At 59.2% G+C, this 57,671-nt stretch carries 53 protein-coding genes, 1 tRNA gene and 2 pseudogenes (2 of these 56 running past the window's edge); 32 read left to right on the forward strand and 24 right to left on the reverse strand.

Annotated elements, in window-relative coordinates; all coding sequences use genetic code 11:
- On the reverse strand, positions 1–467 hold the 5' portion of the coding sequence (locus tag KQ933_RS19215) for an alkaline phosphatase family protein (protein ID WP_216756334.1). Its footprint begins 1,078 nt before the window's first position; only the first 467 of its 1,545 coding nucleotides appear in the window; the start codon lies at positions 465–467; its stop codon lies beyond the left edge, outside the window.
- Entirely contained in the window at positions 445–1,428 is a 984-nt protein-coding gene (gene galE / locus KQ933_RS19220) for a UDP-glucose 4-epimerase GalE (protein ID WP_216756335.1), read from the reverse strand. Before galE ends, KQ933_RS19215 begins: the two co-directional genes overlap by 23 nt.
- Before the next feature lie 325 nt (positions 1,429–1,753).
- Here galE and KQ933_RS19225 point away from each other — a divergent pair, with 325 nt between their 5' ends.
- Positions 1,754–2,398 (forward strand): ThuA domain-containing protein, encoded by a 645-nt coding sequence (locus KQ933_RS19225; protein ID WP_216756336.1) that lies wholly within the window; start codon positions 1,754–1,756, stop codon positions 2,396–2,398.
- Positions 2,399–2,573: 175 nt separating this feature from the next.
- On the opposite strand, the gene KQ933_RS19230 is transcribed toward KQ933_RS19225, so the two are convergent.
- Both KQ933_RS19230 and KQ933_RS19235 read right to left on the reverse strand, forming a co-directional pair.
- Positions 2,574–2,831: a DUF2934 domain-containing protein gene (locus KQ933_RS19230; RefSeq protein WP_216756337.1), complete on the reverse strand. Its 258-nt coding sequence runs from the start codon at positions 2,829–2,831 to the stop codon at positions 2,574–2,576.
- A gap of 173 nt (positions 2,832–3,004) precedes the next feature.
- Positions 3,005–3,166: a hypothetical protein gene (locus KQ933_RS19235; RefSeq protein ID WP_216756338.1), complete on the reverse strand. Its 162-nt coding sequence runs from the start codon at positions 3,164–3,166 to the stop codon at positions 3,005–3,007.
- Between the two features lie 273 nt (positions 3,167–3,439).
- Between KQ933_RS19235 and KQ933_RS19240 the strand changes: the two genes are divergently transcribed.
- From KQ933_RS19240 to KQ933_RS19250, 3 genes are read left to right on the forward strand one after another with little or no spacing between them, the layout of a single operon-like run.
- A complete protein-coding gene (locus KQ933_RS19240; RefSeq protein ID WP_216756339.1) occupies positions 3,440–4,573 on the forward strand; it encodes a PspA/IM30 family protein in 1,134 nt (377 codons plus the stop codon).
- 6 nt (positions 4,574–4,579) lie between these two features.
- Entirely contained in the window at positions 4,580–5,230 is a 651-nt protein-coding gene (locus KQ933_RS19245; RefSeq protein ID WP_216756340.1) for an OB-fold-containig protein, read from the forward strand.
- Positions 5,227–6,927 carry a flotillin family protein gene (locus KQ933_RS19250; protein WP_216756341.1) on the forward strand — a complete coding sequence of 567 codons (1,701 nt, stop codon included), beginning with the start codon at positions 5,227–5,229 and terminating at the stop codon, positions 6,925–6,927. Before KQ933_RS19245 ends, KQ933_RS19250 begins: the two co-directional genes overlap by 4 nt.
- A gap of 135 nt (positions 6,928–7,062) precedes the next feature.
- Here the strand turns inward: KQ933_RS19250 and KQ933_RS19255 are convergent, their stop codons facing one another.
- From KQ933_RS19255 to KQ933_RS19260, 3 genes and pseudogenes are all read right to left on the reverse strand, one after another.
- Positions 7,063–8,694 (reverse strand): glycosyltransferase family 39 protein, encoded by a 1,632-nt coding sequence (locus KQ933_RS19255; RefSeq protein WP_216756342.1) that lies wholly within the window; start codon positions 8,692–8,694, stop codon positions 7,063–7,065.
- 6 nt (positions 8,695–8,700) lie between these two features.
- Positions 8,701–8,837 (reverse strand): annotated as a pseudogene (locus KQ933_RS33475) (ATP-dependent DNA ligase); the annotation flags it as partial.
- Positions 8,838–9,179: 342 nt separating this feature from the next.
- Positions 9,180–9,269 (reverse strand) — tRNA-Ser (locus KQ933_RS19260).
- Between the two features lie 303 nt (positions 9,270–9,572).
- On the opposite strand from KQ933_RS19260, the gene rplU reads away from it, so the two are divergent.
- The 4 genes from rplU to KQ933_RS19280 all read left to right on the forward strand — a co-directional run bounded on the left by rplU (position 9,573) and on the right by KQ933_RS19280 (position 11,560).
- Entirely contained in the window at positions 9,573–9,890 is a 318-nt protein-coding gene (gene rplU, locus KQ933_RS19265; protein WP_007824851.1) for a 50S ribosomal protein L21, read from the forward strand.
- 34 nt (positions 9,891–9,924) lie between these two features.
- Complete coding sequence (gene rpmA / locus KQ933_RS19270; RefSeq protein ID WP_113429721.1) at positions 9,925–10,194, forward strand: 50S ribosomal protein L27; 270 nt, start codon at positions 9,925–9,927, stop codon at positions 10,192–10,194.
- A gap of 125 nt (positions 10,195–10,319) precedes the next feature.
- Positions 10,320–10,976, forward strand: a complete 657-nt coding sequence (locus tag KQ933_RS19275; protein WP_216756343.1) for a GNAT family N-acetyltransferase — start codon at positions 10,320–10,322, stop codon at positions 10,974–10,976.
- Positions 10,973–11,560 (forward strand): GNAT family N-acetyltransferase, encoded by a 588-nt coding sequence (locus KQ933_RS19280; protein WP_216756344.1) that lies wholly within the window; start codon positions 10,973–10,975, stop codon positions 11,558–11,560. The genes KQ933_RS19275 and KQ933_RS19280 overlap by 4 nt, the downstream gene beginning before the upstream one ends.
- 138 nt (positions 11,561–11,698) lie before the next feature.
- Here the strand turns inward: KQ933_RS19280 and KQ933_RS19285 are convergent, their stop codons facing one another.
- Positions 11,699–12,565 carry an endonuclease/exonuclease/phosphatase family protein gene (locus KQ933_RS19285; protein ID WP_216756345.1) on the reverse strand — a complete coding sequence of 289 codons (867 nt, stop codon included), beginning with the start codon at positions 12,563–12,565 and terminating at the stop codon, positions 11,699–11,701.
- Between the two features lie 83 nt (positions 12,566–12,648).
- Here KQ933_RS19285 and obgE point away from each other — a divergent pair, with 83 nt between their 5' ends.
- From obgE to modC, 7 genes are all read left to right on the forward strand, one after another.
- On the forward strand, positions 12,649–13,719 hold the full coding sequence (obgE, locus tag KQ933_RS19290; protein ID WP_183734536.1) for a GTPase ObgE: 1,071 nt from the start codon (positions 12,649–12,651) through the stop codon (positions 13,717–13,719).
- Positions 13,712–14,881, forward strand: a complete 1,170-nt coding sequence (gene proB, locus KQ933_RS19295) for a glutamate 5-kinase (protein ID WP_216756346.1) — start codon at positions 13,712–13,714, stop codon at positions 14,879–14,881. Before obgE ends, proB begins: the two co-directional genes overlap by 8 nt.
- Positions 14,874–16,157, forward strand: a complete 1,284-nt coding sequence (locus tag KQ933_RS19300; RefSeq protein WP_216756347.1) for a glutamate-5-semialdehyde dehydrogenase — start codon at positions 14,874–14,876, stop codon at positions 16,155–16,157. The genes proB and KQ933_RS19300 overlap by 8 nt, the downstream gene beginning before the upstream one ends.
- Positions 16,158–16,194: 37 nt before the next feature.
- On the forward strand, positions 16,195–16,794 hold the full coding sequence (locus KQ933_RS19305) for a nicotinate-nucleotide adenylyltransferase (protein WP_253958333.1): 600 nt from the start codon (positions 16,195–16,197) through the stop codon (positions 16,792–16,794).
- Positions 16,795–17,284: 490 nt separating this feature from the next.
- Complete coding sequence (gene modA / locus KQ933_RS19310; protein ID WP_216756349.1) at positions 17,285–18,076, forward strand: molybdate ABC transporter substrate-binding protein; 792 nt, start codon at positions 17,285–17,287, stop codon at positions 18,074–18,076.
- Positions 18,077–18,150: 74 nt separating this feature from the next.
- Positions 18,151–18,852, forward strand: coding sequence for a molybdate ABC transporter permease subunit (gene modB, locus KQ933_RS19315; RefSeq protein ID WP_216756350.1), 702 nt, complete (start codon positions 18,151–18,153; stop codon positions 18,850–18,852).
- The gene (gene modC, locus KQ933_RS19320) at positions 18,849–19,919 is read left to right on the forward strand and encodes a molybdenum ABC transporter ATP-binding protein (protein ID WP_216756351.1); all 1,071 of its coding nucleotides are present in this window, start codon (positions 18,849–18,851) and stop codon (positions 19,917–19,919) included. The genes modB and modC overlap by 4 nt, the downstream gene beginning before the upstream one ends.
- Here modC and KQ933_RS19325 read toward each other — a convergent pair whose 3' ends face one another.
- Positions 19,920–20,297 (reverse strand): winged helix-turn-helix domain-containing protein, encoded by a 378-nt coding sequence (locus tag KQ933_RS19325; protein WP_216756352.1) that lies wholly within the window; start codon positions 20,295–20,297, stop codon positions 19,920–19,922.
- A gap of 209 nt (positions 20,298–20,506) precedes the next feature.
- Here KQ933_RS19325 and rsfS point away from each other — a divergent pair, with 209 nt between their 5' ends.
- From rsfS to KQ933_RS19355, 6 genes are all read left to right on the forward strand, one after another.
- Complete coding sequence (gene rsfS, locus KQ933_RS19330) at positions 20,507–20,950, forward strand: ribosome silencing factor (RefSeq protein ID WP_216758952.1); 444 nt, start codon at positions 20,507–20,509, stop codon at positions 20,948–20,950.
- A gap of 119 nt (positions 20,951–21,069) precedes the next feature.
- A complete protein-coding gene (gene rlmH, locus KQ933_RS19335; RefSeq protein WP_216756353.1) occupies positions 21,070–21,552 on the forward strand; it encodes a 23S rRNA (pseudouridine(1915)-N(3))-methyltransferase RlmH in 483 nt (160 codons plus the stop codon).
- Between the two features lie 154 nt (positions 21,553–21,706).
- A complete protein-coding gene (locus KQ933_RS19340; RefSeq protein WP_216758953.1) occupies positions 21,707–23,116 on the forward strand; it encodes a murein hydrolase activator EnvC in 1,410 nt (469 codons plus the stop codon).
- Positions 23,106–24,428 carry a S41 family peptidase gene (locus KQ933_RS19345; protein WP_216756354.1) on the forward strand — a complete coding sequence of 441 codons (1,323 nt, stop codon included), beginning with the start codon at positions 23,106–23,108 and terminating at the stop codon, positions 24,426–24,428. The genes KQ933_RS19340 and KQ933_RS19345 overlap by 11 nt, the downstream gene beginning before the upstream one ends.
- A gap of 77 nt (positions 24,429–24,505) precedes the next feature.
- On the forward strand, positions 24,506–25,705 hold the full coding sequence (locus KQ933_RS19350) for a divergent polysaccharide deacetylase family protein (protein WP_216756355.1): 1,200 nt from the start codon (positions 24,506–24,508) through the stop codon (positions 25,703–25,705).
- A gap of 12 nt (positions 25,706–25,717) precedes the next feature.
- Positions 25,718–26,251, forward strand: coding sequence for an RNA pyrophosphohydrolase (locus tag KQ933_RS19355; RefSeq protein ID WP_216756356.1), 534 nt, complete (start codon positions 25,718–25,720; stop codon positions 26,249–26,251).
- A gap of 87 nt (positions 26,252–26,338) precedes the next feature.
- On the opposite strand, the gene bfr is transcribed toward KQ933_RS19355, so the two are convergent.
- The 5 genes from bfr to KQ933_RS33485 form a co-directional block, all read right to left on the reverse strand.
- On the reverse strand, positions 26,339–26,824 hold the full coding sequence (gene bfr / locus KQ933_RS19360) for a bacterioferritin (protein ID WP_027512212.1): 486 nt from the start codon (positions 26,822–26,824) through the stop codon (positions 26,339–26,341).
- Positions 26,790–27,170 (reverse strand): (2Fe-2S)-binding protein, encoded by a 381-nt coding sequence (locus tag KQ933_RS33480; protein WP_253958334.1) that lies wholly within the window; start codon positions 27,168–27,170, stop codon positions 26,790–26,792. Before KQ933_RS33480 ends, bfr begins: the two co-directional genes overlap by 35 nt.
- Positions 27,171–27,273: 103 nt before the next feature.
- Positions 27,274–30,756 carry an error-prone DNA polymerase gene (locus KQ933_RS19370; RefSeq protein WP_216756358.1) on the reverse strand — a complete coding sequence of 1,161 codons (3,483 nt, stop codon included), beginning with the start codon at positions 30,754–30,756 and terminating at the stop codon, positions 27,274–27,276.
- Positions 30,753–32,171 (reverse strand): DNA polymerase Y family protein, encoded by a 1,419-nt coding sequence (locus tag KQ933_RS19375; RefSeq protein WP_253958335.1) that lies wholly within the window; start codon positions 32,169–32,171, stop codon positions 30,753–30,755. The genes KQ933_RS19370 and KQ933_RS19375 overlap by 4 nt, the downstream gene beginning before the upstream one ends.
- 40 nt (positions 32,172–32,211) lie before the next feature.
- Positions 32,212–33,156 carry a hypothetical protein gene (locus KQ933_RS33485; protein ID WP_253958259.1) on the reverse strand — a complete coding sequence of 315 codons (945 nt, stop codon included), beginning with the start codon at positions 33,154–33,156 and terminating at the stop codon, positions 32,212–32,214.
- Positions 33,157–33,318: 162 nt separating this feature from the next.
- On the opposite strand from KQ933_RS33485, the gene KQ933_RS19380 reads away from it, so the two are divergent.
- The gene (locus KQ933_RS19380) at positions 33,319–33,756 is read left to right on the forward strand and encodes a metallopeptidase family protein (protein ID WP_216756360.1); all 438 of its coding nucleotides are present in this window, start codon (positions 33,319–33,321) and stop codon (positions 33,754–33,756) included.
- A 2-nt stretch (positions 33,757–33,758) separates the two neighbouring features.
- Here the strand turns inward: KQ933_RS19380 and KQ933_RS19385 are convergent, their stop codons facing one another.
- Positions 33,759–33,965, reverse strand: a complete 207-nt coding sequence (locus KQ933_RS19385) for a DUF1737 domain-containing protein (RefSeq protein ID WP_216756361.1) — start codon at positions 33,963–33,965, stop codon at positions 33,759–33,761.
- Positions 33,965–34,870 (reverse strand): CoA ester lyase, encoded by a 906-nt coding sequence (locus KQ933_RS19390; protein WP_216756362.1) that lies wholly within the window; start codon positions 34,868–34,870, stop codon positions 33,965–33,967. The genes KQ933_RS19385 and KQ933_RS19390 overlap by 1 nt, the downstream gene beginning before the upstream one ends.
- 113 nt (positions 34,871–34,983) lie before the next feature.
- Here KQ933_RS19390 and KQ933_RS19395 point away from each other — a divergent pair, with 113 nt between their 5' ends.
- From KQ933_RS19395 to leuD, 3 genes and pseudogenes are all read left to right on the forward strand, one after another.
- Positions 34,984–35,214, forward strand: a complete 231-nt coding sequence (locus KQ933_RS19395; protein ID WP_113310222.1) for a hypothetical protein — start codon at positions 34,984–34,986, stop codon at positions 35,212–35,214.
- A gap of 109 nt (positions 35,215–35,323) precedes the next feature.
- Positions 35,324–35,742, forward strand: a pseudogene (locus tag KQ933_RS19400) (VOC family protein).
- A gap of 135 nt (positions 35,743–35,877) precedes the next feature.
- Positions 35,878–36,486, forward strand: a complete 609-nt coding sequence (gene leuD / locus KQ933_RS19405; RefSeq protein WP_216756363.1) for a 3-isopropylmalate dehydratase small subunit — start codon at positions 35,878–35,880, stop codon at positions 36,484–36,486.
- 67 nt (positions 36,487–36,553) lie between these two features.
- Here leuD and KQ933_RS19410 read toward each other — a convergent pair whose 3' ends face one another.
- Positions 36,554–37,486, reverse strand: coding sequence for a pyridoxal-phosphate dependent enzyme (locus KQ933_RS19410; RefSeq protein WP_216756364.1), 933 nt, complete (start codon positions 37,484–37,486; stop codon positions 36,554–36,556).
- A gap of 181 nt (positions 37,487–37,667) precedes the next feature.
- Between KQ933_RS19410 and leuB the strand changes: the two genes are divergently transcribed.
- Complete coding sequence (leuB, locus tag KQ933_RS19415; protein WP_216756365.1) at positions 37,668–38,780, forward strand: 3-isopropylmalate dehydrogenase; 1,113 nt, start codon at positions 37,668–37,670, stop codon at positions 38,778–38,780.
- 195 nt (positions 38,781–38,975) lie between these two features.
- Entirely contained in the window at positions 38,976–39,710 is a 735-nt protein-coding gene (lpxE, locus tag KQ933_RS19420) for a lipid A 1-phosphatase LpxE (protein ID WP_216756366.1), read from the forward strand.
- 69 nt (positions 39,711–39,779) lie between these two features.
- Here the strand turns inward: lpxE and KQ933_RS19425 are convergent, their stop codons facing one another.
- Positions 39,780–41,666: an MFS transporter gene (locus KQ933_RS19425; RefSeq protein WP_216756367.1), complete on the reverse strand. Its 1,887-nt coding sequence runs from the start codon at positions 41,664–41,666 to the stop codon at positions 39,780–39,782.
- Positions 41,667–41,926: 260 nt separating this feature from the next.
- Between KQ933_RS19425 and KQ933_RS19430 the strand changes: the two genes are divergently transcribed.
- The 3 genes from KQ933_RS19430 to KQ933_RS19440 all read left to right on the forward strand — a co-directional run bounded on the left by KQ933_RS19430 (position 41,927) and on the right by KQ933_RS19440 (position 44,272).
- Positions 41,927–42,136, forward strand: coding sequence for a hypothetical protein (locus KQ933_RS19430; RefSeq protein ID WP_216758954.1), 210 nt, complete (start codon positions 41,927–41,929; stop codon positions 42,134–42,136).
- Positions 42,137–42,248: 112 nt separating this feature from the next.
- Positions 42,249–43,283, forward strand: a complete 1,035-nt coding sequence (locus tag KQ933_RS19435) for an aspartate-semialdehyde dehydrogenase (RefSeq protein WP_216756368.1) — start codon at positions 42,249–42,251, stop codon at positions 43,281–43,283.
- A gap of 167 nt (positions 43,284–43,450) precedes the next feature.
- Positions 43,451–44,272, forward strand: coding sequence for a lytic transglycosylase domain-containing protein (locus KQ933_RS19440; protein WP_216756369.1), 822 nt, complete (start codon positions 43,451–43,453; stop codon positions 44,270–44,272).
- A gap of 51 nt (positions 44,273–44,323) precedes the next feature.
- On the opposite strand, the gene KQ933_RS33750 is transcribed toward KQ933_RS19440, so the two are convergent.
- From KQ933_RS33750 to pdxY, 3 genes are all read right to left on the reverse strand, one after another.
- Positions 44,324–44,458: a hypothetical protein gene (locus tag KQ933_RS33750; protein ID WP_301925019.1), complete on the reverse strand. Its 135-nt coding sequence runs from the start codon at positions 44,456–44,458 to the stop codon at positions 44,324–44,326.
- 401 nt (positions 44,459–44,859) lie between these two features.
- A complete protein-coding gene (locus KQ933_RS19445; RefSeq protein WP_216756370.1) occupies positions 44,860–45,507 on the reverse strand; it encodes a carbonic anhydrase in 648 nt (215 codons plus the stop codon).
- 56 nt (positions 45,508–45,563) lie between these two features.
- A complete protein-coding gene (gene pdxY, locus KQ933_RS19450; RefSeq protein WP_216756371.1) occupies positions 45,564–46,439 on the reverse strand; it encodes a pyridoxal kinase PdxY in 876 nt (291 codons plus the stop codon).
- Positions 46,440–46,716: 277 nt separating this feature from the next.
- Here pdxY and KQ933_RS19455 point away from each other — a divergent pair, with 277 nt between their 5' ends.
- A complete protein-coding gene (locus tag KQ933_RS19455; protein WP_216756372.1) occupies positions 46,717–51,495 on the forward strand; it encodes an NAD-glutamate dehydrogenase in 4,779 nt (1,592 codons plus the stop codon).
- On the forward strand, positions 51,492–52,910 hold the full coding sequence (locus KQ933_RS19460; RefSeq protein ID WP_216756373.1) for an MFS transporter: 1,419 nt from the start codon (positions 51,492–51,494) through the stop codon (positions 52,908–52,910). The genes KQ933_RS19455 and KQ933_RS19460 overlap by 4 nt, the downstream gene beginning before the upstream one ends.
- A gap of 46 nt (positions 52,911–52,956) precedes the next feature.
- Here the strand turns inward: KQ933_RS19460 and purH are convergent, their stop codons facing one another.
- From purH to KQ933_RS19475, 3 genes are all read right to left on the reverse strand, one after another.
- Entirely contained in the window at positions 52,957–54,573 is a 1,617-nt protein-coding gene (purH, locus tag KQ933_RS19465; protein WP_216756374.1) for a bifunctional phosphoribosylaminoimidazolecarboxamide formyltransferase/IMP cyclohydrolase, read from the reverse strand.
- 92 nt (positions 54,574–54,665) lie between these two features.
- A complete protein-coding gene (locus KQ933_RS19470; RefSeq protein WP_216756375.1) occupies positions 54,666–56,333 on the reverse strand; it encodes a heparinase II/III family protein in 1,668 nt (555 codons plus the stop codon).
- 102 nt (positions 56,334–56,435) lie between these two features.
- Positions 56,436–57,671, reverse strand: the 3' portion of a protein-coding gene (locus tag KQ933_RS19475; protein ID WP_216756376.1) for an RsmB/NOP family class I SAM-dependent RNA methyltransferase. It continues 156 nt past the right edge of the window; 1,236 of the gene's 1,392 nt are visible here — the last part of the coding sequence; its start codon lies beyond the right edge, outside the window — the gene reads right to left on this strand; its stop codon occupies positions 56,436–56,438.

Genomic DNA, 57,671 nt, shown 5'->3' on the forward strand with positions numbered 1-57,671 from the left:
CGTGAACGCAACCAGGAAAGCCACTGTCTTTCATGTTCCGGCAGGAGCTGGCGAGCCGTGAAACCTGGCAGCAAGCCTTCATAGGTGGTCAGATGCGGATCATTGACATCCATATCTCTGGGATCAGGCGCCGTGTCCGTGTAGCCGAACAGCGTCGGATCATAACCCGCCCGCCTTGCCGCCAGCGCCAGATTATCGAACCGCCGGTCGAGCGGCGATCCGTTCCGGCAGACGCGATGGTTCATCTGGTAGAGGCCGGTATAAAGCGTGGCGCGCGCCGGCGAACAGGGAGCTGCACCAGCATAGTGCCGCCGGAAAAGCGTCCCTTCTTTCGCCAGAGCGTCTACATTTGGCGTCCTGACACAGGCGTGCCCCACAGCCGAGAGGCAGTCGCCGCGCCATTGATCCGCAGTGATAACGAGAACGTTGGGCTTTGAGCCGCGTTCAGTGCTGATTTGATCTCGCATGCCAGTTCCAGGCCGACTGAATGATCTGCGAGAGATCATACTGCGGCACCCAGCCCAGCACGTCCCGCGCCTTGTCATTATTGGCGACCAGCGTATGTGAATCGCCCTCGCGACGGCCGATATATTCGACCGGGAACGGCTTCTTGGAGACATCTTCGATGGCGCCGAGCAGTTCCTTCACCGTCGTCCCGGTGCCGGTGCCGAGGTTGAGTGCGACGGACTCGCCACCTCTCAACAGATATTCGACGGCGCGCACATGCGCATCGGCGAGATCGAGAACGTGGATATAGTCGCGCACACAGGTGCCGTCGCGCGTCTCATAGTCGCTGCCGAAGACCTTGAAGCCCTGGCGGCGACCCAGGGCCGCGTCGATCGCCAGCGGGATCGCATGCGTTTCCGGCTGGTGCCATTCGCCGATCCGGCCTTCGAAATCGGCGCCGGCGGCATTGAAATAGCGCAGCACGACGGAGCGAAGACTCTTGTACTGGTCGTAATCGGCAAGCGCCTGTTCGACGATATATTTGGTGCGACCATAGGGATTGATCGGCACTTGGCGGTGCGTCTCATCGAGCGGCACGCTCTGCGGCAGACCGTAGGTCGCGCAGGTAGAGGAGAAGACGAAGGCATTGACACCCGCCGCCTGTGCCGCTGACAGCAGCGTCAGCGTGCCGATGACGTTGTTCTCGTAGAAGGAGACCGGATCCTTGACCGATTCGCCGACCTCGATCAGCGCCGCAAAATGCAGGATTGCCGACGGTTTGTGCTTTGCCAGCACCTCATCGAGACGGGCGCGATCGCGAATGTCACCCTCTTCCGCTGGTCCCCATTTGACGAATTCACGATGACCGTTGGAAAAATTGTCGAACACCACGGGCTTGTAGCCCTTGTTCGCCAGATCGAGACACGTATGCGAGCCAATATAACCAGCGCCGCCGACGACCAGTACCGTTTCACCTGCCATGCATCTATCCCTTTACAAGTCACAGATGTGTGAACCTTAGCCAAGTTACACGTCAGTAAAAAGTTATCTCGGTTACATATTTGCAAAAAGAAGAAGATTAGAGATGCCTTGCACACGGAATGCGCAGGGCAGCGCGATCGGCCTGCCGGCCACACCGACGCCTTTTGCATTGAAGACATTCGTTATATCGCTAAGGCCGTCGGAATGGGCGCCGACATCTCGGCTCTTCCGTGGTCGAAGAGATCGGTCGACATCTGGTCGGTCAGCCTTAGCGCCATAATGTTTATCGTCGATAAGCCTGCTGCATGAATTTAAGGAAGAAAACATGAAAAAGGCGATCATCGTCTGGGGCGGCTGGCAGGGCCACGAGCCGGAGCCCTGCGCAAATATCGTTGGCGAATTGTTGCGCGAGGACGGATTTGCAGTCGAAATCACCAATGACCTCGGCATCTTCGGCTCGCCGCTTCTCGCAAAAGCCGATCTTCTGGTGCCGGTCATTACCGGCGAGAAGCTGGAAAAGCCGCACGCAGATGCCCTGGTCCAAGCTGTTCGCGGCGGCCTCGGCCTCGGGGGCCATCACGGCTGCCTTGCGACTTCCTTCAAGGAAAGCGCACCCTTCCGCTATGTCTCCGGCGTCACCTGGGTTGCCCATCCCGGCAATATCATTGACTTCCAGGTTGCCATTACGCGGCAGGATGATCCGTTAATGGAAGGCATTCCGGACTTCGACTACCGCTCGGAGCAGTATTATCTGCACTACGATCCCTCGGTGGAAATCCTGGCCACCACGACCTTCACCGGTCAGTACGATCCTGCCGCGCGCAATATCGCGATGCCCGTCGTCTTCAAGCGACATTTCGGTGAGGGCCGCGTCTTCTACTCCGCACTGGGCCACGTCGCCGCCGAATTCAGCCACCCCTACATGCCCCTCATTCTCCGGCGCGGCCTCAGCTGGGCCGCTCGCCAGTAGTGAGGGGTAGGACCGGAATGAGCTGCGATTCTTGGCCGGGCGGCTTCGATAAATATACAGAGCCGAGGAACGTTCACATCACGCTTGCGAACAAGCCGGCCCGACAACGAAAAAGCCGACGGCTTTTGACATTCAGTATGTGAAAGCGCCTCTGCGACGCCGATCTCAGCCTAGCCTAGCGAGCGGCTGTCATGAGATGGCTGTGCCGATTCTCCTGCACCTCAGCTTCGTCATGGGCACGCATCAAGCGCCCGGCTGCCTTAAGCTTTTCAATGAGATCGCTTCCGTCGGCAGAAGCCTTGGTGGCTTCGAGTTGCTCAAATTCCCTCAGCGCCTGCGCCCAATGGCTTTCGCCCCGATCATGCGGTCGGCCTTCCTCTTCCCAGATGGCATAAGCCCGCTGGCTGACCCAATCATCCCGATTACGACTCATTAGAAAACCCCAGCGAGCAAATACGCGAAAACAATATCAATAGGAATAAAGTGCCAAACGGGACTTTAGGAGTCGTTACTGGGGATGTAATTTTGCAGGATAAATTGCGTCACGGAGAGTAGTTTTCGGCAGTTATAGTTAAAAGGGCGGAAACGTCGATCCGCCCCAATATATCAGGCAGCGATAGACTCTTCCGCCATCTCGTCGGCCCCGCCGGTGCCTCGTCCCATGAATGTGAAAATGACGGTTGCCGTCAGGATCGTGATGCCGGTCAGCAGCCACAGAAGCAGGCTGAAGTGATTGTTATAGGCATGAATGAGCTCCAGTTCTCCCATGCCGGAAAGGGCCTAGGCCGCACGCCTGGGAGCGATGCTCAAAACGCCTAAGACAACTCGCACCTGAATCGTCAGCGTCCCTTATCTCACGATGCCTGATGGCCAGAGGTCGACCACCCGCTTTACTGTCATCCGTGGGAAACGTCTTACAACGCAGAGCGAAAATCAGCGCGATCAAAGATACACGTCCCCGGATTATTTCAGGAGATAAATTTCAACCAAAAACTGAGAATACGCCTTGAAAGCACAAAAGCAGTGCTTTATATTTTTATCATGGCTCAAACAGTTCACACATCGATTTTGCGCTACGATCTTTCGCCTGATCCTGAAGCAAAACAGGCCCTGGACGAGACCTTTGCCGCCTATGGGGCAATGTTCACTATGCTTGACGAGATGCTGACGGAAGAAAACGGGGCTAATCTCGTTACGCTCCACGAACTTGCTTATGAGACGATCCGGGAGAAAACCGGTCTGCCGGCCAGGCTGGTCACCCTCGGTCTGCGCGACTTCGCATCCAATCGCGGCCATCCGATATCACCGGCAAGACTGCCTCTGGATGAAAAACTGTTCTCAATAAAGGGACCCGCAGCACTGTCACTTGCGACCGTTCGTGGCCGGATGATCGTTCCTTACGACGTGGCGGGCTATTCGAACGGTTCGATCAACATCTTTGCGGCTCAGCTCGTTGCCAGCAACGGCGCCTATCAGATCGATATCGGCGTCACTCCGCATGCAAACCGAAGGGAGATCAATATCATGACAAGTGAAGGGATATTGTCGCGCGTAGGCCGCCTTATCGCCGGACTTGCGAATGCTGCCGTCGACAAGGCCGAAGGAGCAAACAAGATCGCCGTCATCGAACAGGCGCTTCGTGACATCGATTCTGCTGCCGACGAGGCCCGCGTGGACCTCGGCAAATCACGGGCGGAAGAATATCGCATCCAGACCCGACGCAGCGAGATCGAAGCCGATCGTCGCGCCCTAGATGACAAGATCCGCACAGCCATGTCGGCCAATCGAGATGATCTTGCGAAGGCAGGCGTCGCAAGACAGATCGATCTGGAGGCCCAGCTTGCCGCACTCGACAATGCGCTATCGGCCGCCAGAACACAGCTGCAGGAGGGCCAGCAGGCGCTTCAGGCAATCCTGGCGACACGCCGTGAGGCAGAAGAAAAGCTGACCGCTTTGAAGCGTAGTCTTCAACATCTGCACGAGGCTTCCGACACTGCAGCCGTCCGAAACCGGCCGACTGACGGGGCAGCCCGCGCGGCCGCTGCCGTCTCACGCCTCACAGGAGTTCCGTCTGAGGATCAGGGTGCAAGCGCAGAACTGGACGAACTTGACCGTCTGCATCGTGAACAGGCTATCGAAGCCCGGCTCGCCCAGCTCAAGGCCGGTCAGAATTAAACGCCGATGGATCTTTTCCTCGACCCTCACTCCACCCCCTTTGCGATTGCGGCAATCATACTGGCGGCACTAACCCTTCTGGAAATGTGCTGCCTTTTGATTGGGTTTTCGCTCAGCGAACTGATCGAAAAGGCGTTGCCCGACGATCACGGCAGTGGCATGTCGGGGCTTCTGTCATGGCTCAACCATGGTGGAGTTCCGGTTCTGGTGCTGCTGATGCTGTTTCTCGGCATGTTTGCCATAAACGGCTTTGTTTTCCAGGCGATTGCCCGAACCCTTTGGTTGCCTTTGCCGACACTCGTGGCCGCGGTGCCTGCTTTTCTTGTCGCTATCCCTGAAGTCCGTTCCCTGACCAGGATCGTCGGGTGGCTCGTGCCACGTGATGAGACCTATGCCGTCGACCTCGCCGAATTCATTGGTAGGACTGGCGAAGTGACAGTCGGGCCATTGGATCAAGGGCTGCCCGGCCGTGTTCGGATCAAGGACCGGCACAGCAATTGGCATACGTTCAGGGCGAAAGCCGCGCCGAACGAACCACCCATGGCAATCGGCGCCCAGGTCCTCATTGTCGACCATAAATCCAATGTTTTCATAGCCATCACTGCGCCGTCAGACATGCTGAAGGCGCCAGATACATATACTGGGGAGTCACCATGATATTCGATCTGCTATTGCCGGCCATTATCGGCCTTGTACTGATCCTGGGCATCGGCCTGGTTTTCGCAACGCTCTACACCAGATCCAGCCGGGACGAGGCCTATGTTCGCACCGGTCTTGGCGGCCAGAAGGTCGTCCTTGATGGCGGCTCGGTCGTCCTCCCGATCTTTCAATCGATAGCGCGCGTCAATCTCAAGACGCTGCGGCTTGAGGTTCGGCGTGGCGAAGGTGACGCGCTCATCACCAAGGATCGCATGCGGGTCGATATCGGCGCGGAATTCTATGTGCGCGTCAAACCGGACGCCTCATCGATCGCGCTTGCAGCGCAAACCCTTGGCGATCGCACCAATGATGCGGAACAGCTGCGGATTTTGATCGAGGCGAAATTCGTGGACGGTCTTCGCTCCGTCGCAGCCACCATGAACCTCGATGCCCTGCAGGAGCAGCGCATGGACTTCGTCAAGGCGGTGCAGGAAGCCGTGGGCGCCGACTTGCAATCAAACGGCCTTGAGCTGGAATCCGTCTCTCTGACCCGCCTCGACCAGACGGATATCAAGCATTTCAATGCGAATAACTTCTTCGACGCGCAGGGCCTTGCAACACTGACCCGCATTACCGAGAGCCGGAAGAAGGAGCGTAACGAGATAGTACGCGACACGGAAGTCGCCATCGCCCAGAAAGATCTCGAAGCGCGCCAGCAGTCACTCGCTATCGAACGCACAAAACGAGAGGCGGAACTGAACCAGGAACGCGATATCGCCAACAAGTCGGCCGCAACGCGCGCAGAAACCGCCCAGCAGGAGCAAGCTGCCAAGCGTGCGGAAGAAGAAGCCCGCATCACCACCGAACAGGCGATTGCCGAACGTGAGGCCCTCGCCAAGCAGGTCCGCGAAAGCGCAAATATCGACGCATCCCGCGCCGTCCAGCAACGCGACACCGAAGCTCGCCGCGACTTGCAGATCGTTTCCCAGGAAAGCGCCATTGCCGTCGCGACAAAGAGCCGCGAGGAGTCCGAGGCAAAGGCAAAGGCCGAACAGGCAAGAGCTTTGGCTATCGCGGCTGAGGAAAAAGTCTCAACGGCAAAGGCCGTCGAGATCGCCGAACGCGAGCGCCAGATCGCTGTCATCGACGCCCGCAAGAAGGCGGAAACCGAGGCGACAGCCGTGACCGTCGGCGCCGAAGCCGAGAAGCAGGCCGCCGTCGACCAGGCGGACGCCATCAAGACGCTTGCAGTGGCTGAGGCAGACGCCGCAATCATCAAGGCGAAGGGCATCCTGGAGACCGGCAAGGCCGAGGCCGAGAGCGAAGCCCTGCTGAATGAAGCGCGCAATCGGCTGAGTGCGGCGATTATCGACTACGAAATCCTGCGCGAGCGCATCCGCATCATCCCGCAGGCGCTGGCAGAGGCGGTGAAGCCAATCGAGAAAATTTCCGATATCCGCATCTTCGACACCGGCGGCATGTTGGGACGCAACGGCAGCGATGCCAGGGGCGGAAATATCGGGCTCGGCGACGGGCTCGCCGGCCAGTTGCTGAACTATCAGGCAAACAAGCCCGTCCTCGACCAATTGTTGAAAGAGGCGGGCTTCGTCGGAGACAATGCAATCTCCTCCTTGCTTGGGAACCTCCAACCTGCTTCGGCGGCGCAATCGGATGCCACGGACCTCGACGTGGATCTCAAGATCGAGGATCTTTGAATTTGCCCCAATGATCTCCAGACGAGAAACACAAAAAGGGCGGGTTACCTCGCCCTTTCTTACGATCGCAGCATCTCAGCCAGTCAATTGTTGTCTTGCGCTGAGAGCAGCGGTTGGCGACTTTAGTCGCAGCTCTCATGGGCGGGTGATTCTGTAGACCAGCAAATCATCCGAATCCACAAGCTTGGTTGCGGTCTTGTTCAGATAGTCGATGACCCCATCATGATGCTCGACGAACTGCCGGTTCTCCTTGTCGGTGGCGTTTTTGGCCACGCCAAACAGATCCGCGCCCTGCGCGCGCAGTTCTTCGAGTTGCGCGATCGCGGTGGCGTCATCCGCGACGAATTTCGACCACTCGACATTGCCTCCACCAGGCGGGAACACCCAGCCGCGCGCCCTGCTGTAGTAGACTGCGACGGGATCGCCGACCTCGGATGCGATGGCGACGACAAGGTCGCCTGGTTGCGCCAACCGCGCCAGTTCCTCGCCAAGCAGCATACCCTTCATGGCGACTGGCTTCTTCATCGCCCTGACGAGGGGAAAGGTCGACCAGACAAGCGCGACCGCCACGATGCAGATCGAGCGAAGCACGGCCGCCGGTGTCAGGATGGTTCTCGATGAAAACGTTGCCAGAAGAAGCGCGCCGTGGCCGCAGAACATCGCGACCGGCACATGGAAGATGTGGAAGTTCCACACGTTGCTGGTGATCTCTCCCGCCGCTGCCAGATAGAGGATCATGGCCGCAGCCAGCCACACATAGGGAATGGCCGAAAGCGTGCGCTGCTTCAGGTCTTCCGCGGGTCGGGGCGGCATCCACAAGCCGACCACGAACAGCATCATGAACGGATACCCGTAGAACCATAAGACCGAGGTGCTCCAGGCGGATTTTAAGTAGAACCTGTCTTTGACATATGTCCAAAAGCCGTCATCCCAGATATAGCCACCACTGCCGGCGACATGAAACGGCGGATAGCTGCGGCCGAGATAAATCGCCCAGCTGAAATAAGCGCCAATGATGGCCAGGCTCAAAAGCCCCGACAGGAAGACCCAGGTCGCCTGCTTTCGTTTCTTCTCCAGAATCCAGCCGATCATCAGATAGAAGACGACGGCGCCGGCGACGATGCCTGGCGGTTTCGACAGCGCGCCGAGCGAGAAGCTGACCGTGGCGAGCGGCAAGAGCCAGCCGCTGCCGCCGATCCAGTATTTGGCAAACAGCCAGATGCCAAGAGTGACCAAGGCCAGCATCGCGGGATCGGGAAGAAACGAGCTGTCGATCATGATAGCCGCCGGCATCAGGGTGTAGGCAAGTGCCGCGGCGTGGGCGTGCATCTCACCCCAGCCGAGCGCCGTAAGCCTGTGCAGCGAAAACACCGTCACCAGACCGAAGAATGCCGCAACCACACGGCCGAACCAGTCGTGCCAGCCGAAGAGCTGGTAGAGCAGGGACGTCAGGTAACTGACGATCTGGAATTCGCGGCCCTGATAGCTTGGTCCGGGGCCAGTCCAGCTGACCTCCGGAAAGAGGATGTTCCAGCTGCGCTGCTGGAAATTGTCGGCCATCATCGCAGTACTTGTCTCGCGCCAGCTGAAGCCGTCGACCAGCGGCAAGGTGATCTTGTGGAACCTGAAGACGATCGCAATAAACAGGATCCCCAGCAAAATCGCCGTATTTAGGCTCAGGTAGCTGCGAGCGGCCATCTCCCGATCTGCCGTCTGCCGCCGATATTGCCGGCCTTCGGCCTGATTCAATTCCGGGTCGGCGGTCATCAGAAACCGTGCCCTCCCTGACGCCCGACACGGCACGATACGCGCCGGCATGGATCGAGAGGCAGATTAGGCTGACCGGGATCTCGCCGCCGGCGCGATCGGCTGCGGAGCGGCTTGGAAGGCTTGCGGGGCGGCTTTGTCATGACGGCAGTTCACCAGCATTGCCTTGAAAAGCAATTCGCCCAGATTGATTACCGACTCCATCTCTCGTGCGAACATGATAAGAACATCGGCGAGGTGGCTACCAAATATTCGCCAAACGCCAGCTGAGACTCACTTCAACAAATTGATTTTATTGATAAGGTATCGGCGTTGTGGCTTCACGAAGTATTCGGGAACAGCGACGCAGAAAGCCCATTGCCCGTCATCTCGTCGGACGAGCTGCTGCGCGATCATAAGCTCCGCCTGGCAGCGAACTACAATAGATTACTCGAAACATTCGATATTTCAGTAGCTTGCTGGAAAATCAAGTGCTTGGAGCGTTATGGCGGAGAGGGTGGGATTTGAACCCACGATACCCTTGCAGGTATGCCGCATTTCGAGTGCGGTGCATTCGACCACTCTGCCACCTCTCCGCAGTCTTGGTCGGCGCTTGTTCGGCGCGGGCGTTCTCATAACGAGCAAATGACAGACTGGCAAGCCGAAATCTCAAGCTTTTCCATCCTTTTGCCTTGACACTTTTTTGTCACTCGCGTATCCCGCATCGGCAATAGGAGCGGAGTAGTCCGCCCCTGGCCGCCTCGCGCTCGCGTGGGGTTTCACTGGCAGACCAGAGTTCCGGGCCCGTCCCCTGAAATTCCTGCTTAACTTCGACTGATAAGAAGACAGCCACCTGCCTGTAGCGGGGAGAGCTGGATCGAACATGAAAGGATAAAATAATGTTCGCAGTCATCAAGACCGGCGGTAAGCAGTACCGTGTGGCAGCCAACGACGTGCTGACCATCGAGAAGCTTGAAGCCTCCGCTGGCGACTCCATTGAATTCACCGAAGTCCTCGTGATCGGCGAAGGTGCCGACGCGGCGATCGGTGCGCCCTTCGTAGCCGGCGCCTCCGTCAAGGCGGAAGTCGTCGACCAGACCCGCGGCAAGAAGGTCATCGCCTTCAAGAAGCGTCGTCGTCAGAATTCGAAGCGTTCGCGCGGCCATCGCCAGCATCACACGGTTGTCCGTATCACGGACATCGTGGCCGCAAAGTAAGATCAACGGGTTTCAGGTTTAAAGGAGAACTCCAATGGCACATAAAAAAGCTGGCGGTTCCTCGCGCAACGGTCGCGATTCCGAATCCAAGCGCCTCGGCGTGAAGAAGTTCGGCGGCGAGAACGTCGTAGCCGGCAACATCATCGTTCGCCAGCGCGGTACGCAGTGGCATCCGGGCGCCAATGTCGGCCTCGGCAAGGATCATACTATTTTTGCACTTACGGCTGGCAATGTGGACTACCGAACGAAGGCCAATGGTCGCGTGTACGTGTCTGTAATGCCGAAAGCGGAAGCAGCGGAATAAGCCGGTAGCGCTCTAAAACAGCCGGCGTCTCATCGACCCGGCTGGCCATACCAGGTTCAGTCCAGAAAACAGGGGAGATGGGGCGCCATCTCCCCTTTTTCTTTGTCCAAACAGGAGGACTGAACATGCAAGGCGAATTGATGAGGGTCGACCAATCACGGTCACCCAGGGAAGACCAGCGGTCTCCCAAGGAACGGCTGAGGCCGGAGCGGTTAAGGACCGATTGCCCTGTCTTGTTATCGGAAAGGCTCGTCATGCGCGCGCCCCACGAGGAAGACATTGACGCCCTTGCCCATCTCGCCAACAACGCCAAAGTCGCCACCATGGTATCGCGTATGCCGCACCCCTATACCGCCAATGATGCCGCCGACTTTGTTTGGCGTACGCGAAATGGCGAGATTGGCAAGTGCGTCTATGCCATCACCAAGGCCGAAAACGGCGCCTTCATGGGGTGCTGCGGGGTAGAACTGCACACCGACGAGAAGACCGTCGAGATCGGCTACTGGCTGGGCGAACCCTATTGGAACCACGGTTATATGACCGAGGCCTGCCATGCCCTCGTCGACATGGTGTTCAGGACGCGCCAGCAGGTCGAGCAGATCGATGCCCGCTGCCGGGTCATGAACGTTGCCTCGCGCCGCGTCATCCAGAAGTGCGGTTTCCAGTTCCAGGGATCCGGCCTTGCCGCCTCGCTGGCGCTCGGCAGCAACGTGCCGGTCGAATGGTACCGGCTCGACCGCAAGACCTGGATGTCGCTGAGAAGCTGGGGGGTAATCTCATGAGCGCCGTTGCCCTGCAGAGGCCCAAGACCAAGCCCATGATGCCCGGCCCTGCGCCGGTCATCACGACCGCAAGGCTGACGCTCCGCCCCCACAGGCTGAGCGACGCGCCTGATATTGCGGAATCGCTTTCCGATTTCGCGGTCACCAGAATGCTGGCCCGCGTCCCTGCCCCCTATGACCGCCAGGATGCGCTGGACTGGCTGGTTCCGGTCACATCAGGCGTCCTGCCGGACTGGGTTCTGGCGATAACAGGCAGTGATGACGTCCATATCGGCAATGTGTCGATCGAACTTCGTCATGGCCGCTGGCACCTCGGCTACTGGCTGAACCGCTACTACTGGCGGCGCGGCTATATGAGCGAGGCGGCGGAAGCAGCGCTGGAGCGTTTCTCGCAGCGCATGCCTGACATTCCCGTTCATTCGGGCGTCTTTGCCGACAACCCTGCTTCGCTTCGGCTTCAGGAAAAGCTCGGCTTCCGGATGACCGGCTGCAGCGAAATCTATTCTTTCGCCCGCAACACCATGGTCGCCCATATCGAAACCGTGCTTCAGCCTGGCGCACTTCAACAGAGACAGGTTGCCTGACATCGAAAGGACGCCGCACTGATGCATGTCGCGCAAAAGTGCGCAGCGGTTTTGCGATAAAGACATGCACGAAACAAAGACCTTAAAGCGAGGTGAGTGATCTGAAAGATCGCGGTACGCTTTAAGGGCGGCGTCCTCTCAATCGCCGATCTCGACATGCAGGGGAAAATGATCGGAACCCAGGGAATCCGCATCAATGACAGCGGATTTCAACCGGTCCTTGAGGCCGCAACTGACGAAACAGTAATCGATATGCATGCGCTTGCCGTGATCTTTCGGATCCATCCAGCTGTAGCTTCCCGGCATATGGGCTCCGAGCGCCGCAAAGGCGTCGATCGGCGTACCGATCCGCGCCGTGCGGCCGTAAAACCGGTCGACGGATCCGGCAAAGGCGCAATATTCCGGCGATTCCGGCTCCATGTTGAAGTCGCCCATAACGACATAATCGTCCGGCAGCGGCGGCTCGGAAAGCCCGAATTCGTGGGCACCACTCAGGGACCCGCCCTCCTGAATGAAGGCATTGATGCGGTCGGTGAGATGGTGAAGCTGCGCAATGCGCTCGTCGGCGGAAACATGGTCGAGATGAACGGAATAGACCCGGATCGCGCCGCCTGGTGCGGCAATAACGGCTTCGGTGGCACCGCGCTGGAGATTGATCTTCTCTACCGTGCGACTGCGCGGCAGAAGCAGCGTTCGCGTCGACAGGATGGGCCAGCGCGACAGCACCATGTTGCCGAACTGGAAACGGGTGCCGCGCGGCGGAGAAACCTGCCCCTCCGACGCCACGGCGTGCATGTCGCAGGCCGGTCCATACACCCAGAAATGGTCGGGAAACAGGGCCGCGAGATCAGCCGGCATGTCGGCATAGTCGTTCCGGACGAAGCCCCTCGTCACCTCCTGCAAAGCTATGACGTCGGCGCCTTCGAGACTTTTGGCGATACGTTCCAGATCGTATCTGCCATCGAGACCGAACCCGTACTGTATGTTATAGCTCGCAAAAATCACGATATTCTTTGACCTCCGCCTGAACCGCCTATATCGAATGGGCCAAGAGGGGTCGCCCAAACGCACTGAGTACTGGAAGTAAAATGAAATTTCTCGATGAAGCAAAGGTCTATATCCGGTCGGGTGATGGTGGCGCGGGCAGCGTTTCCTTCCGCCGTGAGAAATTCATCGAGTTCGGTGGGCCTGACGGAGGCGACGGCGGGCGCGGCGGCGACGTCTGGGTGGAGGCCGTCAACGGCCTCAATACGCTGATCGATTTCCGCTACCAGCAGCACTTCAAGGCCAAGGTCGGCATGCATGGCATGGGCAAGAACCGCACCGGCGCCAATGGCGACGATGTGACGCTCAAGGTTCCTGTCGGTACGCAGATATTTGAAGAGGATCAGGAAACGCTGATCTGCGACCTCACTGCAGAAGGCCAGCGATTCTGCCTCGCCAAAGGTGGCAATGGTGGTTTCGGCAACGCCCACTTCAAGTCTTCGGTCAATCAGGCGCCGGACTGGGCCAATCCCGGCCTGGAGGGCGAAGAAAAGACCATCTGGCTGCACCTGAAGCTGATTGCCGATGCCGGCCTCGTCGGCCTGCCGAATGCCGGCAAGTCAACCTTCCTTGCTTCCGTGACACGCGCCCGGCCGAAGATCGCCAATTACCCCTTCACGACACTGCACCCTAACCTCGGTGTCGCGACCATCGACGAGCGGGAATTCATCCTTGCCGATATTCCCGGCCTTATCGAAGGTGCGCATGAGGGCGTGGGCATCGGCGACCGCTTCCTCGGCCATGTCGAGCGCACGCGCGTGCTGCTGCATCTGGTCTCCGCCCAGGAGGAAAAGGTCGGCAAGGCCTATAAGACGGTGAAGCACGAGCTCGAAGCCTATGGCAACGACCTGGTCGACAAACCGGAAATCGTCGCGCTCTCGCAGATCGACGTACTCGACGATGCGACCCTGAAGAAGAAGGCCAAGGAACTCGCCAAGGCCTGCGGCAAGACGCCATTTCTCATTTCCGCCGTCACCGGCAAGGGAATGACGGAAGTGCTGCGCGCGCTGCGCGACATCATCGTCGAAGCCAATACCGAAGAAAAACCGGCCAAGACACCGAAGCTGCGCCATCGCGACATGATCCTGAGCGACGAGGACGAGGCGGATGAGTAGCCGTAAGCCGCTGGACCGCTATCGCCGCGTCGTCATCAAGATCGGCTCTGCTTTGCTGGTGGACCGCAAGACCGGTCTGAAAAAAGCCTGGCTTGATGCGATGTGCGCCGATATCGCCGCGCTGAAGTCCAAAGGCGTCGATGTCCTCGTGGTATCGTCAGGTGCCATTGCTCTCGGCAGGTCGGTGCTCGATCTTCCCTCCGGCGCGCTGAAGCTGGAAGAAAGCCAGGCGGCAGCGGCAGTCGGCCAGATCGTGCTGGCACGAGCCTGGTCGGAAAGCCTTTCGCGCGACGAGATCGTCGCCGGCCAGATCCTGCTGACGCTCGGCGATACCGAAGAGCGGCGCCGCTACCTCAACGCCCGCGCCACCATCAACCAGCTTCTGAAGATCGGCGCCGTGCCGATCATCAATGAAAACGACACGGTGGCAACCAGCGAAATCCGCTATGGCGACAACGATCGCCTTGCTGCGCGTGTCGCCACGATGACCGGCGCCGACCTGCTGATCCTTCTTTCCGATATCGACGGTCTCTATACCGCGCCGCCGCATCTCGATCCGGATGCACAATTCCTGGAAACCATTGCCGAAATCACCCCCGAAATCGAGGCCATGGCTGGCGGCGCCGCCTCCGAACTCTCGCGCGGCGGCATGCGCACCAAGATCGATGCCGGCAAGATCGCGACGACCTCCGGCTGCGCCATGGTCATCGCGTCAGGCAAGCCTGATAGTCCGCTTTCAGCAATCGAAAGGGGCGCGCGTTCCTCCTGGTTTGCACCATCAGGCACGCCCGTTACCGCCCGCAAGACCTGGATTGCCGGACAGCTTCAGCCGGCTGGCGCATTGCATCTCGATGAAGGTGCCGTCACAGCTCTCGGCGCCGGCAAGAGCCTGCTTCCGGCTGGCGTGCGCAGCATCTCCGGCAATTTTTCTCGCGGCGACACGGTCGCGATCATTGCTCCCTCCGGTCGCGAGATCGCTCGTGGGCTCGTCGGTTACGACGCGGAGGAAGCCCGCCAGATCACCGGCCGTAAATCGGCTGAGATCGAGGCGATCCTCGGTTATCCCGGCCGCGCCGCCATGGTCCATCGTGACGATATGGTGATGACCGTGCAGATCGGTTCGAAATCGGAAAGGCAGAAGAAGGACGCAAGCTATGCTTGATACAGTTGCGCAGAGCCCGGACATTGACGCGCTGATGAACGACATCGGCCGCAAGGCAAAGGCCGCCGCGCGACCATTGGGCTTTGCTCCAACCGACGCCAAGAATAAAGCTTTGAACGCCATGGCAGATGCCATCCTGGCGAACAAGGCCCATATCCTTTCGGAGAATGCCAGGGATTTGAAGGATGTAGAAGGCACGGACATGCTCGCCTCCTTCATCGATCGCCTGACGCTGAACGACAAGCGTGTCACGGAAATGGCCGAAGGCATCTGCGCCATTGCCGCCCTTGCCGATCCCGTCGGCGAAGTGATCGCCGCCTGGGATCGCCCGAACGGCCTGAAGATCGAGCGCGTCCGCACGCCGCTCGGCGTCATTGGCGTCATCTTCGAGAGCCGGCCGAACGTGACGGCCGACGCCGGCGCGCTGTGCCTGAAGGCCGGCAATGCCGTGATCCTGCGCTGTGGCTCGGATTCGCGCCGTTCGTCCGCCGCGATCCATGCTTGCATGGTCGAGGGCCTCAAGGCAGCCGACCTGCCGGAACACGCGATCCAGCTCGTACCGGTTGCCGACCGCGCCGCTGTCGGCGCCATGCTGCGCGGGCTTCATGGCGCAATCGACGTCATCGTGCCGCGCGGCGGCAAGAGCCTCGTTGCCCGTGTGCAGAGCGAGGCGCGCGTGCCGGTTTTCGCTCATCTCGAAGGCCTTTGCCATATCTATGTCGATGCCTCCGCCGATCTCGAAATGGCGAAGAATATCATCGTCAATGCCAAGATGCGCCGCACCGGTGTCTGTGGCGCAGCCGAGACCCTGCTCGTTGACGGGGCCGCCATCAGCACGCATCTGAAGCCATTGATCGAGGTTTTGACTGAAGCCGGTTGCGAGGTTCGCGGTTCGGCTGCAGTTCTCAAGGTCGTGCCCGGCCTGAAACCCGCAACCGAAGAAGACTGGTCGACCGAATATCTGGACGCGATCATTTCCGTTGCCGTCGTCGACGGCATTTCCGGCGCGATCGGCCATATCCAGAAATATTCGTCCAATCACACCGAAGCCGTGCTTGCCGAAAACCCCGAAGTCGTCGAGCGCTTCTTCACCGAGATCGACTCGGCCATCTTGCTGCACAACGCCTCCACCCAGTTTGCCGATGGCGGCGAATTCGGCATGGGCGCGGAAATCGGAATTGCCACCGGCAAGATGCATGCGCGTGGGCCTGTCGGCGTCGAGCAGCTGACCTCCTTCAAATACCGCGTTCGCGGCACTGGACAAACGCGGCCCTGACGTGACCAAAGAGCAGATAGACCGGCGCTATCTTCGCATGCCGCACAGCGAACGCGGCATGATCGTCGGTCTATTCGGCGGCTCCTTCAATCCGCCGCATGAGGGCCATGCCCTTGTCGCCGAGATCGCCATCCGCCGCCTGGGGCTCGATCAGCTCTGGTGGATGGTGACACCGGGCAATCCGCTGAAGAGCCGCAACCATCTCGCACCGCTTTCGGAGCGCATCGCACGCAGTGAGGCGATCGCTACCGATCCGCATATCAAGGTCACAGCCTTCGAGCAGTCATTTGGCGTGAGTTATACGGCCAACACGCTCGCCCGCGTGAAGGCACGCAATCCGCATGTGCATTTTATCTGGATCATGGGCGCCGACAGCCTGGAGAATTTCCATCGCTGGCAGAAATGGCAGAATATCGCGCGCACCTTCCCGATCGCCGTTATCGACCGGCCGGGCTCGACGCTCTCCTACCTTTCGTCGAAAATGGCAAAAACCTTCGCCTTTGCCCGCATTGACGAAGACGATGCCCGCATTCTCTGGAAGAAGCCGGCGCCCGCCTGGACCTTCATTCATGGCCCGCGCTCAACCTTGAGCTCGACCGCCATCCGCGACAGCGATCTGCACAAGGCCGCGGAATAAATCGGATTGTCCGGAAGTTGCCGAAAATGAAAAGCCCGACGCGGGAGGAGGTGCGTCGGGCTTAAAACTTGATCGACAACTGGGAGGAGGAGTGTTGTCGATCCTATCGGACGGCTATGGGAGGAGGAGAAGCCGTCGGATGATTGTGTTTTAGCACATTTGTTCAGAAGGTGAATATATACTGGTGCATTGCAGCAATGCGTATAACGCAAGCCTCGCGACGATATGGCGACATCAGTTGCCATTTTAATCAGCAAAAACAGATCGATTCAATCCCGTCATCCTTTCGACCTGCCATTTGCCAACTGAATCGCCACAATTTCACCTCAGTAATTTTCGGTCCGCCATAAGCCATGCGCTTCACGAATGCGTGAGGACGCAGTGCGGGAAAACCGCCTTTCGCTGCCGTTATATTTTATGAAACGCAACCCTAGCCAAATATCTCTCGCCGTTATATCCGTCTAGATATTTCGAACCTGGAGAGAAAATCATGCATAACCGGCGCCGCTGGATGAAACTGGCAACCGCCGCGATTTCGGCCATCTGGCTTGGCGCAGCAGCGCTTACCGCACCCGCCGCAGCCGCCGAAAAGATCACCGTTTTCGCAGCCGCAAGCTTGAAGAATGCGCTCGACGCCGCCAACGCCGCCTGGGCGAAGGAAAGCGGCAAGGAAGCCGTCGCCTCCTACGCGGCAAGCGGCGCACTGGCAAAGCAGATCGAAAATGCTGCCCCGGCCGATGTCTTCATTTCCGCCGATGTGAACTGGATGGATTACGTTGCCGACAAAAAGCTGATCAAGCCGGACACGCGTTCCAACCTTCTTGGCAATCGCCTCGTACTCGTCGCCGAAAGCGACAAACAGAAGCCGGTTGAAATCAAGCAGGGCTTCGATCTCGCCGGCTTGCTCGGCGACGGCAAGCTTGCCATGGGCGAACCCAAGTCAGTTCCGGCCGGCAAGTATGGGCAGGCGGCGCTCGACAAACTCGGCGTCTGGAAGTCCGTAGAAACCAAGGTCGCCTATGCGGAAAGTGTGCGCGCCGCACTCGCCTTCGTTTCCCGCGGTGAGGCACCCTATGGCATCGTCTACCAGACGGATGCCGCCGCCGATAAGGGCGTCACGATCGTCGGTGCTTTCCCAGCCGATTCTCACCCGCCGATCATCTATCCGATCGCACTGCTCGCCGAGAGCAAGAACCCGGATGCCGCCGCCTATCTTGATTTCCTGAAGTCGGATAAGGCTGCTCTTTTCTTCACTGCCCAGGGCTTCACGATCCTGAAATAAATGCGAAATTAGCGCTCAGAGCTTAGCGTGAAGGCTCGCTTCGCAGACCTTCTATGTTTCGGAGAAGATGACGCTTGGATATGTTCGGCTTGAGCGATGAGGAATGGACGGCGATCCTGCTGAGCCTGCGCGTTTCCTTCGTCGCCATGGCAGCAAGCCTGCCGCTCGGTATCCTCGTTGCCCTGCTGCTTGCTCGCGGCCGCTTCTGGGGCAAGTCGTTGCTCAACGGCATCATTCACTTGCCGCTGATCCTACCCCCGGTCGTCACCGGCTTCATTCTTCTTATCCTCTTCGGTCGCCGTGGCCCGATCGGCAGCCTGCTCGATCAATATCTCGGCATCGTGCTCTCGTTCCGTTGGACGGGCGCTGCACTTGCCTGCGGCGTCATGGGCTTTCCGCTGATGGTGCGCAGCATTCGCCTGTCCATCGAAGCCGTCGACCGCAAGCTGGAGGAAGCGGCGGGGACGCTTGGCGCGAGCCCGTTATGGGTCTTTCTGACAGTCACGCTGCCACTCATCATTCCCGGCGTCATTGCCGGCATGATCCTCTGCTTTGCCAAAGCGATGGGCGAGTTCGGCGCCACTATCACATTCGTCTCTAACATTCCCGGCGAAACGCAGACGCTGTCGGCCGCCATCTACACCTTTACCCAGGTGCCGGGTGGCGATTCCGGCGCCATGCGGCTCACCCTTGTTTCCATCGTGATTTCCATGCTCGCCCTGCTCGCTTCGGAATTCCTCACCTATCTCGCCGGCCGGAGGATCGATCCGGAATGACACTTATTGTCGAAGCAAGACATCGCCTCGGCGCCCTCGGACTCGATGCCGCTTTCACCTCCGAGCGCGGTGTGACGGCGCTTTTCGGTCGTTCCGGCTCCGGCAAGACCTCAATGATCCGCATCATCGCCGGCCTCACCCGACCGGCCGAAGGTCGCGTTCTGCTCGAAGGCGAGGTGCTGACGGATACGGCAAAGAGCATCTTCATTCCCCGTCACCGGCGCCGTTTCGGCTATGTCTTCCAGGAGGCGCGGCTCTTTCCGCACCTGAGCGTCCGGGCGAACCTCTCCTATGGCCGCTGGTTCGCGCCGAAATCCACACGCACTGAAAGTTTCGATTACGTCGTCGACCTGCTTGGCATCGGCCAGTTACTTGCCCGCAGCCCCTCCAAATTATCGGGCGGCGAGAAGCAACGCGTCGCGATCGGCCGTGCGCTGCTTTCCTCGCCCCGCCTGCTGCTGATGGACGAACCGCTGGCGGCACTGGACGAGGCCCGCAAAGCCGAAATCCTGCCCTATCTCGAGCGCCTGCGCGACGAGATGGATATTCCAATCGTCTATGTCAGTCATTCGATTTCCGAAGTCTCTCGCCTGGCCAACCAGGTCGTCGTCATGCGCGACGGCAAGGTCGAAGCGGCCGGCCCGGCAGTGGAAGTCCTCAGCCGTTCGTCGCTTCTCCCAGAAGACAGGAAGGAAGCCGGTGCCGTGCTGGAAGGCATGGTCGAAAGCGTCGATCCGACCAATCGGATTGCAACGATCCTGCTGAAATCAGGCAGGCTTTATGTTCCGGGTGTCGCGCCGGCTGCCGGAAAGCCTGTGCGCATCCGCATCCCTGCGCGCGACGTGATGCTGGCAACGCGGAAGCCGAAGGGCTTGAGCGCACTCAACATTTTGGCAGGAACCATAACACAGGTTTCGCCGGCGGAGGATGGAACCGTCGAGATCCGCCTCGATTGCGCCGGCGACGCCGTACTGTCGCGCATTACCGCATTGTCCCGCGAGCGCCTGAACCTGCGGCTTGGCATGCCGGCCTTCGCCGTCATCAAGACGGTTGCGCTGGAAGCCTGATCAGCCTCGGCTTTCGTGTTGGAGATTACAGTTGGCCTGCAGCCAGGCGAGATCGTCGGCTAGGCTGGCGCGCACGGTCCTTTCCATTCCGCGAAAGCGCGCCAGCAGTTCCTCCCCGAACGGCGTCAGCGCAGCGCCGCCGCCCTTCTGGCCACCGCGCTGCGATTCCACCACCGGGGCCTTGAACATGCGGTTCATCTCGGCAACCAGCATCCATGCACGACGATAGGACATGTCCATGGCGCGGCCGGCCGCCGAGATCGAACCTGTCTCGCGAATATGCTCGAGCAGTTCCATCTTGCCGTGGCCGAGGCGATCGTCGTCGGGAAAGGTGATTCGCAGGACGGGTGTGAGCGGATTTTTGGTGGCTTCGGTCATATCGGTCGAAATTTGCAGAGGTCGCCGGCACTTTACGCTCGACCGCAGACGCTGTACACCGCCCCTCCATCTCGACCGAGGGTCGAAATCTCGATTTCGTGACGCCAAATGCGGTTTTCGGCCGTCCGCATGCTGCGCCGCGTCTTGAAACGTTAATGGTTTGATGCCTATCTTAACCATGATCTGGTTGCACCGGATCTGTGTTGTGCATAGTTTGTCATTCCAGGAAAGGGAAAGCACTGACAACAGTACACGCCAAGGGAAAAACGCTCGCCGTTGTCCCGAAGGGTGCGGAACGTGGCGCCGATGCCGCTGCCCGTGCTCTGGAAGCCGTCCTCGTCAGCCTCGAGGACTCGAAAGCTGAAGATATCGTCACCATCAACATTGCCGGAAAATCGGCCCTGGGAGATTACATGGTTGTCGTCTCCGGCCGCTCGAACAGGCACGTCATGGCGATCGCCGATCATCTTCTGACTGATCTCAAGGACGAGGGCTTCGGTACTGCCCGCGTCGAAGGTCAGGAAGGTGGTGACTGGATCCTGATCGATACCGGTGACATCATCGTGCATGTGTTCCGTCCCGAAATCCGCGAATTCTACAACATCGAAAAGATGTGGGCGGCTCCGGATATGGACGAGGAAACGCGGCACTGAACAGGCAGCCCGGCATTCGTCCGGCGCCTGACACGTGATAACTGGCCGGGCCTGCCTTGGATGGCGGGCCGGAAAGTTCACATTGCGCTTCGAAAGGGCGGCACAGCAGGAGCGGATGAATGCGAATTGGTCTTTTTGCGGTGGGACGGCTGAAGTCCGGCCCCGAAAAGGATCTTGCTGCCCGTTATTTCGACCGTTTTGCAAAGGCCGGTCCCGCAGTCGGACTGGAATTCTCTCGTATCGCCGAAGTGGCCGAAAGCCGCGCCTCCAATGCGGAAACCCGCAAGCGCGAGGAGGCGGCTATGCTGCTGAAATCGCTAGCGGAAGGCAGCATCCTCATTCTCCTCGACGAGCGCGGCAAGGCGCTGGACAGCGAAGCTTTCGCCAATCTCCTTGGCAACTATCGCGATCAGGGCAAACGCGACCTGACGATCGCAATCGGTGGCGCGGATGGTCTCGATCCCTCCCTCTATGACCGAGCCGACATGACCCTTTGCCTTGGCAAGATGACGTGGCCGCATCAGATCGTCCGCACGCTGATTGCCGAGCAGCTTTACCGCGCCGTGACCATCCTCTCCGGCCATCCCTATCATCGTGTCTGATGCAGCCTAAAATGGTCACGCAGCCGTGTTTTGCCTCCCGGCCCCTTCTCCTTCAAACTTTCTGGTCAACAGCCCCAAATCAGCTTAGGTTCCGGGCGATTTGAACGAGTAAACCCCGACACGCATGACGAGAGCTGCCCCCAAGCGATCCCGCCTGTTCCTGCCGGCCGTTGCCGCAGGGCTCGGCGCGGCTGTCATTGCCATTTCGGGAAACCCCTTTGCCGTGCAGGCGCAGGATGCTCCGCCACCACCAACTGCTGCCGAACCGGCCGCTCCAGTAACAACTGCCGAACAGCCTCCGCCTGATCCTGCTGCCGAACTTGCAAAGAAACGCGACGAGACGAGAACCGAGCTGGAAAAGCTGTCGAAAACGATCAGCCTTTCCTCTGACAAGGTGACAGAGCTTCAGAGCAGCATCGACAATCTGGAAAAAAGCACGGCGAACATCCGCCAGGCGCTGATCGATTCCGCCACTCGCCGCAAATCTCTCGAAGGCAAGATCCTCGACAGCGAAAAGAAGCTCGCCGAGCTGGGCGTCAAGGAAGACGGCATCCGCCGCTCGCTGCACGAGCGCCGCGGCCTGCTTGCCGAGGTTCTTGCCGCCCTCCAGCGCATGGGCCGCAACCCGCCGCCTGCCCTTCTCGTGACACCTGACGATGCGCTTGCTTCCGTCCGCAGCGCCATTCTGCTCGGCGCCGTGGTTCCCGGCATCCGCAAGGAGACCGAAAAGCTCGCGGCTGATCTTGCCGACCTCTCGGCACTGCAGACGGCAAGCGCCAAGGAGAAGGAAGGCCTGGCCACCACCATGGCAAACAGCCTGGAGGAGGAGCGCCGCATGGACCTGCTGCTTGCCGAAAACGACAAGTTGAGCCGCTCCAACGCCGTCGAACTGGAAGCCGAGAAGCAGCGTTCGCAGGAGCTTGCGAGCAAGGCGACAACGCTGGAAAGCCTCGTCGCCTCGATGGAGACGGAGATTGCCTCGGTGCGCGACGCCGCGGCTGCCGCCCGGCAGGCGGAGGAGAACCGCAAGCTCCTGACCGACGAACAGCGCGCCCAGGCAAAGGCCCTGGCCGACAGCGGGGTGCCTGATAAAAACCGCATTGCGCCCGCATATCCCTTCGGAGAACTGAAGGCGAAACTGGAGCTGCCTGTGGCAGGCGATATTCTGCGCCAGTTCGGCGATGCCGACGGCACCGGACACGAGGCCATGGGAATAACGATCGCGACCAATCCGGAAACGGTGGTGACCGCCCCTGCTGACGGGCTGGTGGTTTTTGCCGGCGCTTTCCGCAGTTATGGCCAGATGATCATTCTCGACGCTGGCGACGGATATCACTTGGTTCTCTCAGGCATGGATACGATCAGCACCCGTCAAGGGAAATTCGTTTTCTCAGGCGAGCCGCTCGCCGTGATGGGTGCGAAAAGAGTGGCAAGCGCGACAGCATTGGCGCTGGAAACAGATCGGCCAACGCTTTACATTGAGTTTCGAAATGACGGTAAACCGGTCGATTCCCGACCGTGGTGGACCGCCAAAGACACTGGAAAGGCACGCAATGATTCGTAGGGCTTCTCTTGTTCTGGTCGGCGCATTGATGGGCGCGACCGCGATGAGCGTCATTTACTCCGCAGGCGTGCCTGCAGAGGCGGCGGGAGCATCGACCTATAAGGAGCTTTCGGTATTCGGTGACGTCTTCGAACGCGTGCGTGCGCAATACGTAACACCGCCGGCCGAGGACAAGCTGATCGAAAGTGCCATCAATGGCATGCTCTCCTCCCTCGATCCGCATTCCAGCTACATGAATGCGAAGGACGCCGAAGACATGCGCACCCAGACCAAGGGTGAGTTCGGCGGTCTCGGCATCGAAGTCACTATGGAGGACGAACTCGTCAAGGTCATCACTCCGATCGACGACACTCCGGCTGCCAAGGCCGGCGTTCTGGCCGGCGACTATATCTCGGAAATTGACGGCCAGTCTGTTCGCGGCCTGAAGCTCGAAGACGCCGTCGAAAAGATGCGTGGCGCCGTCAACACGCCGATCAAGCTGACGCTCATCCGCAAGGGCGCCGACAAACCGATCGAACTGACGATCGTACGTGACGTTGTTGCCGTTCAGGCGGTCAAGTCGCGTGTTGAAGATGATGTCGGCTACCTGCGCGTCATCTCCTTCACCGAAAAGACCTATCCGGATCTCGAAAAGGCGATCCAGAAGATCAAGGCGACCGTTCCGGCCGACAAGCTCAAGGGCTTTGTCCTTGACCTGCGTCTCAACCCCGGCGGTTTGCTCGATCAGGCGATCAATGTTTCCGACGCCTTCCTGCAGCGCGGCGAAGTAGTGTCCACCCGTGGCCGCAATCCGGACGAAACCCGCCGCTTCAATGCTGGCCCGGGCGACCTGACCGATGGCAAGCCGCTGATCGTCCTCATCAACGGCGGCTCGGCTTCAGCATCGGAAATCGTTGCCGGCGCTCTCCAGGATCTCCGCCGTGCCACCGTTCTCGGCACGCGTTCATTCGGCAAGGGTTCGGTTCAGACGATCATTCCGCTTGGCGAAAACGGCGCGCTGCGCCTGACGACCGCGCTTTACTACACACCGTCGGGCCGCTCGATCCAGGGCACCGGCATCACACCTGACATCAAGGTGGAAGAGCCTCTTCCGGCCGATCTCCAAGGCAAGATGGTGACCGAGGGCGAATCCGCCCTGCGCGGCCACATCAAGGGCCAGAGCGAGACTGAGGAAGGTTCGGGCTCTGTCGCATACGTCCCGCCGGATCCGAAGGACGACGTGCAGCTCAACTATGCACTCGACCTGCTGCGCGGCAAGAAGACCGATCCGTCATTCCCGCCTGACCCGGAAAAGGCCGTTGTCGCGAAGTAATTCATCGTTCTCAAGGCCGGGCACCCGCCCGGCCTTGAGGCTTTCTGCTGTTTCCCGGTTTTGGAGCGGGCAAGGAATTGGGAACGGATCTGCATGCACCTTTAGGCCGCAACCGCAAGGCCGCGCGCAAGCGCCCCGGCGTGCTGCGGATCGGACAGATCGCCGCGAGCCTCTGCCTTGTCGCGATCGGCGGCTTTTCACTTTACACGGCATTTCGTAGTGATGGCCTCGAACAGTCGAAGCCTCCGGCATCGCAGGACAGAACGGCCACGCCGCCGACCGACACAATTCAGCGACCGTCAACGTCGAGCAATCAGGCAGTAAATGGCATGCCGCGCTCAGAGCCGAACTCGGGTGCGAACGTGGAGCGCATGGTGACCGGGGACGGCTCGGTCATCACCAAGTACAGCCCCCGCCCGCGCGACGGCAGCGGCCCGCTTCTGGTCGATGCCATGCAGAAGGGCCAGGATCCCCGCATGGCGGACATCCCCAACGACAGTCTGCTCGAAGAAACGCCCTTCGGCCGGCTGCCGATCACGGGTCCCGATGGCCGACGGCCGATGGATCAATATGCGCGGCCATGGTCCGGCACGCGCGGCACCCGCATCGCGATCGTCCTCAGCGGACTCGGTCTGAGCCAGACCGGCACGCAGCGCGCCATCAAGCAATTGCCGGAAGAAATTACCTTCGCTTTTGCCGCCAGCGGCAACAGCCTGCAGCGCTGGATGCAGGATGCCCGCCGCGGTGGTCACGAAATTTTGCTGCAAGTGCCACTGGAGCCATTCGATTATCCAGCGAATGATCCAGGACCGGATACGCTGCTGACCTCGAAGCCCGTGGCGCACAACATCGAAAGCCTGCATCGGGCGATGGGCGAGATCACCAATTATACCGGCATCATGAACTATCTGGGCGGACGTTTCCTCTCCGATCCCAAGGCCATGGAACCGATCATGCGGGATATCGGCAAGCGCGGCCTGCTCTTCCTCGATGACGGCACTTCGGCGCAATCCAAGACCGCTGTGATCGCCAAGGGCACGGAGCTTCCTTACGCTTTCGCCGACCTGCAACTGGACAGCCAGGTCGATGTGAACACCATCCTGCAAAAACTCGATGAATTGGAGCGCATAGCCCGTCGCAACGGCCAGGCGATCGGTGTTGCCTCGGCTTTCGACGAGAGCATTGACGCGATCTCTAGATGGAGCGAGGAAGCGACCATGCGCGGTATCGAAATCGTCGGCGTTGCAGCGCTCGTCAATGACCCCAACAATCCCTGAGCGGAGAGAACCATGAGCCAGGCGCCCGTAAGAGCCGAGGACCTGCCCTATCGCCCCTGCGTCGGCGTGATGATCCTGAACCGCGAAGGCCTCGTCTGGGCCGGACGGCGTATTCCCGACGGCAATTCGGAATATGACGGCTCGCCCCAGCTCTGGCAGATGCCGCAAGGCGGCATCGACAAGGGCGAGGACCCACTGGAAGCGGCCTATCGCGAGCTTTACGAGGAAACCGGCATCAAGACCGTGACGCTGCTCGCCGAGGCCACGGACTGGATCAATTACGACTTGCCCCCGCAGCTGATCGGCATCGGCCTGAGGGGTAAATATCGCGGCCAGACCCAGCGCTGGTTCGCCTTCCGCTTCGAGGGCGACGAAAGCGAGATCGCCATCAATCCCCCGCCCAGCGGCCATGAGCCGGAATTCGACGCCTGGGAATGGAAGCCGATGGAAGACCTGCCCGGCCTGATCGTTCCCTTCAAGCGCGCCGTCTATGAACGGGTCGTGGCGGAATTCAGCCATCTCCCCGGCCTGATCCCGGAAGATTGAGCATCGGCCGACGCTTTCATCAATGCATCCGAAACGAAACCGGCCGCCCGAGAGGCGGCCGGCTGAGATAATATTGCGGATGGCGAATTATTCGGCTTCATTGGCCGAGTCGGCGTTGAGCTGGCCGTACTTCGCTTCGCCGATCTTCTCGAGCAGGTCGAGCTGCGTTTCGAGGAAGTCGATATGGCCTTCCTCGTCTGCCAGAAGCTCTTCGAAAAGCTTCATGGAGACGTAGTCGCCAGCGTCATGACAGATATCACGCGACTTCTTGTAAGCGGTGCGGGCGTCATATTCACCGGCAAGATCGGCTTCCAGAACTTCCTTGACGTTCTGACCGATGCGCAGCGGCGCGAGCGTCTGCAGATTGGGATGGCCTTCGAGGAAGATGATACGCGCGACCAGACGGTCGGCATGGTGCATTTCTTCGATCGATTCGGCACGCTCCTTCTTGGCGAGCTTGGTGTAACCCCAGTCCTCAAGAAGACGATAATGAACCCAATACTGGTTGACTGCACCGAGCTCTAGGAAAAGGGCCTCGTTAAGCCGCTCGATGACTTTTTTGTCGCCTTTCAATGTCCGCTCTCCTGTTTTCTTCATGGAATTCTCTCAGGCGGGACATGAAATCAAATATTTCCGATTCCGTCGAGTGGTGACGGGCGTGATAATCTTCGGTTGTCTGGATGATGATATCGACAACGTTCGGGAAGCAACCGCAGCAGCGACCGCGTTTGGCCATGGCGTGATAGACCTTTGCAGGCACGATCAACTGCCAGCAATCTTCATCAAGAAGATTGTTGATGACGTCCCGGATTTCCTTGTCGGTTATGTAATTGCAACTGCAGACGAGCACGTCTTCATTCCAAACATGACACTCACTATCGTGTTTTCTGCAAAAGAAGATAGGAACTGTCAAGAAAATTCGCGACCCTCATCCGATCACGTTTCCGCGGCGGGACATCACACGCCGGCGAGCTTGTCCTTAAGTCCTTAAGAAGCATGAATTTCCAGGCTGCGAAAACTCATCAGTGGAAATTACGCCCGCGCGGCATTACGCTTGCAGTCTCTGCGATATCGCCATCTCTCACTCTCTCTGATGGCCTTCTCTCGCCGATCTTTCTGAGCAGGTTGTCCCGCGCCAGAATATCTGCCTTTTTCCGCTGCCGGTGATCCTGTGTCGCGCGCAACACCTCGTCCGAGCGCTCGCTGACGCCGAAGCGTTTCGTCTCTCGCTGAAGGATACCGAGCAACGGCGTCATATCCTCAATGTGTTCGACGACGGTATGGATGACGCCACTCTGGCTTTGTAATTTGCCGTAGATTTTTACAAGTCGAGCGCCCATGACCACTGCGCGGTATCTTTCGAAGATTTTCTTCCAGACGATGGCATTGGCAACACCGGTCTCGTCCTCCAGCGTGATGAAAATCACACCTTTCGCGGAACCCGGCTGCTGACGCACCAGCACCAACCCCGCGATGACCACGCGCCTCCCATTCGCAACGCGAAGCAGATCGACATTGCGCGTCACACCTACCCTGCCCAGTTCTTCACGCAGGAAGGAAACGGGGTGCCCTTTCAAAGAGAGCGACAGGTAGCGGTAATCCTCGATGACCTGTTCACCCGACAGCATGTCAGGGAGCTTGGCAGCTGGCTCAGGCTGAAGATCGATGTGGCGGACCGTCTCGAAGAGCGGTAGTTCCTCAGCCGCGCTTTTCATATCCAGCGCTCGCACCGCCCACAACGCCTGACGTCGTGATAGCCCGATGGACTGAAAAGCATCTGCATCTGCCAGCCGTTCGATAACAGATTTCTGCAGGCCGGAGCGCAGCCAGAGGTCACGCACAGAATGGTAACCCTCACCGCGGTTTTCGACGAGCTGTCCCATATCCTTAGAGGAAACGCCCTTGATCTGCAGAAGACCAAGCCGAACAGCGTGGCGAGTCTTGATGATATCCCGCATCTCGCCGTGGCGAAAATCGACACTTGCTCGGTCAAAAACCGCTTCCTCAAGGGTGCATTCCCAATCCGAGTAATTGATATCGGCCGGCAGGACTTTAACGCCATGCTCGCGCGCATCCCGCACCAGCTGTGCCGGCGCATAAAAGCCCATCGGCTGTGAGTTCAGCATCGCGGCACAGAAGACATCAGGATAATAGGCTTTCAGCCAAGAGGAGGCGTAAACGAGCAGCGCGAAGGAAGCGGCGTGGCTTTCCGGAAAGCCGTATTCACCGAAGCCTTTGATTTGGTTGAAGCATTGCTCCGCGAATTCTTTTGAATAACGATCATATGCGGTCATTCCATCGATGAAACGCTCATGGAAATTGCCGATCGTGCCGGTTCTTTTAAAAGTCGCCATTGCTCTTCGAAGTCGGTCGGCCTCTGCTGGCTTGAAACCAGCTGCGGTAATGGCAATCTGCATGGCCTGCTCCTGAAACAAAGGAACTCCGAGGGTTCTTTCAAGAACAGTCCTGAGTTCATCGCTAGGATATTCGATTGGAAGATTCTTCTTTTGCAGCTCCCTGCGCTTCAGGTATGGATGCACCATGTCGCCCTGAATCGGTCCTGGCCGGACGATGGCCACTTCGATGACAAGGTCATAAAATACTCTCGGTTTCAGGCGCGGCAGCATGCTCATCTGCGCCCGGCTTTCGATCTGGAAAACACCAAGCGTATCGGCCCGACCCATCATGTCATAGACTGGTTCGCCCTCCTCTCCGTGCTCTTTATTGCCAAGGTCGCAGAGGGTCTTTTTCACATCATAATGCAGTTCGAGCAGCGTGAATGCTCTGCGCAAGCAGGTCAGCATGCCAAGCGCCAGGACATCCACCTTGAGAATTTTGACATTGTCGAGATCGTCCTTGTCCCACTCGATCATGTAGCGATCCGGCATTGCCGTCTTCATAATCGGCACGACTTCATCGAGCCGGTCTCGTGTGATAACAAAACCACCGACATGCTGAGTGAGATGGCGTGGAAAGCTGAGAAGCTCGGAGGCATATTTCAGCACGTTCCGAGTCACCGGATCTTTGACATCGAGACCTGCTGCCCTGGCATCCCGTTCAGAGAGATTGTCTTCGGACCATCCCCAGACGAGACTGCTGATCGCCGACTGAACATCCTCCGAGAGACCGAAAGCCTTGGCGACTTCTCGGCCGGCTGAACGGGTGCGATAGCTGGTGACAGCAGCTGTCAGTCCCGCATGATCCAAGCCGTATCTTTTATAAATGAATTGAATGACCTCTTCTCGTCGCTCATGCTCGAAATCGACATCGATATCCGGTGGCTCGTCCCGATCCATCGAAATGAACCGGTCGAAAAGAAGCGTGCTCTTTTGAGGATCAACCTCCGTAATTTCCAGACAATAACAAATAACCGAATTGGCGGCTGAACCACGTCCCTGACAGAGAACTTTGAGCTCATAACGGGCATGATGAATAATCCTGTGCACCGTAAGAAAGTAGGAGGCGTAGTTTTTGTCACCTATGAGATTCAGCTCGTAGTCGATCTGCTTCGCCACATTGTCAGGAACACCGTTAGGGTAGCGTTTTGCAGCACCTGCCTTCGTCAGCCTTTCAAGCGTCTCCTGCGGTGTTTCGCCGGGATCGTTTTCAGGGGGATAATTGTGTTTGAGCTCGTTCAGCGAAAAGTTCAGTTTGCCAAAGAATACCTGTGTGTTCTCGACCGCATCTGGATAGTCTTGAAATAGTCTGAACATTTCACGTGAATCTTTGAGATACCGCTCTCCATTCGGCGCCAACAGGAATCCGGCTTCCGATATCTGCACATGCTCCCGGATTGCGATCACGACGTCTGAAAGCGGCCTCCGCTCGGGGCGATGATAAAGCGGTTGGTTGCTTGCAATCAGCGGCACACGATTGCGAGTGGCAAGCATGGCAAGCACTGCAAAGGCTTGTCGGTCGCGGCCGTCATAGGCCGGCGACAGCGTCATAAAAAATGTCTTGTCGAAGCGTTTTAGAAACCGTTCCAGATAGTTTTCGAGTTCCAACTGCTTGGTTGGGTCTTTTACGACAATTCGGTCGGGGACGAGAGCAAGCATCATTTCGTCGCCCCATTCCATAAGCTCCGCTTCCGTCAGGATGCATGTTCCCTTGATAGCCTCCTTCTTCAGATTGCCGGCGCTGAGCAGGCGACAGAGGTTTGCCCATCCTTTCCGGGTACGCGGATAGGCAAGGATATCAGGCGTTCCATCGGAGAAGACAAGGCGGGCGCCAGGCTGAATCCGGATGGGATCAAGAATGATCTCCGTTTTTCCCTTCTTATTCGCCTCGGCTAAAATCGCTTCCCGGTTCTTGTATCTCTCAACAAGCTGTTCTGCCTGCGCATGAGCCCGCACCACGCCGGCGACCGAATTGCGGTCCGCAATGCCGAGGCCGCCAAGCTTCAGGAAAGCGGCTTGTACGACCATCTCTTCCGGCTTGGAAGCGCCTTCGAGAAACGAGAAATTCGTCTTCGCTCCGACCTCAAAGAAGGCAGGTTCAGGCCTCATGCAAAGACCCCATGCATGAACCAGCGAGGATTGGGATTCTTACCATAGAGGCCTCGGCGATAAATCCAGAAGCGATGTCCAGCATCATCCTCGATCCGGAAATAGTCGCGCGCCTCGGCATCATCGCCATCGGCCCACCATTCCATGGCGATCCGTTCCGGCCCTTCGCTCTTTGCCACCAGATGCCGCATGCGCCGCCATCGGAAAGCCTGCGGCGCACCGTCAGGCACTTCGGCAAATGCGACCTCGACAGGCTCGGGCGTTGCAAAGAGCCGCAGGGGCCTCTCCTCGCGGAAGGGAAGGGTATTGTTCTGCTCCACCTTGCGCCGTGCCGGAAGGCTTTCCATTGCCGGCACCGTGATCACGGCACGCTCCGGCACATGGCTCTCGCGAAGCTGGAAGCTTTGCAGGCAATCCGCGCCAAGCCGCGCCGCAACACGATCGACAAAAGTCGAAAGCGAGATTTCCCCTTGCCGATCGCCTTCGAAATCGCCCTGCGCATCATGGAACGGATCATGCCGCAGCACGTTCAGGCGCAGGATCTCGAAACCATAGCCGGCATCGATATCGTCGTAGATAACCTGCAGCCGCTCCGAAAACAGCCCTGCGACGAGCTTCGGTTCGCGAATTGGCCGTGAAGCGCCGACGGAAATGCGGAAAACCCTGCCATCGACACGAAACAGCACCAGCTCGAACACCCTTCCACCAGCGCCTCGCGCCTCCAGTGACGGTTTCAGTGACACGGCAACCTGTCCGGTGACAGCAAGGATCTGTTCTTCCGTTCCGATCGGCTCGACCAGGCGGCGTTCGGACGAGAGGCTGGCGACGGGACGCCGGGGCGAGATCGGCTCTTCCTCGCGCCCCAGTGCTTGATCGAGGCGCAGAAGCAGTGTCGGCCCGAAGCGGCGGGTCAGCGGCGCCCGCGGCGCATGGATGACGTCGCCGACATATTTGAGGCCAAGCTTCCTCAAGGCATCAACAGTCTGGCCTTCCAGCCGCAAGGCCGCGACGGGCAGCGGTATCAGCATACGCTCCGTCTCCTCATCCTCCACGACGCCGCCTTGTCCGAAGCGGGAGACGGCCCAGGAAAGACCCGGCGATGAGGAGATCGCGCCGCGCACATCGAGCCCCATATGAAAGAGCCGCGACAGGATATCCTTGAGAAGCGCGCTTTCACCGCCGAAGAGATGGGCACAGCCGGTAATATCGAGAAACAGCCCGTCCTTACCGTCGAGCGCTACCATCGGCGTATAGCGGTCGCACCAGTCGGCGATCGCTTCCAGCAGCCGGCAGTCGGCCGCAGGATCCTCTTCCACGACATCGAGCGCCGGATACATGGCGCGCGCTTCGGCAACGCCCTGTTCCTTCCTCAATCCCAACTTCTCGGCGAACTCGTCCAGCGCCGTCAGCCGCATGGCATTGTTGAGCTTGCCGGAACAGACGATCGGTGACGCTTCAGGACGCCCTTTCGAACGCCAGGACAGACCCCATCGCTTGCGCGCGATGCGGTCCGTCGCCAGATGCGGAAAGCTGAGCGCCAGAATGCGCTGACTGTTCGCCTGGAGGACGAGCGAAACCTGGTTCGTCGATGGGGAGAAATTCGCGTTCATGGGGGTTCCACTCCAGAAGAAAGGAGAGCGGGGCCGGATTGCGGCTCTTCTCCAGCGTGAGACGGAAAATCGGATTGCCGATGCTGCCGGAAAGCTTCGATCCGTCCGGCAGCGGCCGCAAGTCAGACGGCGCCGGTTCGACATGCAGGCGGAAAGCAGCGCTACTCGCCTCCTCCTCCCCGGCCTGGCGGACGAGAAAGAGCGGACGGCGGACAGCGCGCGCCCTGAGACTGAGCCGGCGGCTTTCGGTCAGGCCGAAATGCAGGGGATTGCCGCGCACTTCGAAGACGACGACCGAGAAGGCAGCACTTTCGATGGCCGCTTCCGCCAGCCAGAGCGCGTCCTCCAGCTTGCGCGGCGCGGCATGGAAAAACCTTTCCGGCTTCAGCCCGAAATCCTTCAGCCCCGGAGCATAGGGGCGACCCGCCTCCAGTGTGCCGACGGCATCACCGATCCAGAGCAACGGCAGCAGCCTGCTGGTGTCCTCCTCCTGCTTCTGCAGTCGCGCCGCAATGGCCATCGCCAGTCCACTCGCCGCCCCTGCATCGCCGGAACTCGCCGCGCGGAACTCGGTAATCGCATCGAGCTGCAGACCGCCTTCCAGGGCCTTATCGAACGGTTCAATGCCAAAAGACAGCCGAGGCAGAATGTGCTCCTGCCGCCTCTCGCGTCCTTCCGCCAGGGCTTCCCTTTCCGCCGCAGCAAGCGTCGGCGCGGGTTTTCCCTCCAGTCGGGCAATGGTTTCGCGGAGCGCAAAAAGCCGCTCGCGCGCCAGGGCGGTCTGCGCCATGGCGTTCACTCCATTCATCTTGTTCCTGTTATGTTCTTATAGATTCCAGAGCTCTAATAGAGAGTCAACCGGCATTTTATAAGAATTTATTCCTGCCTTTGATTCCGCACTCGAAAATCGGCAATAAAGGTTCTATATGGGCCGGCAAAGGAAGGAATATTCATGGCCCAGATAGACCAGAGCGATGATTGGCGGGACCGCCACGCGCCGACGATCAGCGCCTTCGAGTCGCTGGCAATGGAGGCCTACAGCCATCTGCCGGACGAATTTCGCAAGCTGACGACCAATCTGACCATCGAGATCGAGGATTTCCCCGATGACGAAGTCTTTGAGGATATGGCGCTGGAAACGCCCTTCGACCTGCTCGGCCTTTTCGAAGGCCGCGGCATCTCGGAACGCTTTACCCTGGAAACCGGGGAGATGCCGAACCGCATCCGCCTCTATCGCCGTCCGATCCTCGATTACTGGGCAGAAAATGACGAGACGCTGGGTGACATCATCACCCATGTGCTGATCCATGAGATCGGCCACCACTTCGGTCTCAGCGACGATGACATGGAACGCATCGAGGCGAGCGCCGAAGAGGCTGCTGAACGCTGATATTATTGCTCGGACAGCTTCATGTCCGGGTCATAATCCTTGCCCTCGACCTCCTTGACGACCGACTGGCCGCACTGCATCTGGCCAGTCGCAGCGTTGAAGGCATAGGTGGGCGAACCGGATAGTGACCAGCCCTTGTTCAGCGCCGCCGTCACCTTGTGGCAGAAGGAAGCGTCGTCAGGACCTGTCAGGAAGCGGTAGAGTTTCATCAGGCGGGCTTTCTTGCAGAAATCAGGTGCGCTTTATGAACCAGAGCTTCGGCCTGGACAAGATGCAGCCGCTCGATCATCCGTCCGTTCGCATTGATGACATTGAGCCCTCCGGTAACCGGATCGGCGAAGGCAGCAATGATGGCCTCCGCCTCCGCGATGTCCTCCGCGCTTGGCCCGAAATGCCGGTTGGCGGCTACAATCTGTGCCGGATGGATCAGCATCTTGCCAACAAAGCCCATGGCGCGGCCCTGCCCGCATTCGGTATCGAAGCCATCGCCATCCTGGAAATCGTTGAAGACGCTGTCGAGCGCATCGAGACCGTAGGCCTTTACCGCCAAAACGACCTGCATCAGCCAAGGCACGAGATAGGTTCGCCCCGGCTGCGGCAAGACGCCCGTTTCCTTGCGCAAATCGTTGAGCCCGACGACTAGGCAATCAAGCCGCGATCCCGGCGTGCGGCCGGATTCAGTGATCGCTGCGGCATTCAGCACGCCGCGCGGCGTCTCGATCATCGCCCAGATCCGCAATTCTTCCGGCGCATAGGCCTCGGCAAGCAGGTCGTTGATATCAGTCACATCCTGTGGCTCATCCACCTTCGGAAGGAGAACGGCATCGGGCGAAAGCGCCTTGACGAGTTCCAGATCCGCCAGCCCGAATCCGGATGACAAAGAATTGATACGAATGATCCTTTCCTTGCTTTCGAGCGGCGGCCCGGCAAAAAAGGCCTTCAGATTATCGCGCGCTTCCGCCTTCTTCTCGGGCGCGACGGAATCCTCCAGATCGAAAATAAACGCATCGCAATCAAGGGAATGGGTCTTTTCAAGTGCACGCGCATTGATGGCGGGCACGCTCAGCACCGAGCGGCGCAAACGCAGGGAACGAAGAGGTGGTGTTCGGCTCATGGACCATTAGTGCCAAGCTTCGCAAAGCCCTGCAAGACAACAAAAAGCCATGCTTGGCTTGCAGAGAGGAAAAAGAAGGACCACATTCCTTTCCGTAGAAAGGTCTTTAACCGATGCAGAACATTCGCTCCATCTTCTTCATGCTCGCTGGCGCCACCGTTTTCGTGGCCATGCTGCTTCTTACCTTTTCGGTCACGCTCGCCGTCGGCGGCATCCTGACCGTGCTTATGGTTGGCCGCGCCCTTTCGATGAAGATGAAGCCCGCTCCCGTCCGCGCTCGCGCTGACGGCAAGCGCGAGATGCGCGTCTGGAACGACGGCCGCGGCACGATCATCGATCTCTGATCGCTTTTCGCTGAAAATGTGACCAACATTGTCGGCTCACGCTTCCATGCTACGTCCTTGAAGCAGCCAGGCATTCGGCCGGCACTTTAAAAACGAATGGAGGACGAGCATGGATGCGACGAAGAGCAACCAGACCAAAATGCCGCCGGTCAAGAATGGCCTGCTTCCTATCTGACGGTCGATGGCGCGGTAAAGGCTGCGGAATTCTACAAGAAGGCTTTCGGCGCCGAACAGGCCTATATCGTGCCGCCCGACGAGAGTGGCCGCACGATGCATGTGCACCTTTATATCAACGGCAGCTCGCTGATGCTGTCGGATGCCTATCCGGCATATGGCCATCCCTTCAAAGGCCATGAAGGTTTCGCCATCCAGCTGGTTATCGACGATATCGATTTCTGGTGGGATCGCGCCGTTGCTGCTGGCGCCGAAGTGGTCATGCCGGTCGAACTGATGTTCTGGGGTGACCGCTACGGCCAGCTTCGCGATCCGTTCGGCGTGCTCTGGGGCCTGAACGCACCGTCCAAGTAAAGGGACACGTATATAATCAGCGGCCGCGCGAAACGTCGCGTGGCCTCCATTAACGAAAGATTCTTCTTCATTTCGATAAAAAACTGGAATAGATGCAAATCAGAAAGTACGTTTTGCTGAAATGGAGCATGGGTCATGGATAAATTCGTGAAGCTCACGGGCGTTGCAGCCCCTTTGCCGGTCGTCAATATCGACACCGACATGATCATTCCGAAGGACTATCTGAAGACCATTAAGCGCACCGGCCTTGGCAAAGGCCTTTTCGCCGAAGCCCGCTTCAACGAAGACGGCTCCGAAAACCCTGATTTCGTGTTGAACAAGCCCGCCTACCGCGAGGCAAAGATCTTGGTTGCCGGCGACAATTTCGGCTGCGGCTCCTCGCGTGAGCATGCTCCCTGGGCACTGCTCGATTTCGGCATCCGCTGCGTGATCTCCACCAGCTTCGCCGACATTTTCTACAACAACTGCTTCAAGAACGGCATCCTGCCGATCAAGGTCAGCCAGGAAGAGCTCGACAAGCTGATGGACGATGCCGAGCGTGGCTCCAACGCTGTTCTGACCGTCGACCTCGAAAACCTCGAAATCACCGGTCCGGACGGCGGCTCGATCAAGTTCGCTCTCGATGAATTCAAGCGTCACTGCCTGCTGAACGGTCTCGACGATATCGGCCTGACGATGGAAAAGGGCAAGGCGATCGACGACTTCGAAAAGAAGAACGCCGCCTCGCATCCCTGGGCCGCCTGAGCCCCGACGAATTGCCTATCAATCAAGCCGGGCTCTCGCCCGGCTTTTTCTTTTCTTTGGTCGCAGCTCAGAGAAACTTCTCTTTCCAGGCATCAAGCTTTTCGAGCGACACGCCGATGCCGCCGCAAACTTCGATCAGCGGGTTGTCGAAACGGGAGAGTAGACCGGCATGCACGTCCGCAACAGCGAGCGCCGCACCGCAGGCCGGCTCCACCAGAATGCGCTGCGCGTCGGCAAATTTCAGGCAGGCGGCCACGGCATCGGCATCGCTGACGAGAACGCTTTCGATCGGATGATGCTTCGGCAGGTCGAAAACATATCGCGCCACCTGCCGCGCGCCAAGCGACGTGGCAATCGAGGTGATGGCCGGAAGCGAGATGCGCTCATTGGCCTTCAGGCTGGCATTGAAGGAGGCCGCGCCTTCCGTCTCGACGGCAATAACAGGCACGTCTGAAAGTCCATTCCGCTTCAACCCTTCGACAATGCCGGCAAGCAGTCCGCCACCGCCAACACTGGTAACGACGCAATCGAATTTGGCGTCCTTTGCCACGACTTCGTCGATCAGCGTGGCATGGCCATCCCACAGAAGTGGGTGATCGAAGGGATGCACATAGGTCGCCTTGCGGCTCTCAGCGAGTTCGATCGCATGCGCATTGGCCTCGTCAAAGACAGATCCATGGACCAGCACATTGGCGCCCGTTGCGGCAATCGTCTTGCGCACATCAGGCGCCGTCGTCTCTGGCACCACGATGGTGACCGGCACGCCGAGCGCCCGCCCGGCACAGGCTGCGGCAATGCCGGCATTGCCGCCGGAGGCGCAAAAGATCTCGCGCGCACCGTTTTCGACCTCGTGCTGACAAAGCCGGCCGACCCCGCGCAGCTTGAAGCTGCCGGAAGGCTGCAGTGCATCGAGCTTCAGCCAGAGCGGCTTGCCGCTGGCGCTGTAATCGGGTGCCGTCTGAAGGAGGGGCGTGTCGAGATGGAGAGGCGCGAAAGACATGGGAGAATATCCGGAAAAGAACAGGTGGGGCTGTCGTTCTAGCCCGTTTGCGGCCACGGGAGCAACCTTGCCGGACATCACATGAGGCGGAGGCAAGCGTACCGATTCACCCTTTCTCTCGCTTGAAATGCCCATTTCCGGGGTCTAAGAAACCGCAACCTGTTTTTCCGCGGAGGCTTTCATGACAGTGCGCAATCTTTTCCTGCTGCCGGGCGACGGCATCGGCCCCGAAGCCATGGGCGAGGTCCGCAAGATCATCGCCTATATGAACGAAGCAATGAATGCCGGCTTCGTCACCGACGAAGGCCTCGTTGGCGGCTGCGCCTACGATGCGCATGGTGCGGCAATCTCCGAAAACGACATGAAGAAGGCGCTTGCCGCCGATGCCGTACTCTTCGGCGCCGTCGGCGGCCCGAAATGGGATAGTGTTCCCTACGAAGTGCGCCCGGAAGCCGGCCTGTTGCGCCTGCGCAAGGATCTGGAACTCTTCGCCAATCTGCGTCCGGCGATCTGCTATCCCGCGCTCGCTTCCGCTTCCTCACTGAAGCCGGAACTGGTCGAGGGTCTCGACATCCTCATCATCCGCGAACTGACGGGCGGTGTTTACTTCGGCGAGCCGAAGGAAATAATCGATCTCGGCAATGGCCAGAAGCGCGGCATCGATACCCAGGTTTACGACACTTACGAGATCGAGCGTATCGCCGGTGTCGCCTTTGAAATGGCCCGCACCCGCAACAATCGCGTCTGCTCGATGGAAAAGCGCAACGTCATGAAATCGGGCGTCCTCTGGAACCAGGTCGTGACCGAAACGCACAAGGCGAAATATTCCGACGTGCGGCTCGAACATATGCTGGCCGATGCCGGCGGCATGCAACTCGTGCGCCAGCCGAAGCAGTTCGACGTCATCGTCACGGACAATCTCTTCGGCGACATGCTGTCGGACGTTGCCGCCATGCTGACTGGTTCGCTCGGGATGCTGCCTTCCGCCTCACTCGGCGCGCCTGACGGAAAGACCGGCAAGCGCAAGGCGCTCTATGAGCCGGTGCACGGCTCGGCGCCCGACATCGCCGGCAAGGGCATCGCCAATCCGATTGCCATGATTGCCTCCTTCGCTATGTGCCTTCGCTATTCCTTCAATCTGGTCAAGGAAGCAGATAATCTTGAAAAAGCGATAGCCAACGTGCTCGACAAGGGCATCCGCACTGGCGACATCATGGCACCGGGCAGCCGCCAGGTCGGCACCGTCGAGATGGGCGACGCCATCCTCAACGAGTTCAAGATCCTTTCCGCCTGATATTTCACGTGAAACGCTTGTCGGCCCTTCGCACCCGTGCGGAGGGCTTTTTACTTGGCACGGTCTTATCCATCGGCGTCCAGAGCGGTCATTACCGAAATTGATTAGAAATTATCTGAGCAAACCCGTTCTCTGTCGTAATCCTGTGCATTTTTACCGCCTATCTCATACCCATGGGTTATACGGATAGTAGGAATGCGGGAACTTCTGGTCTCCTTGGACAGGCGCTGGCGCAGAAATGGATGCGTCATGCCACCATTGCGGTGGCGCGCATGCCTTTTCATTACTTTGAATGCCGTCATCCTTTCTATGCTGATCTTCGATGCACCGATTGGTGCCGGCCACCTGCCGGAACCCATTCAGCGCTTCGGGGAGATGTTGACCGATTTTGGCGATTCCGCCTGGCTGATCCTCACCAGCGTCCTGCTCTTCTTCCACGGCAGAGCTGGCTACAGGCTCTTGAAGAGCGCAAGGGCCAAGGCCCAGGCGCTCTATGTGAGCTGGATCGGCGCCTATCTGTTCACGACCGTTGTCTTTTCCGGCCTGCTCGCAAACCTTCTGAAACGCACGATCGGTCGAGCGCGTCCCGAACATTTCCACGATCTCGGCGTGCTTTCCTTCACGCCCTTCTCCGGCCATGCAGCACTGGAGAGCTTCCCGTCAGGTCATTCGACCACGGTGGGCGCTTTCTTTGCCGCCCTTGCCCTGCTCTTCCCGCGCTACCGGTTTCCCTTCATCGCTTGCGCCATCTGGTTCGGCATGACGCGTGTCATGGTCGGCGCGCACTATCCGAGCGATGTCATTGCCGGCCTCGCCTTCGGCGCCTGGTTCTCGCTGCTGACGGCAATCGTCTATGCCCGCTACGGCCTGCTTTTCAAACTTGCGCCAGATGGCTGGCCGATGTCCAAGCGATACTTCCCAGACGCATAAGAAATGGCGCATGAAAAACCCGGCGCCTTTCGAGCGCCGGGTCTTTGATTTCAATATGTTCGCCACGCCTTAATCCAGCGCATGAATATCCCGGTTCTTGGTTTCCGGCAGGAACAGCATGCCGATGACCAGCGTGATCGCTGCGAAGACGATCGGATACCAGAGGCCATAATAAATGTTGCCGGCAGCGGCACTCATCGCGAAGGCCGTAGCAGGCAGCAGGCCGCCGAACCAGCCATTGCCGATATGATAGGGCAGCGACATGCCGGTATAGCGAATGCGGGTCGGGAAGAGTTCGACCAGTAGGGCCGCGATCGGGCCGTAGACCATCGTCACGTAGAACACGAGCACGAACAGGATAGCGATCGTACCAACCCAGTTGACGCGGGCAGGGTCGGCTGCCATCGCAAACGAACCACCGCCAGGGATCGTGTAGACGGCCATGTCCGTCACGCTTTTTGCTTCATCCGCCGTCAGCAGCTTGCCGGCAACGAGTTTGTCGACCGGTAGCGTTTCCTTCTGGCCGGCACGTATCGCATCGGCATTGAGGGTGAGTTCCGGATTGGCGGCAATGAAAGCATCGAGCTTGGCATCGGCAACCTTGGCAGCACCGCGCTTCAGCGGATAGCCAGCATCATGAAGGGCAAGATTGACACCCTTTTCGAAGGCTGCATTGGTCTTGGCGGCATCGGCACCGGCAGCAACGGCGTCGTAACCGGTGATCGTTTCGTCACCGACCTTTACGATTGCCGGCTGGCCGGCTGGACCCGCCACCACGTCATAAGGCACCGAGTTCTTGGTCAGGAACGCCGTTGCGATATCGCAGGAACTGGTGAACTTGGAAGTACCAGTCGGATTGAACTGGAACTTGCAATCCGCCGGATCGGCCGTCACCGTTGCCCGAATCGTCGCCTGCGCCTCATAGAGAGCCGGATTTGCCGTATAAGTCATCGCCTTGAACAGCGGGAAATAGGTGACCGCTGCAATCAGCAGACCCGCCATGATGATCGGCTTGCGGCCGATCCTGTCCGACAGTCCGCCGAAGATGACGAAGAACGGCGTGCCGAGGAAGAGGGCGATAGCGACCATGATGTTGGCCGACAGCAGATCGACCTTCAGCACGTTCTGCAGGAAGAACAGAGCGTAGAACTGACCGCCGTACCAGATGACCGCCTGGCCCATGGTGGCGCCGAGAAGCGCGATCAGCGCGATCTTGGCATTCTTCCACTGACCGAATGCTTCCGTCAGCGGCGCCTTCGATCCCTTGCCTTCCGCCTTCATGCGCTGGAAGGCGGGCGACTCGTTCATCTTCAACCGGATCCAGACGGAAATACCGAGCAGGACGACCGAAACGAGGAACGGAATGCGCCAGCCCCAGGCGGCAAAGGCGGTCGAGCCCATGATCGACTGGACCGTGACGATGACGATCAGCGACAGGAAGAGACCGAGTGTTGCCGTCGTCTGGATCCAGGACGTAAAGTAGCCGCGGCGACCGTTTGGAGCATGTTCGGCAACGTAAGTGGCCGCACCGCCATATTCGCCGCCGAGAGCCAGGCCCTGCAGCAGGCGCAGGCCGATCAGGATGATCGGAGCAGCAATGCCGATGGAAGCAGCCCCCGGCAGGATGCCGACCAGGAAGGTCGACATGCCCATGATGAGAATGGTCACCAGGAAGGTGTATTTGCGACCGACGAGATCGCCGAGGCGGCCGAAGACCAGTGCGCCGAACGGACGCACCAGGAAGCCCGCAGCGAAGGCGAGCAGCGTGAAGATGTTACGCGTCGCTTCCGGATACTGGGTGAAATAGGTCGCACCGATATAGGTGGCGAGCGAACCGTAAAGATAGAAGTCATACCATTCGAAAACCGTGCCGAGCGACGAGGCGAAGATGACTTTCTTCTCCTCGCCTGTCATCGGGCCGGCTTTCACACCGTCGACGCTTGCGACATCTGCCATTGTCTGTCCTCCACAGAGTGATGAGCAACGGTCGCGGCCTACTCTCCTCAAAGCATACTTCTGCCACGACACGCCTGACAGAAGTTTGACAGAAAAGACGCGCCAGAAAGAGGGATGCTTTGGGATTATGACTTTAGTCTAATTTTTGTGCGTGGATCACCGCAGACACGGCACGCCCCACGAAAACGGCGAGAAGCATACGCATGGACCCCCTCCGTTTTTCGTTGCAGTCATTGCAACAGGATCGATTCCTCCCGGCAATGGTGCCCTCTGCCTGCTCCAACTGCATGCGCAAAAACCTTGACTCCTGTGGAAAACCCTTTAGGAGCAACGGTGGAAAAGGAATATCCATGGTTCGCTACGAGCACGCCATCGCTAAGCACAATCACCTGGCAGAAGATGCCGGGCTGGATCTTGCCGTTCCGGTTTCTTCCAAAACCAAGGCCAAAACGACGACGAAAACCGTCTGACGTCTCTGGCCTGCCGCTCTCTCCCCGGCTCGGCTGGGGACAGGAAGCCGCGATGATATCGCGCCTTCCCCCTCACCGGACAAGAGGAGAGAAGAAAAAGAGAGCTTGAGAAATGGGTTTCAAAGTTGCAGTTGCCGGAGCCACCGGAAATGTCGGGCGGGAAATGCTCAACATTCTCTCCGAGCGCGGTTTCCCGGCCGATGAAGTCGTAGCACTCGCCTCCTCCCGCTCCCAGGGCCTCGAGGTTTCCTACGGCGATCGGACACTGAAGGTCTCCAATCTGGAGAACTACGATTTCTCCGACACCGATATCTGCCTGATGTCGGCCGGCGGCGAGGTTTCCAAGCGCGTCTCCCCGAAGATCGGCCAGCAGGGCTGCGTCGTCATCGACAATTCCTCGGCATGGCGCTACGACGCCGACGTGCCGCTGATCGTTCCGGAAGTAAATCCGGACGCGATTTCGCTCTTCACAAAGCGTAACATCATTGCCAACCCGAATTGCTCGACCGCCCAGCTCGTCGTCGCGCTGAAGCCGCTGCATGACTTCGCCAAGATCAAGCGCGTCGTCGTCTCGACTTACCAGTCGGTTTCCGGCGCCGGCAAGGACGGCATGGACGAGCTCTTCAACCAGACACGCGCCGTCTTCGTCGCCGATCCGATCGAGAACAAGAAGTTCACCAAGCGAATCGCCTTCAACGTCATCCCGCACATCGACACCTTCATGGAAGATGGCTACACGAAGGAAGAGTGGAAGGTTCTGGCTGAAACGAAGAAGATGCTGGACCCGAAGATCAAGGTGACCTGCACTGCGGTGCGCGTTCCCGTCTTCATCGGCCATTCGGAATCGGTCAACATCGAATTCGAAAACGAGATCACGGCCGACCAGGCCCGCGATATCCTGCGCGATGCGCCGGGTTGCCTTGTCATCGACAAGCACGAGGATGGCGGCTACATCACGCCTTACGAATCTGCCGGCGAGGACGCGACCTTCATTTCGCGCATCCGTGAAGATGCCACCGTCGAAAACGGCCTCAACATCTGGGTGGTCTCCGACAACCTGCGCAAGGGTGCAGCTCTCAACGCCATCCAGATCGCCGAACTGCTCGTCAATCGGGGTCTCGTCAAGCCGCGCAAGCAAGCAGCCTGATACCATTTGTAAACCATAATATGCTAAAGCCCTGCTCGACGAGTGGGGCTTTTCGGGCAAATACCGCCGTATAAGCGTTCGCTAAAGGCGACCGTGACAAAATCGCCGGTGACTGGCATTCTCTTGCCCGGCCTGAAAACTATGCAGATCGAGAGCGGGGTTTCTCAATGCGCATGACAAAATTGATTCTGGCGGCCGCCGCGGCAATGGGCGTCCTCCATGCCGTACCGGCGTTCGCGCAAGGAGCCCAGTGCGGTAACACCAGTGCCGGTTTCGAAGCCTGGGTTGCCGATTTCAAACAGACGGCGGCAGCCAATGGTGTGAGCCAGTCCGTCCTCAGCCGCGCCTTCGCCAATGTCAGCTACAACAAGCCGACGATTTCGGCCGACCGCGGCCAGAAGAGCTTCAAACTATCCTTCGATGCTTTCATGAAGAAGCGCGGCGGCGCCGCCATCATCTCTCGCGGACGGTCGATGAAAGCCGCCAACCAGGCTCTTTTCGCCTCGATCGAGCGCCGCTTCGGCGTTCCGGCCGGTCCGCTGATCGCCATCTGGGGCATGGAAACCGGCTTCGGCAGCTATATGGGCAACCAGCATACGATGTCCGCAGTCTCTACCCTCGCCTATGATTGCCGCCGCTCGGAATATTTCACAGACCAGCTTTATGCAGCATTGCAGCTCGTTTCGGAAGGCTATCTCAGCCCGCAAGCCCGAGGTGCTGCCCATGGCGAAATCGGCCAGACGCAATTCCTGCCACGCAACGTGGTGCGTTACGGCGCTGACGGTGACGGTGACGGCCGCATCGACATGGTCGGTTCCCGCGCCGACGCGCTGGCCTCGACCGCCAATTTTCTCAAGGGCCATGGCTGGCGTGCCGGCGCCGGCTACCAGCCGGGCGAACCGAACTTCGTCGCCATCCAGGGCTGGAACGCCGCAACGGTCTATCAGCAGGCGATCGCCTATATCGGCCAGCAGATCGACGGCAATTGAGGAGACGTCCGGTAGGAAAATGATACGACGCCGCATGCGAATGCGGCGTTTTCATATGCGGAAATCGTGGGTTCCCCCGGCAGCCTTGCGCCGCTCTTCCTGCGGTGCCGCGGAAGGAACAATAGTGCCGGCAACGACGCAATTGCGCCCCGAGGCCTTGGCCGCATAGAGCGCGTGCTTCAGCACGATGTCGCCGGCATCGTGGCCAACGGCTGGAAGGCTGGTGTTGAAACGCGCGCGTTTGCTGTCGACAAACTGCGCCTTTCCATCATGGGCGCCTTGGTCATCTCGCCAGGATTGTTGAGATAGGTTCGGATCGCAAAGAACTCTGCCAGGATCTCGTTGGCCGCATCGATCCTGCACGGGCAAGAACATCGGCAAAGAGATTGTTATTTTCGAGCGCGTGGTACTGCATGAGCGAGGAGCGGATCAACACCACTCGTTCAATACGAACGGCAGCAGGATAGCGACCGGCACTCACCTACTTGTATTCTTGAATTTCACCACTTCGAAATTCGTGACCAATCCGCGCGCGTAGCACTCCACAAGCGAGCTTACTGGACTATCTTAAAAACCGATAAAGCGGTCTATCCCCCGATTTCGGGACGGATGAAGTCGAGTGACTCAGAATCCATCACCCAGAGCTCGCCGGTCGAAATATCGAACCAGGCGCCATGAAGCTCCAGCTTGCCTTCTTCCTCGAGCGCCTTGATCTCGGGAAAAGTCCTGAGATTACTGATCGAGTTGCGGATGGAGACCCGCTCCAGCGCGGTCTGCCGCTCGGCCGGCGTCATGACGTCGTTGCTGCCGATCTGTTCGGCGGCCGGGCGGACGAGCGACATCCAGCGACCGATGAAATCGCCCGGCGACAAAGGCTCGGCATCAGGATCGAGTGCTGCACGAATGCCGCCGCAGCGGCCATGACCCATGACGACGATATTCTTGACCTTCAGGGCCTGCACAGCGAATTCGAGTGCTGCCGACGTAGAATGAAAATGGCCGTCCGGTTCAAAAGGCGGAACCATGTTGGCAACGTTGCGGATAACGAAGAGTTCACCGGGCCCTGCATCGAAGATCAGTTCGGGGGCCGCGCGCGAGTCGCTACAGGCAATGACGAGCGTCGTCGGGTTTTGCCCGTTTTCCGCAAGCTGCCGATACCGATCGCGGGCATCGGCATATCGTCCGCTCATGAAGTTGCGATAACCAGCCAGAAGGGAGTTGGGAAAGCTCATCATGCCCCTGGATTAACGCGCGCGTGAGCCAAGATCAATGCTGCGCTGCAAAGCGTGGCCTATTTTTTCCGCCGTTGGGCAGGATGGACGAGGTGACGCATCTGCACCATTGCCATAGGCGTCAAAAGGCTGGAGGCATCGCTTGCCAGCATCAGCTCATTGCTGCCGCGCTTGACGGCGCGCGCCAGCACTTCGAATACGCTGGCGGTCGCCAGTTGCAGCGCCTTTTCGTCCTCCATTCCCGAGAGCAGGCGGGACAGGAAGAGAGCCGCGAGCAAATCCCCGAGACCGTTCGGCGGATTCTCGACGACACGATGTTCGGCAAGCAGGGCATGTTTCCCGGAGAGATAGAGGTTACCGGTGCCGCCCGCCATCATCGGCACCGCCGACGTGACCAGCATGCGCGACGGACCGAGCGCAAGTGCAGCTTCCATGACCGCACTATTATCATCAAGCGCAGCGCCCGAAAGCCAGGCAAGCTCGTAGCGGTTCGGCGTTGCGAGCGAGGCAAGCGGTATCAAGTGGTCACGGATCGCTTCGGCCGTTGCTTCCGGTACGTAGAGGCCGCCGAGATCACCCATGACCGGATCGCAGACATAGAGCAGCTCCGGGTTCTTCTCACGCAAGGATGCAACGAGTTTCGCAACAGAGCGGGCCTGAGCCGCATTGCCGAAATAGCCGGATAGGACGGCCTTGACCTCGCCGATCCACGGCGCGCGAATGAGATCGTCGATCGCTGCCTCGAAATCGGCTTCGGCGAAAGTGAGTCGTGTCGAGCGGCCGTGACCGGGGTGCCAGGGTAGCACGATCGTCGGCAGTGCCCAGACCTGATGGCCGAGCGTTTCCAGCGCGAAGACCGCAGCGCGGTTTCCGACCGACCCGCGCACGACATGGCTGGAAATGACGATGACTGCGCCTGCTGCGTTTTCCGACATGGCATCCGAATCCGAATTTGACCGCCGTTGATGATCTTTTTGACAAGGCGCTGTCAACCATTCTTCACGCGAGCGTGGAAATGTGGGGACGGGTAGGAAAAGCCGGATAAGGACACTTTGCCGCCTATCGACACAAAACGACCTAAAAACTTTCGAAATCTCTCGCCAGCTTAGTCAAAAAAGCACGAAAACTACTTTTCGAAGCCGTTTTTTAAAGATTCTTTCGAAGAGCCTTCTGCTAACTTGCCCATATCAAAACAAATCGGGGGGATGATCCATGGCTGCCAGAAACAATCCGAAACGGGAAAAGCAGATCGAAAGCGCGCGCAAAATCGCGGCTGCGACTGGCGAACCTCATCTCGATCCCGAAATCCTCTTCGGCAGGGCCAGCGGCGACGATCTCGAACTCTATACGCCGGAAATGCTGGCGCTATCAGCCGTGCACTCGGCGGCCGAACTCGCCGCCTGGAACGGCAAGATGCCGCGTGTCAGCATCGATACGATCGCCGACGTCACCCCCGATGGCGTCGCGGTCTCCATTCTCTCGGTGACGGATCACAACAAGCCTTTCCTCTACGAATCCGTGATGGGCGAGGTGACCAGCACCCATCGCGACATCTACATGGCGGTTCACCCGATCCTGATCATGGAAGACGGCAAGGCTCCGAAACTTTACTCCGCTGATGTGCCGAGCGATCCGGCAAAGCGGGTCAGCCATATCCAGCTTCATATCTCGCCGCTCGCCGCCTCTCAGGCCGCCGATCTCATCAAGCGCATCAAGGCAGTGCTCGAGCAGGTGGAGCTGGCCGTTTCCGACTGGAAGCCGATGCTGTCGCGCGTCGACGAGGTGATCACGGAGCTTTCGAACTACAATGCCAGCCGCAAGAAAGCCGATCGTGATGAGGCAGTCGCCTTTCTGACCTGGCTGCACGACGAGAATTTCACCTTCCTCGGCATGCGCGATTACGTCTATTCCGGAAAGGGACCGGATGCGAAGGTTGAACGCGACAAGGGAACGGGCCTCGGCATTCTCTCCAACCCCGAAGTTCTGGTTCTGCGCACTGGCAAGGACGCGGTGACGACGACACCCGAGATCCTCGCCTTCCTCGATGGCCCGGACTTCCTGATCGTCACCAAAGCCAATGTGAAGTCCACGGTCCATCGCCGCGCTTACATGGACTATGTCGGCGTCAAACGTTTCGACGCACAGGGCAACGTGACAGGAGAGCTGCGTATCGTCGGCCTCTTCACCTCGACCGCCTATACCTCGTCCGCTACCGAAATCCCGCTGTTGCGCTCCAAGATCGAAAAAGTGAAGGAGCATTTCGGCTTCGACCCGATGAGCCATTCGGGCCGTATGCTCGACAACACGCTTGAATCCTACCCGCGCGACGATCTTTTCCAGATCGATACCACGCTGCTTGCGAGCTTCGCCGAGCAGATCAACGATCTAGTCGATCGCCCGCGCGTTCGCGCCCTACCGCGCGTCGACCATTTCGACCGCTTCGTTTCTGTCATCGTCTTCGTACCGCGCGAAGAATATGATTCGATCGTGCGCGAACGCATCGGTACCTATTTGAAGACCGTCTATGACGGCCGCGTTTCCGCTTATTACCCCGCCTTCCCGGAAGGTGGCGTGGCGCGCGTGCACTTCATCATCGGTCGTTCCGGCGGTAAGACGCCACGCATCCCTCAAGCCAAGCTCGAGGAGACGATCCGCCAGATCACCGCGCGCTGGGACAGCCGCTTCGAGATGCTCGCCGGCCCCAAGGCGCCGAAGCTCAGCGTCAGCAACGCCTTCCAGGAAGCCTTCACGCCGGATGAAGCGGTCGGCGATCTGCCCGACATCGCCGCATGCGCAGCCGGCGAGCCGATCCGCATCGAATTCTACTATCGCCAGGACGATGAACGCGGCCGCATCCTGTCGCTGAAGATCTTCCATAGCGGCGAGCAACTGCCGCTGTCGCGCCGCGTGCCTCTACTCGAAAACCTCGGCTTCAACGTCCTGAGCGAACGGACCTTTGATATCGAAGTTCCGGCCGCCGACGGCGCCATCAACATCATCGTGCTGCACGACATGGAACTCGAGGCCCGCAGCGGTGCGGACATCGACCTCGCACGTTTTGGCGCACCGCTCGAAGAGGCTTTCGTCGCAGCCTTCAGCGACACGATTGACAATGACAGCTTCAACCGGCTGATCCTGTCGGCCGGCCTCTCGGCCCGCGAGGTGAACGTACTGCGCGCCTATGCGCGCTATCTGCGCCAGGCTGGCATCGCCTATTCGCAGGACTATATCGCAACCACCCTCGACAAATATCCTGCCATCACCGCCTCGATCTTCCGGCTGTTCCACGACACGCTCGATACGAAGCTGTCGGAAAAGGCTCGTATCAAGAAGCTCGCCGAACTGCATCAGGCAATCGAAACCGAGCTTGCCAACGTGCCGAGCCTGGATGACGACCGTATCCTACGCCGCTACATCAATATCGTCGATGCGACGCTGCGCACCAATTATTTCCAGCGCAATGCCGATGGAACACCGAAGGCGATGCTCGCCTTCAAGCTCGACCCGCATCTGGTCGATGGCCTGCCGGAACCGAAGCCTTTCCGTGAAATCTTCGTTTATGGCGTCGAGGTAGAAGGCGTGCATCTGCGCTTTGGCCGCGTTGCCCGCGGCGGCCTGCGCTGGTCGGACCGCGCCGAAGATTACCGTACCGAAGTGCTGGGTCTCGTGAAGGCGCAGCAGGTCAAAAATGCCGTGATCGTGCCTGTCGGCGCCAAGGGCGGTTTCTATCCCAAGAAACTGCCGGTCGGCGGCAGCCGCGAGGAAATCTTCAATGCGGGTCGTGAAGCTTACAAGACCTATATCCGCACGCTGCTTTCCATCACCGACAACATCTCCGGTGCCGATATCATCCCGCCTGATAATACGGTGCGGCTCGATGGCGACGACCCCTACTTCGTCGTCGCGGCCGACAAGGGCACGGCAACCTTCTCAGACACCGCCAATGCGCTTGCTCAGGAGGCCGGTTTCTGGCTGGACGATGCCTTCGCCTCAGGTGGCTCGGCAGGCTACGACCACAAAAAGATGGGCATCACCGCGCGTGGTGCCTGGGAAACGGTGAAGCGCCACTTCCGCGAGATGGACATCGATATCCAGACGACGCCCTTTACGGTAGCTGGCGTCGGCGACATGTCCGGTGACGTCTTCGGCAACGGCATGTTGCTCTCGCCGAAGATCAGGCTGGTCGCCGCTTTCGATCACCGCGATATCGTCATCGACCCCGATCCCGATATGGAAAAGACGCTTCGCGAGCGCCAGCGCCTCTTCAATCTTCCGCGCTCGAGCTGGCAGGACTTCGACAAGTCCATGCTCTCGAAAGGCGCCATGATCATCTCGCGCTCGGCAAAGTCGGTTACGCTGACGCCGGAGGCTGTGGCGGCAATCGGCATCGACAAGGCGGTCGCCACGCCCTTCGAGATCATGACGGCGATCCTGAAGAGCCCGGTCGACCTGCTCTGGTTTGGCGGCATCGGCACTTACGTGAAGGCAGCGTCGGAAACTGATGCGGAAGTGGGCGATCGCGCCAACGACCCGATCCGCATTACGGCCGACGAAGTACGCGCCAAGGTAATCGGCGAGGGCGCCAATCTTGGCGTTACGCAGAAGGGCCGCATTGCCTATGGCCTGAAGGGTGGACGCAGCAATTCGGATGCTATCGACAACTCTGCAGGCGTCAACACGTCGGACGTCGAGGTCAATATCAAGATCGCGCTGGCAAACGCCATGCATGAACAGCGCCTCAGTCGGGCGAAACGCGACCAGCTTCTCGGCAGTATGACCGATGAAGTGGCCGGCCTCGTGCTGCGCAACAACTACCTGCAGTCCCTCGCAATCTCGCTGACATCTCGCAAGGGAACGGCAAACGGCCTGGAACTCGGCCGTTTCATGAGCGTGCTGGAAGCGGCCGGCCAGCTGAACCGCAAGGTCGAGACGCTTCCCGACGACGCCTCGCTGTCCGAACGCTACACGGCCGGACGGCCGCTGACGCGCCCCGAGATCGGCGTGCTGCTCTCCTATGCCAAGATCGTGCTCTTCGACGCGCTGATCGCCAGTGAATTACCTGATGACCCTTATTTCGTCAGCACGCTCTTCAACTACTTCCCGGCCAAGATGCAGAAGTCGAACGCATCCGACATCGACACTCACCGGCTGAAGCGGGAAATCGTCGCGACTGTCCTCGCAAATGAGGCGATCAACCGCGGCGGGCCGAGCTTTGCCGTGAGCATGATGGATGCCACAGCGGCCTCTGCCTCTGAGGTGGTGCGCGCTGCGATCGTCGCCCGTGATGGCTTTGATCTCAACCGGCTATGGGCCGAAACAGATGCCCTGGACAACAAGGTTTCCGGCGAGGTCCAGAACCGGATTTACGAGGAAATCACCAATAGCTTCACCGTGCTGACACGTCTGCTGCTGAAGACCGGCATGACTCGAGGCGGTATGGCTGAAATCATTAGCCGGCTGCAGGCTGCCCTGAAAAAACTCAAACCTGCCTTTGCCGAGCAGGCGGCAACCGAAGTCTCAGCGCGCCAGCAGGAGTACCAGCAGTCCGGCCTGCCGGAAAAACTGGCCGCCGAAATTGCAGCCCTGCCGACCCTCGCCCTCGTGCCGGAAATAATGCAGATCGCTGAACGGACCGACGAGGCGCTGCCGCGTGCAGCCGAAAACTACTTTGCCGTCACCCGAACCTTCCGTGTCGGGCGGCTGCTTGCCGCGGGTAACCGCATCATCACCTCCGACCATTACGAAAACCTCGCCCTTGCCCGCAGCATCGACCAGATCGCCAGCGCCCGTCGCGATATTGTGATCTCCGCACTTTCCGATCACGGCAAGGAAAAGCAGCCGGTCCAGGCCTGGCATGCGCAGGACAGGATCCGCATCAACCGTATCGTCGAGGAACTTGCGAGCCTCAGTGATGGCGCAGATCCGAACCTCGCCCGCATCACTGTTGCCGCGGGCATCCTGACCGACCTTGCGCGCGACCGGGCGAGATGAGACAGTCCGCCCCAAAAAGGAGCGGACGCTTGAATCGCATTGACTGGACAGGAACGCAGCCGCCGAAAGCCACGGAGAAGGGCATATGGGGCTGGATGCTCTTCGATTGGGCAGCCCAGCCTTTCTTCACCGTGGTCACCACCTTCATTTTCGGCCCCTACTTCGTCTCGCGACTGACGGCTGATCCCGTCTCCGCGCAGACGATGTGGAGCAATATGGCAACGATTTCCTCTATTATCATCGCCATCCTGTCTCCCATACTGGGCTCCATTGCCGATCAGTCAGGCGCGCGCAAACCCTGGATCGCCTTCTTCGCCGTCATCAAGATCGTCAGCCTCTGCTGCCTATGGTTCGCGGCACCCGGCTCGCCGATCATCTATCCCGTCATCTTCATGATCCTCGCCTCGATTTCGGCAGAGTTTTCTATCGTCTTCAACGATTCCATGATGCCGCGTCTCGTCGGCAAGGATGAAGTGGGCAAGCTTTCCAACACTGCCTGGGGCCTCGGCTATCTCGGCGGCATGATCGTGCTGATCGGCGTCGTGGCACTGCTGGCCGGCAGCCCGGAAAGTGGCAAGACCATTCTGGGCCTCGACCCGCTTTTCGGTCTCGATCCTCATACGGGTGAGGATGCGCGTGTCACTGGTCCGATTTCGGCCGTCTGGTATCTGATCTTCATCCTGCCAATGTTCTTCTTCACGCCGGATGCCCGCAAAGGCCTGCCTTTTGCCTTTGCCGTGCGTTTCGGTCTTAAGGAATTGCGCAGCACGCTCAGCGAGTTGAAGACGCGCCGCAGTATCCTGTCCTTTCTCATCGCCCGAATGATCTATCAGGATGGCGTCAACGGCCTGCTGATCCTCGGCGGCGCCTTCGCTGCCGGCATGTTTGGCTGGGCAACGATCGAGATCGGCATCTACGGCATCATCCTCAACGTCGTCGCGATCCTCGGCTGCCTGATTGCCGGACGTATCGACAGGGGCATCGGCTCGAAGGTGACTGTCATCATCAGCCTCACCATGCTGTTGCTGGCCACGATCGGCATTATTTCCACCGGGCCGGGCTACACGTTCTTCGGACTGATGCCGCTTTCGACTGCCGACGGCGGTGGGCTTTTCGGCACGATGGCAGAAAAAGCCTATATTCTCTATGGCCTGTTGATCGGTCTTGCCTTCGGCCCGGTGCAGGCCTCGTCACGCTCCTATCTGGCGCGCAGCGTCAGTCTCGAAGAAGCCGGCCGCTATTTTGGCATCTATGCGCTCTCCGGCCGCGCCACGAGCTTCATGGCGACGCTGTTGTTTTCGATCGTCACCTATTTGACCGGATCGGCACATCTGGGCATGTCGACGCTGATCCTGTTTCTGGCCGGAGGCCTGGTGCTGCTGATCCGGACGCCCTATCCGGCGGATCGCGCGTAACAGGTCCCCCGGGCCGCAAGACCGGGGGACAAATTGGCTGTCCCGCTCAGTGGCGGAAATGGCGCATGCCGGTAAAGACCATCGCGACATTGTGTTCGTTTGCTGCGTCGATCACCTCCTGGTCGCGCATCGAACCGCCCGGCTGGATCACAGCGGTGGCGCCGGCGGCAATCATAGACAGCAGGCCGTCCGCGAAGGGCAGGAACGCCTCGGAGGCGACCGCCGAACCATGCGTCATCGGGACGGCAAGCCCGAGAGCCTTGGCCGCTTCTTCGGCCTTCAGCGCCGCGATGCGGGCGGAATCGACGCGGCTCATCTGACCGGCGCCAATACCCGCCGTCTGGCCATCCTTGGCGTAGACAACGGCATTGGACTTCACATGCTTGCCGACCTTGAACGCAAACTTCATGTCTTCGAGCTCCTGGGCCGTCGGTGCACGCTTGGTCACGACCTTCAGTTCAAGATCCTCGACCATGCCATTGTCGCGGCTCTGGACGAGCAGGCCACCGGAAACGGTCTTCGCGGTGATGCCGGCCGCACGCGCATCCGGCAGGCCGCCGGCTGAGAGCAGGCGCAGGTTCGGCTTGCGGGCGACGATTGCCTTCGCTTCATCTGTGACGTCAGGCGCGATGATGACCTCGGTGAAGAGCTTGATGATCTCTTCGGCCGTTTCCGCATCGAGTGTCCGGTTCAGTGCGATGATGCCGCCGAAAGCCGAAACGGAATCACAGGCAAGCGCACGCTTGTAGGCTTCGAGAAGCGTCGAACCGGTCGCAACGCCACAGGGATTGGCATGCTTGATGATAGCGCAGGCTGGCGACTTCTCCGGCAGGAACTCGGCGACCAACTCATAGGCCGCGTCGGTATCGTTGATATTGTTGTAGGAGAGCTGCTTTCCCTGCAGCAGGACGGCTGTCGAAACACCCGGGCGCTTTTCGCCTGTCACGTAGAAAGCGGCCTTCTGATGCGGGTTTTCGCCATAGCGCATCTCTTCCTTCAGGACACCGCCAATGGTGCGGTGGCGCGGCGTATCGATCGACAACGCCTCGGCAAACCAGTTGGAGATAGCAGCGTCGTAAGCGGCGGTGCGAGCATAGGCCTTAGCGGCCATGCGTTGGCGGAACGTGTAAACCGTCTTGCCGGCATCGGCCGAAAGCTGCTCGATCAACTCTGCATAATCGGTCGGGTCGGTGATGACGGTGACATAGGCATGGTTCTTGGCCGAAGCGCGGATCATTGCTGGACCGCCGATATCGATATTCTCGACCGTCGTCGGATAATCGCCGCCGGCCGCGCGAACATCCTCGAAGGGATAGAGATTGACGACCAGAAGATCGATACCGTCGATACCATGAGCCTTCATGGCTTTCTGATGCTCGGCATCGTCGCGGATTGCCAGCAGGCCGCCATGCACCTTTGGATGCAGGGTCTTCACGCGGCCGTCCATGATTTCCGGAAACTGCGTCACTTCGGAAACGTCGGTCACGGCAAGTCCTTCGGCCGCGATCGCCTTGTAGGTACCGCCAGTCGACAGCAGGCGCACGCCACGCGCAGAAAGGGCGCGGGCAAGTTCGATGATGCCGGTCTTGTCGAAGACAGAGAGCAGCGCGGTCTTGATCGCGACCTTGTCAGGGGCGGGGATTTTCTTGGAAATGACGGCCATGAACCTTCTCCGTTCGGGCTTCGGGAGACATCCGGGCAAGGGACGCTTGATGGGGCCGCGTTAGCACAGCTTGGAGCCGGCGCAAACAGCCGCTAGCTCTTGCGTGATAAAAACCAGCGAATTTCAGGTTTCTCTGCCAAATCGAAGTCGATCTCGATCTGGTCCGAGCTGCTGATGCCGGCGCTGTCGGCAAAGAAAATATCTTCAGAGATCAGCACCTCGTTGCCCGGTGAGGAAAATAACCAGCTTTCACCATCCGGCGCCGTCAGCAGCACGGATTCCGTGTCGTTCTGCCGCGGCACGATGGATGGATGGATGTGGAAGCGGGCAACTGCCCGCAGTGGACCTTCGCTGTGATATCGGTCATCGGCGACGAAACGGTCCATACCGGTCACGATGGAGCCGGCGGCATTGAGCGTCAGCTCCCGCTCATGGATGACACCGAAGGCATCGAGATAGCCATCATGGCTTGCCTTGATGCCTTCACGGCCGTCCTCGGTCTCCACGCGCTCGGCGATGACCGTTTCCACCGGCTCCGTCATCATATGGGCCAGAAAAGCCGAAGGAGAGAACCGGCTGGATGACGTATCGTTCAGGACCACAGTGGAATGGGCAGCCGTAGTGCGCGCCATCTGGGTATAGCGCTGGCCAGCGAATTTCGGTGATCCTGAATTGACGATAAAACGGTAACGGCCAGAAGACATTTCGAAGGAGAGACTGCCTGCATGAGCTGTTCTGAAGCAGCTGGGCGAGGGCGGTCCGGTATCGGCAATGATCACCGTCTTACCGGCCGCAAGTCGCTGATAGCGCGAATGCGGCAGCGCCTTGAAGGGCTGGCCCGCCGTCTCGTCATAGCGCAGCACGGACATCAGCTCATCCGCCAGCGTGGATGTCGCACCGTTGAAAAGCGCCAGATCGCCGTCCTGATGACGGAAGAAGCGCAGGGCAGGATACATGCGGTCAATACCCGAAATCAGCTTCTGCGGCAGGTCGTGACCGAGATTGACGTAAGTTTGTCTCAGCGGCAGCAGGTCGAGCAGCAACTCCAGTCCGATGCGCGGGTTGCGGGAGATATGACCTCCATCAGGCAGAATCTGACTATCGAATTCGCGGTCGAGCGCCTGGGCTGCCCGCCGCACTGTCGAGGCACGCACCGGCATGGCAACAGAGGCTGTGGCGAGCGCGATACGGAGGCGGAAGCGGACTTCGCCTGACGAATAGGGCGCCATACGGCGCAGATAGCCGATATGGAAGGAAAGCGACTTCATGAAGCGGCGATAGAAACCCCGATCGGCATTCTGCAGGACGACCGGAGAATGCGACAACCAGGCAATGACGCGCTGCGAGACGACATCGGTCTCCCAGGCGATGCCTTCGATCCTGCCTCCGTGAATCGAGAGCCAACTATCGACGATCATACGAGCGACGGCCGAACCGCGCTCGCTCTTATTGGCCCTCATATGCCGCAGCCAACCGAAGCTGTGGAGCCTGACTGCGAAAGCACGCGACGGGAGGGTCAACGTGAAAGGGGATTTTCCGCCTGTTTCCAGCATACGTCCGGCAAGCGGAAAACGGCCGTCTATGATTTCTTCCGCGACGTGTGAATCGATGCCTCTCAGATCCGTCGGCGCTACGATCAGGCGTTCCGGCACCGATATGGTATGGCGGGAAAAGCGCAAACGCAGAAGTGCGGCACGGCGCGTACCGCGCCGCCAAGCTTCCCGAACATACATGCTCGCAAGACGCCGACCGGACTGCATATCAATTGTCTATTGACCCTCGTGGTTAAGAATAGATGAATCGGAACCGATTTCATCAGCCACGATGTATTATTTTGTGATGAAGTTAGAATATAATAATCGTCAGTTGCGTCTGAGCACCGCTGCATAGAAGCCATCGAGGCCGGATGCAAAACCGTCAGGCATATCCAGCATTGTGGGAAGCGTGCGGAATTCGCCCAGCGGTGTGATCGCCTGGCTCATATCGGGCCATTTTTCTGCATCGATCGGCACACGTTCAACACCCTTCACATCTTCGAGAACGCGCTTCACGACCTCTTCGCCTTCCTGCGGATCGAGCGAACAATTGGAGAAGACAAGCAACCCGCCGGGATTGAGAAGCGTAACGGCATGGCGCAGAAGACGTTCCTGAAGTGCTGCCAGCTTGGCGATATCCTCGGCACCCTTCGTCCAGAGCACGTCGGGATGCCGGCGGGTCGTGCCCGTCGACGAGCACGGGGCGTCGAGAAGGATCGCATCAAAGCGCTCGGGCGGCTCGAATTTTGTAAGATCCGCCGCGACCGTTTCGGCTTCAAGGCCAAGCCGCTCAAGGTTGGAGCGCAAGCGCTTCAGCCGGTTTTCGGATTGGTCTATCGCCGTCACCTTGCCGCCGGCAAGAATGAGCTGCGCGGTCTTGCCGCCCGGCGCGGCACAGAGATCGGCGACGCGCTTGCCGGTGAGATCGCCGAAGAGCTTCGCGGGGATGCTTGCAGCCGCATCCTGAACCCACCATTCACCCTCTTCAAATCCTTCAAGCGAAGGAATACCCCCTTCGAAAGCGGAAAGCCGCACGCCGCCGGTTGGAAGTACCGTACCGTTCAGGCGTTCCGCCCAGCCTGCAGCATCGGATTTCACGGTGAGATCGATGGCGGCCGGCTCAAGCTGGGATTCGGAAATAGCAATTGCCAGCTCTTTCCCATAGGCCTTTTCAAGCCGCTCGATAAACCACATCGGCATTGGCGGAATGTCGGCGATGTCTGCGAGAATGTGCTCCTTCTCGCGGCCAAGACGGCGCAGGATGGCGTTGACGAGCTTGGCAAAACGGCGGTTGCGCGGATCCTGATTGGCCTGCTCGACTGCAAGGTCGACGGCGGAATGATCGGGAACGTCAAGGTAGAGAATCTGCGCGGCACCAACGGCAAGCACGTAATGCAAAGCTCGAGCGCCTTCCGGCAACGACGTTTCGAGCAGCGAGGCGATGGCGGCATCGATGCGGGGCAGATGCCTGAGCGTGGTGTTGAGGATGGCGCGTACCAGCGCACGATCACTTTCCCCAAGCACCTTATAGGCTGGATTTCCATGCTCGTGATCCAGCGCGCC

This window comes from Rhizobium sp. WYJ-E13, assembly GCF_018987265.1.
GTDB lineage: Bacteria > Pseudomonadota > Alphaproteobacteria > Rhizobiales > Rhizobiaceae > Rhizobium.

Coding starts and splice junctions, on each gene's coding strand:
- galE (WP_216756335.1), bottom strand. CDS start 1,428: ATGGCAGGTGAAACGGTACTGGTCGTCGGCGGCGCTGGTTATATTGGC.
- KQ933_RS19225 (WP_216756336.1), top strand. CDS start 1,754: ATGAAAAAGGCGATCATCGTCTGGGGCGGCTGGCAGGGCCACGAGCCG.
- KQ933_RS19230 (WP_216756337.1), bottom strand. CDS start 2,831: ATGAGTCGTAATCGGGATGATTGGGTCAGCCAGCGGGCTTATGCCATC.
- KQ933_RS19235 (WP_216756338.1), bottom strand. CDS start 3,166: ATGGGAGAACTGGAGCTCATTCATGCCTATAACAATCACTTCAGCCTG.
- KQ933_RS19240 (WP_216756339.1), top strand. CDS start 3,440: ATGGCTCAAACAGTTCACACATCGATTTTGCGCTACGATCTTTCGCCT.
- KQ933_RS19245 (WP_216756340.1), top strand. CDS start 4,580: ATGGATCTTTTCCTCGACCCTCACTCCACCCCCTTTGCGATTGCGGCA.
- KQ933_RS19250 (WP_216756341.1), top strand. CDS start 5,227: ATGATATTCGATCTGCTATTGCCGGCCATTATCGGCCTTGTACTGATC.
- KQ933_RS19255 (WP_216756342.1), bottom strand. CDS start 8,694: ATGACCGCCGACCCGGAATTGAATCAGGCCGAAGGCCGGCAATATCGG.
- rplU (WP_007824851.1), top strand. CDS start 9,573: ATGTTCGCAGTCATCAAGACCGGCGGTAAGCAGTACCGTGTGGCAGCC.
- rpmA (WP_113429721.1), top strand. CDS start 9,925: ATGGCACATAAAAAAGCTGGCGGTTCCTCGCGCAACGGTCGCGATTCC.
- KQ933_RS19275 (WP_216756343.1), top strand. CDS start 10,320: ATGCAAGGCGAATTGATGAGGGTCGACCAATCACGGTCACCCAGGGAA.
- KQ933_RS19280 (WP_216756344.1), top strand. CDS start 10,973: ATGAGCGCCGTTGCCCTGCAGAGGCCCAAGACCAAGCCCATGATGCCC.
- obgE (WP_183734536.1), top strand. CDS start 12,649: ATGAAATTTCTCGATGAAGCAAAGGTCTATATCCGGTCGGGTGATGGT.
- proB (WP_216756346.1), top strand. CDS start 13,712: ATGAGTAGCCGTAAGCCGCTGGACCGCTATCGCCGCGTCGTCATCAAG.
- KQ933_RS19300 (WP_216756347.1), top strand. CDS start 14,874: ATGCTTGATACAGTTGCGCAGAGCCCGGACATTGACGCGCTGATGAAC.
- KQ933_RS19305 (WP_253958333.1), top strand. CDS start 16,195: ATGCCGCACAGCGAACGCGGCATGATCGTCGGTCTATTCGGCGGCTCC.
- modA (WP_216756349.1), top strand. CDS start 17,285: ATGCATAACCGGCGCCGCTGGATGAAACTGGCAACCGCCGCGATTTCG.
- modC (WP_216756351.1), top strand. CDS start 18,849: ATGACACTTATTGTCGAAGCAAGACATCGCCTCGGCGCCCTCGGACTC.
- KQ933_RS19325 (WP_216756352.1), bottom strand. CDS start 20,297: ATGACCGAAGCCACCAAAAATCCGCTCACACCCGTCCTGCGAATCACC.
- rlmH (WP_216756353.1), top strand. CDS start 21,070: ATGCGAATTGGTCTTTTTGCGGTGGGACGGCTGAAGTCCGGCCCCGAA.
- KQ933_RS19345 (WP_216756354.1), top strand. CDS start 23,106: ATGATTCGTAGGGCTTCTCTTGTTCTGGTCGGCGCATTGATGGGCGCG.
- KQ933_RS19355 (WP_216756356.1), top strand. CDS start 25,718: ATGAGCCAGGCGCCCGTAAGAGCCGAGGACCTGCCCTATCGCCCCTGC.
- KQ933_RS19370 (WP_216756358.1), bottom strand. CDS start 30,756: ATGAGGCCTGAACCTGCCTTCTTTGAGGTCGGAGCGAAGACGAATTTC.
- KQ933_RS19375 (WP_253958335.1), bottom strand. CDS start 32,171: ATGCGGCTGACGGCGCTGGACGAGTTCGCCGAGAAGTTGGGATTGAGG.
- KQ933_RS33485 (WP_253958259.1), bottom strand. CDS start 33,156: ATGGCGCAGACCGCCCTGGCGCGCGAGCGGCTTTTTGCGCTCCGCGAA.
- KQ933_RS19380 (WP_216756360.1), top strand. CDS start 33,319: ATGGCCCAGATAGACCAGAGCGATGATTGGCGGGACCGCCACGCGCCG.
- KQ933_RS19385 (WP_216756361.1), bottom strand. CDS start 33,965: ATGAAACTCTACCGCTTCCTGACAGGTCCTGACGACGCTTCCTTCTGC.
- KQ933_RS19390 (WP_216756362.1), bottom strand. CDS start 34,870: ATGAGCCGAACACCACCTCTTCGTTCCCTGCGTTTGCGCCGCTCGGTG.
- KQ933_RS19395 (WP_113310222.1), top strand. CDS start 34,984: ATGCAGAACATTCGCTCCATCTTCTTCATGCTCGCTGGCGCCACCGTT.
- leuD (WP_216756363.1), top strand. CDS start 35,878: ATGGATAAATTCGTGAAGCTCACGGGCGTTGCAGCCCCTTTGCCGGTC.
- KQ933_RS19410 (WP_216756364.1), bottom strand. CDS start 37,486: ATGTCTTTCGCGCCTCTCCATCTCGACACGCCCCTCCTTCAGACGGCA.
- leuB (WP_216756365.1), top strand. CDS start 37,668: ATGACAGTGCGCAATCTTTTCCTGCTGCCGGGCGACGGCATCGGCCCC.
- lpxE (WP_216756366.1), top strand. CDS start 38,976: ATGCGGGAACTTCTGGTCTCCTTGGACAGGCGCTGGCGCAGAAATGGA.
- KQ933_RS19425 (WP_216756367.1), bottom strand. CDS start 41,666: ATGGCAGATGTCGCAAGCGTCGACGGTGTGAAAGCCGGCCCGATGACA.
- KQ933_RS19430 (WP_216758954.1), top strand. CDS start 41,927: ATGGTGCCCTCTGCCTGCTCCAACTGCATGCGCAAAAACCTTGACTCC.
- KQ933_RS19435 (WP_216756368.1), top strand. CDS start 42,249: ATGGGTTTCAAAGTTGCAGTTGCCGGAGCCACCGGAAATGTCGGGCGG.
- KQ933_RS19440 (WP_216756369.1), top strand. CDS start 43,451: ATGCGCATGACAAAATTGATTCTGGCGGCCGCCGCGGCAATGGGCGTC.
- KQ933_RS19445 (WP_216756370.1), bottom strand. CDS start 45,507: ATGATGAGCTTTCCCAACTCCCTTCTGGCTGGTTATCGCAACTTCATG.
- pdxY (WP_216756371.1), bottom strand. CDS start 46,439: ATGTCGGAAAACGCAGCAGGCGCAGTCATCGTCATTTCCAGCCATGTC.
- KQ933_RS19455 (WP_216756372.1), top strand. CDS start 46,717: ATGGCTGCCAGAAACAATCCGAAACGGGAAAAGCAGATCGAAAGCGCG.
- KQ933_RS19460 (WP_216756373.1), top strand. CDS start 51,492: ATGAGACAGTCCGCCCCAAAAAGGAGCGGACGCTTGAATCGCATTGAC.
- purH (WP_216756374.1), bottom strand. CDS start 54,573: ATGGCCGTCATTTCCAAGAAAATCCCCGCCCCTGACAAGGTCGCGATC.
- KQ933_RS19470 (WP_216756375.1), bottom strand. CDS start 56,333: ATGCAGTCCGGTCGGCGTCTTGCGAGCATGTATGTTCGGGAAGCTTGG.